Raw genomic sequence first — 57,671 nt, 5'->3', positions numbered from 1 at the left:
TATATTAGAAACTCCGGTCACAGAAACGAAAAAGAAAATAACAGGTATCTTATAGATCGTATCTTAACGAATACAAATGAATCATTTCAGGACACAACAGAAATAATTCTGGGATTAAAACCAGATTTATTCAGATCTGGTAAGACATTAAATCAGTGACATTGACTTATAAACCGCATCAATCGGGTCTTCATAAAACGAGATCTGGAACTTACTGAACAAGTCTGGAGGTACTGCTGCAATCTTGCTTGCAGAAGCAATTGGAATCAGGACTCTCTTCGCCCCGGCATCAAGGCAGACCTGTAAAAGGCCAGCAAGATTTTCCAGGACCTCTACAGAGCCTCCAATTGTCATGCTTCCAAGGATCGCAGTTTGTTCCTGTAAAGATCTTTCTATTGCTCCTGAACAGAGGCTTATGAAGGCCCCAAGAGCAAGTTCATCAGATATACCAATCCCATAGAGGTCCTGGACATGTAAAAAGTAGTCTTTTTCTTTTACAGAAATGCTCTGACTTATGGACTTTGCATTAGCCCGGAAGTAATTAAAAGCTGTCTTTATTGATTCTTTTGCCTGAGAATTTAAACCAGTGCCCGATTTTTCGTATTTTCCAGATCCAGACACTATCTGGACTTCAAACTTGTATATTCCGATCTTTCCGGACTCGGTAGCTGCAACAGCGTATGCTTCACCTGGTTTTGTAATCCCTGCTGGAATGATTTTGCTTCCACCGCTTTCAGGCACAGGCACGAAAGTTTCTTTCAGGTTCTCGTTATCAATGTACGAAAAATTTACATCAAAAAACTCAATTCCTCCAATCTTTTTGAGCTGTTCTTTTACCCGCCTTCGACCTATAAGGGCATATTCGAGAATCTCCTGCGCTTCTTCTTTCGTAATATTCTCATCAGGGTAGAGGAGCTTCATAAGTCCGGAAAATGTCTTTTTAACAGCAATTACGTCACGCTGGTTCAGGTTGTTTCCAAGCCTGAAGAATTGGGTTATGTGATCAGAATAGGAACGTTTTCTCATTTCTCGGAAGAATTCGGCAATATAGTCAACTATGAACCCGTATCTGTCAGTAAAGTGTTCAGGTCGGAACTTAGGGACTTCCCAGCCAGGGAGATAGTAATGCATCCTGTCAAAAAAGGCGGTGTCGCTGTTCATTGCATCCGGAAAGGGAGAGAAAAGGTGAGAGGTCTTAAGGAGAGAGTCGATGCTCTGGTTAATGTTTCCAACGAAGACAATTGATGAGTTTGCATTTTTCTGCTCCTTTCCTCTTGCAAAAGAGCCTGAAGCCATGTAGTCTTTGAGGATCTGAATTCCGTCTTTGTCCTTGAAATGAATTCCTGCAACTTCATCAAATGCCACAACATCCCAGAGCCCAACAAGCCCTATTTGCCGTGTAGACATGTTGTAGAAGAGGTTTGCAACTGTGGTCTGTCCGCCTGAGATCAGGATGGAGTTCGGGGAAATTTCCTTGTAAACATGGGATTTTCCTGTACTACGTGGGCCCAACTCGCAGAGGTTGTAATTGTTTTCAACAAGAGGAACAAGCCTTTCCAGCATATGCCACTTGACAGGATTCGGAAGCTGGGTTGGCTCCATTCCTATGCTTCTCAAAAGGACGTCTATCCATTCTTCTTTTGCGAAATATCTCCTTGCCTCTAGGATTTCCTGGATATTCATGTTTGGAATCTGGATAGGTTTTAAGCTGGAGATAATAAAAGGAGATGCTGCAGATTCAATGGAGTACTCCATCTTGAGCATGCACCAGATCCCGCCTCCGAGCAGTTTGTCGTATTTTATGACATAATCCGAGTCAATTTCGATGTTAATAAGCCCGAGGTTGGAAAACGATGCCTCGTAAATATCCCTTTTTTCGTTCAGCCTGACAGTAATCTTATCAATAACCGTGTAATAGCCAGTTTCCCTGATTCTCGACTTGATTTTTTCGGCTTCATCAGGCCTTACATAATTTTTGGATAGGATATTTTTAACCTTATGGACACCTTCATTAATCACATCTTCATCATCATCTGCACAATAGGAGCCGAGAAGGTATTCAAGTACATAGACAGGGACATTATGCCCTACTTTCAACAGCTTTGTAAGGTCTTTTCGTACAACCCTACCAGGAAAATATTTGATTAATTTTCTATCGGTTTCAAGGACTGCTGTCTCAAGAGCTTCTTCAGTCATTTTATCCTGTCCCTATCAAAATATCTCTAAACTCTATTTTATTCTTAATTTTTGTGCATAGTTTATTTTTCAACTTAGAAATCATCAAAGTCGCTGATCAGAAGGTCAAGTTCGAATGGAATCCGTGCAATATCTTTTATTTCAGCCGGGTCTTCGTCAATTAGCCTGAGGTAATATATTTTGTTTTCAAGATTGTTTCCGAGTGTGAGCATGATATTATACTGCCTTTCTTCGGGCTCATCAGATTCATTATTGGCGATAATGATTTTTTCATCACTGACCATTTTTTCCTGCTCACCATCAATATCCCATAGAGAAACTTTGACGGTGCGGGGTTTCATTTTATCGGTCACTTTCTCGGTCTGGAAAATCTTTACTTTAAATTTGCTGCTTGTGATCTTTCTCCGGTCGTTTATTACCGAGACGTTGACCTTACCGTGCTTGATCCCCTTCTTTTCAATAGCCTTTTCATTCCGCCTATGGTTATATGTCAGAACTGGAATAACAATCTCCTGAGGAGAGGTCCCTCCATGCACGAAATTGAGCCCGCCTCCCTGAAGTTTGAACCTGAGATCTGCTTTAGGGACATAGGCAAAAAGAGGAGTGTGGTTCTGCCCAAGCATATAGCGCATGTCAAATCCGTGTATGTTATCCAGTGAATTATCCGTTGCAAATTCTTGGTCACTCAGGATAAATCTCTTTGTTGTGTCAATTATACGAGATTTGTCAAATAATGAGGTATCCACTTTATCTACACTTTCCATATCATCTCTTCTGTAAAGGAAACCGTGATCTGCTGTGACAATGATATTTGTTGTGTTCAGGCGATCACTCAAATTCTTGACAAGTTTCTTTAGTTCAAGAATTGTTTCCTCTACGGCATTAAACACACTGTTTTCTGAGGACTGTTTATCCCCAGTTGAATCTATCTTATTGTGATAAATGTAAAGGACCCTTTTTCCTTTGATAAGTTCCCGTGCCTCTTCCCGGCTGAGTTTAATAATGTCTTCATAATTTAACGCAAGTGAATCTTCACATTTACTCTGCAGGATTTTGTTCCTTTTATCAAGCCCTTCGGAACTTATGCTATCAACAAAGATTTCTTTCCCTCTGTATTCTAGGGCATTATGAGGAAGTAAACTTGCCATTCCAAGTTTTGTATATGAAGGTAAGACTCCTGCCATAGAAGTGAGTTCGGCAATACCCCAGGTATCTTTATTGAGAGTTTCGAATAGTTCGAAAGCTGCTTCATAGCGCAGGGCATCGGAAATGACAACTGCAACCCTACTTCTGTCGTCTTTTTGTAAGATCCTGCTTACGTACAGTTTATAGAAATCCTTCTGGCTGTCTGCAAGCTCAATTTTCCACTGGCTTTTAAGATCGGATTCAATAAGGCTGCTCCATTTCAATAACAGTTTTCCGAGCAGATTGTTAGCATAGAGATCTTCAACCTGAGGTCTCAGGTTTTTCTTCAGAATGTCCTTTTCCTGTTCTTTATCATAATAGTAGTAGAATTTTCTGTAGAAGTAATCCATCTGATAGTGGGTTTCAGCATATGCTTTGAATAATTCGTATAAACTGCATGTGTTTTCAGGTGAATCAATTGCTTCTGGATTTTCATAGTGCTCTCTGGCAAAACGGAAGAGCTTGACCGCATATTCAAGCGCACTGTAAATGTTTTCATATTCGGAAAACCAGTGCTTTGTCCTGCGGGCGTCAATCCAGGCAAGATAGTTTTTAAAATCATCTTCTGTTGAATCTACAGGACTACTCAGAGATTCGATTATACGAAGAATTATAGCTTTGTCAAAAGTCTCAACAGCTTCGGCTTCAAGATATGTCTGCACATCCCGCTTATTAAGCGCTGCTTGCAGGCTCTTTTCAAGATCACGGTTGTTTTCTTCAAGAATGCCACGGGTGTATTTCTCAAAGGTCTTGGAGTTTTGGGAACTGTCCATCCAGTGCTTGAGGAAGATCTGGCACTCATTTTCCTTCCGGTTCACATACTGGTCATAGCCTTGCAGGGAAATTCCAGAACACTGCTTTATGTGCGTGACCAGGAAACTCAGGAAAAGCTTTTTCAGGGTAGGGTTCTTTGTCGAAAAGCCAAAATCATCTTCTGCCAGCTCCCAGAAGTTATCCTCCAGCCCGAACTTCGATATATTCTTCCATGTCGGGTTTTCGTTTTCTTCCAGGGATTCCAGCATGGTGTCACGAACGATAAGTTTGAAATCAAGAACCTGAGTTTTTGAAAAAACAGCCAGCATGCCCAGAATGAACTCTTTTTCCCGCCAGTCCTTCTGGTAGAGCTTTTTTAGAGGCTGGACTCTTTCTTTCTGGTTGCCAAAGAATTTTTCGTATTTTGTGAAGAAGTCATCCAGCTCATGCCCCTCGATCTCAAATTCACTTTTGATATCGGAAATCCGGCTGTTTTCAAATCTGGACGAATAGAGCTGGATATCAAAAAGCCAGTTTTCTTCGTGTGTTCTTTCTTTGTCGGGGCAGTAAATCAGATAGTTTGATTCAGGATCCTCTATTTCAAGGAGTTTTTTGGTTTCAAAATAGTTATTGTGAAGAATATGGAATTTAATGGCATGCCTTGTCAGTATTTGTATTATTTCGTTCAGCTCTGAGCTGGGAGCCAATTTTTCATTATCCCAGGCAGTCCTGTCCTTATCATACCAGAAAACGATTTTTCTCTTCTCATAATCTGCCAGTTCCGAAGGGTCAAATTTTCTGAGTATGCTCTGGCTTGTTTTTTCAACGTTAACCATAAAAATCCATGTCCTACGATTAATCGAAAAAATATAAAATGATATCTAGAGATTTAGATACTTTATCTATGAAATACCCTTCCATTTAACAGGCTTTGCTAATTTATAGTGATGTTTTATATATTAATGCCTACTCTGAAGTATTAATGCATAATCTGAAGCCGAAAATAAAGTGATTACCAGAGCAATAATAAACTAAAATTTTAAAATGATCGCTATAATCAGATTGAAGGCTGGCTAAAAATCAGAAAATCTAAAAAATAAGGTGGAAACAGGGCGAAAACAAGATGAAAAAACATGAAAACAAGATGGAAAAATGAGGTTTCTAACCTCTATATTGAAAAACAAAATTTTAGTCTCAAGTAAAAACGTACAGATCCATTACCTTTTTAAGAATTCAATAACCTCTTTCTCAGACTTTGCATATCGAGATACAGGAGGTTTGGATTTTTCATTTTTCTCAAATAGAGAATGTAACTTATTAATGGCAACAGGGTCTGATATGTACAAAGTGTTTTGTTCCAGATATCTCGAAGCCATTTCTACACCCCTTTTATCGTTTAATCCTGCCTTTTAACAACTATATATGTTCTTATTTGATATATTTTCTTTCCTTAGTCATTCCCTATTTAAATATTTTACCAATTGCATTCTCTTTACTCCGTCCTCCTGCAGTTCGGACTGTAATTCTATAAATCCATAGTCTTTATAAAATTTCACCACAGAATCGGCTTCTTTATTTGCTTCAAGCCAGACAATGGTCCCTCCCAATAACCCAATGCAGTCATAAACAATGTTTACGGCTTCATCAAGCAGGTATTTTCCTTTAAAATTGTATTTAAATATGTCATTTTTCCCTAACTGGGCAATAAAGTATGAGGGAATACCTTCCTGTTCTCTAAGCAGGTTCATATCCTTTTTTTGCTTCCTGCTCAATTTACTCTGGTCTACTCTTAGTATTTTCAAAGCAAGGGCGAAAAATCCAAGAACACAGAAGTTTTCATCATCGCTATTCTTTCTATCAAGTATAAGATATGACCTGCATATTGATTTGTCATCAAATTTGTCCATACTGCACCGCACAAAATCCTGTATGTCAGGGTCCTTTGAGCAGTAGAAACTGCTCAGTGTCCTGTTTACTTTATCTTTATCAGCAAATTCTGTAAGCTGTTTATACGAAACAACAATCGGATCGAGTTCCAGCTCAAAAGAATTAAAATAGTCCTTTATCCCAGCCAGATCAATATCTTCCAGTTTACTTTCTCCAGGTAACTGTGAATTTAAAAACTCAATGCCTTCAGAACTTATGCAAATCAGACCATCCGGCCCATCCTGAATGAACCGTATCATTTTCAGGTACTTAAAAACCCAGTAGATTTCCTCCTTGAATTCAAAGATTTCATCACCTGGACCTTCCTGCCGAAAACCAATCTGAACTTTAAAATCCTTAACCAGTTTTGCTTCAAGGTCAGAATACCTGCACCTCTCAGACCTGCAAATATCCTTGATCATTTGGCTGATGACAGTTTCAAAACACGGCAGCTTAACGTTTTGTCCATTCAAAGTTATCAGGTCCCTGGAAATGAAGAAATAGTGAGCAGTAAACGATCCAATATGTATTAAATATTGCCAACTCCACTCAAAAATTTTCTGTCTTTGGTTCAGTACTTTCTCAATTTCGGCTTTAATGTGACTTTTGCAGCATTAGTAAGGTTAGGATCATCTTTCTTTTTGCGTTGGCAAAAGCTACAGCTGATTCTATGGTCCTGTTATCGAATTTCTCTTTGAATCCAAGGGTTTCTGATTCGCCGGAATTGAGGATAGAATAAAATTTATATTATAGTGTTTTAGTTTCTTTGGAATGTTTCTTTTGAGTAATTCTAAAAATGCTTATATAAATTTGCTATTTACCAAGTTGCTAAATTGAATTTATCTTTTTATATCAATAAGGATGGTTTCGATAAAAATGTCTTATTATAAGGAAAATGGAATATTAATAGAATGTAATGAATGTATTGTTAATATTCTGAAAAAAATAAAAGATAGAACGCCTTTTGAAATAAATAATTTTGAAACTAATATAAATGAAAGTCGAAAAGGCATATTGGAACTTATTATAAGTGTATATTATCGATCTCTGGATTATAATAGAGCACCTCAATTATGTAAAGATAAAGTAATCGAAGCCTTGTTAGAACATGGTCAATTTAATAAAGAAGAAATTGATGTGATATTTGCTGAATGTGCCATAAAGTCAGAGAACTATTCTGAAGAGTTCTTTGAAAATAATGAGCAGTTAATAGACGACTCGTATTGGAAACATGCCGTAAATCCCTTTGAATATCAAAAGCCAAAAGAAATTCAATATAAGTTTCCTTGGTATTTTTGTGAAGATAAGAAAGTAGCAGGTTTTTGTACAATGGACATTGATGCCTTTACCTGTCCAGATTGCGGAAGTGAAGTTACTAACACTCCAGATAATGTAGAAAACATAGGGCTATCTTACGATCTAATATGTTCTAACTGCTTCAACATGCAAGATATATTCGACACAAAAGGAATTGTAAAGTCTGGAGGGAACCCAGTTCATCACGGGAATTGGTCATCCCAAATACCAGAGTTTGAGTTTACAGGAACTGATTATTTTCAAGTGTTGCACCCAAATTGTAGAAAGAGTGAGCGACCAGATAAAAAGGGTGTAATGTTCGTTAATGGCATATGGATAGACTCTTTTGAAGGTTCACAATATCGAGTCGTTCTTGGTTTAGAATGCCTCAGTTGTGGTGCAAAAAATGCATTAAAGCCGTTTGTTTTTAAAGATAGAGAGATACCAGTGCTTGATATCAATACATCCCGTGTTTTTAAATTGATCTCAGGTGGTGAAACTGAAAAAACTGAATTTAAACCTTATTTAACGGTACAACCTGAAGGATACGAAATGAATGGTGATGTGAAATACAAAATCGCAAAATCGATATCGGGATTTATGAATTCTGATGGAGGTGTGCTGCTAATTGGTGTTTCCAATTCGGGGGTTATTTTGGGAATCGATAATGAATACTCTGTCCAGAAGGATGAGTATGATATGGTTGATATAGTCAACAAAAAATTACTGTCAAGAGATTATTTTGCACTAAAGCTAATACAGATATTAGAAAAATATATTGAAAAACCGTTATTAAAAAAATATGTAAGGATTTCATTCCATGACATTTTTGGAAAAGATGTATGTTGCATTAAAGTAAAAAAAGCAGACAATCTACATAAATTTAAAAACGGGAATTTTTATGTTCGTATGTTCAATTGTACAAGGGCTCTAAATAAAAATGAAATAGACCAATATAAAAACTTACATTGGCCCAGTCAACAATAATTTATTGTAATGTAGAGGGCTGGTAAAATAATTATAAGAATTTAATGTACTCATATCTTCCCCACCAACCCTTCAAACTTCTCATAATTCACTTTAACCCCATCATCCAGATCAATCTCAATCATCTGATCCGCTTTATTCTTAAGAAGTTCATCATACTTCACAAGCTCCTCAATCTTCTTTTTTAACTTTGCAAGCTCATTTTCTGCCTTCCCTCGATTTTTAGAATTCTCAGAAATCTCTTTTTCCAGAAGCGGTCTTTTAGCATCCAGCTTTGACTCAAAATCCAGTAAATAATCGATCCTCATCTTCGCCAGGGTAGTTTTATCATACCTGTGCATGTAAACGAGCGCATTAAACACTTTATCTTTTCCAGAAGTAAAGAGCCAGTAAATCGGCCTTTTCTTATACATTTTAACGTGATCGCTGTAGAAATCCTTCAGGAAATAGTTCCGGATAACCTTTTCAGGAGCTTCGCCTTTTTTCGAAAGCGCCCCTGCAATAAAGTCCAGGTTTTCAGAAAGTGTCTCTGCCCCAAAAGTGAATTTCAAAAATTCCTTGAACCGGCCTACGATGTCGTCCGTGTAATATTCATCATCAAGAATCGGGATTATATTATCTTCATCCGGCAGGAAGGAAGCTCCGGGTACTTTATCCTTAAAATCAGCAAGCTTTTCTCCCTGATTTGCAAGGATCAAACCTTCTTTTTCAGGTGAATATCTGCCGAACATGCAGCCGACTGCATAGGAAATCAATTCTTTTATTGTATCGGTTAGCAGTAGAGCTTCCAATTCTTCTTCCGTTTTGTTGTTGCCATAGCGGTAGTATGGATTGCAGGTCAATGTGATTTCAGAAAGGGGAACATCTGGCGTTAATTCATCCTGCAGACCGTAGGCTTCAATGAAAATACGGTTGTTTTCGTCCTCAAGCCGCTGCATTTCAAGGGTCATTTCTTTCCAGTGGGCGCAGAGTTTGGTGTAGGTTTCAGCAAGAGTTGGCTGGCGGAATTTTGGTCGGAGAAGGGGAAGTGTGGTGAAGTCCCAGGAAGTTTCATAGGAATCCCAGTCGCACTTCTCATGATTAATGGCTTTTTCAATTAAATTGTCACTAAGGCTAAAAGTAATTGGTAGTATAGGTAACTGTGCGACATCACCTGGTTGATAATTAAGAGTAGGAGATATGATTTTAAAGATCTCCATGGAGATTGGGGTATTTAGGTATCCCATAATTACTCTTAGATATTTAGATGAGTTGGCAAAAACAGCACAACCTGCAATATCAAATATGAAAATAGATGGGAAATACCTAACAGAAATTTTGGATGATGATATCTTTACCCAACTACCACATTCTTTGAAATAATATTGCTGATTTTTGGGTTTGGAATTACTCGGAAGACAAAGTCCTCTTTTAAGCTTGTCCAATTTGTCTTGTTTAATATCTCTACCATCATCTTGCCAATTAATAACAAAGTCGGTATTTCCATACCATTTTCTAAATTCGCCGCCTTTATTATAAGGAAACCACTTAAAATCTTTTTTTTCGTACTCTTCAGATAAATAGCATCTTCGAACTGAAACTTCAGTCCAGTTCCTTACAAATTTCTCGTTTTCACCTGTTTGGAGTCCCGTCCGTGGTTCAGAAACATCTCCCAGAGGTTTTCCTTCCTCAAAAACTTTACGTAATCTTTCACTTACCCAATAAGCAATAGGAAAACTAGGAATTTTCGTGAAGTCGGCGGCAGAGGCGCGATAGAACCAACCGCAATTAGGATTATTGATTGCTTCTAAGGCTTTAATCGGCTGAAGACTTTCTCCATAGAATTTCTGCAAGTCTATGAATGAACCTCTAAAGTTGTTTAATTCTTTTGTAAAAAGTGTAAACCCACATATTGTTACATAAGCTGAGTCAAAAAAAGCGTGAAATTCAGGACGTACTAAATTTGTAAGGGTATATTCTGTAAGAATTTTTTGGCGAAGTTTCTCGAACGAGCTTAGGAACATCCAGTTGAAAGGAGTCATCATACCTATGAAGCCGCCTTTTTGTGTCATTTCCATAATCCGTTCAATAAATGCTGAAAATAGATCAGATTTTGTATCAGAATAATTTTTCTGGAGAAAAGTTTTTAGTTCTGAGTTAATCCCTTTGCTCCCCATATATGGTGGATTAGCAACAACCACATTATATTTCGGGCTGAGATAATCTGCCTGCTTCAGAGCCTGAAGGATTTTCTGATGGGTTGCAAATTGGGAAAGATTTCCTGACAGTTTTTTTGATTTAAGCAGCAGCAAAAGGTTCGATACATCCTTTGCAGCCGGACGGATAAGCGAGCCGAAGTTATCAGCCTCGGAGAACTGGAGCAAAGTATTTTTCTGGGCGTCGGTGAAAAGATCACTTCCGACTGCGTCTATGTAAGCCTTGAGTTCTTCCTCATCAAAAGTAATGTTTTCCAGCACGTAGATATTTGGCTGGACCTGCTTTCTGAAAAAATGACGATCCTTTTTTCTGGCCTTCATGGTCAGTAAAAAACCTGCAAGCTCTCCTGCACGTTTATCTATCTCGATCCCAAAAAGGTTGTGAGTAAGGATCATTTCTGGAATTTCTGAGAGAGTATAACCTTCTTCTTCGTAGATCGCATACAGCAGGTCAAAAGCATAAACCAGCATATGTCCCGAACCGTAGGCCGGATCGCAGACCTTGAGGTCTTCAGGAGAATCAATTTTCAGAAAATCGGTTTCCTGTTGTTCCGGCTTTATATAATATTCCATTAGATCTACCAGATGAGAACCTGGGTGATTAAGCATCCATAAGTGGCCAAGTGAGTTTTGAACCAGGTATTTTACAATCCATTTGGGGGTAAATAGCTGGGTTGCAGCTGGGATATTTTCTTTACTAATTTTAATTCCCTTTTTGAGATCAGCAAAGACTTTTTCCTTCTTTGGAGCAATGTAGTCCTGATATATCCAGCCTATGATTTCAACTTCGTGCCAGTCCTCGTCCGGTATTATTGAATTAAGGTCGTGCAGGACTGAGTCGGTGTGTAGGAGTTTGTCAGGGAAAAGGAGTTCAGTATAATCCTCAATTTCTTCAAAAAGGAAAGGCATGATTTTGTGCAGGTAATTGCAGAGCTTGAGGATGAGGTATTTGTAGAGCTCTTCATCTTTGTTTTCGGCCTTAAGGTCGAGGACTGAGTTCTTATCAACATTCAAAAAGTCAAGTTTCAGGGCATTTGTTAGAAGGTCGGGTTCCATTTTGTCAGGGTCAGAGGAGGTGAAGACTCTGATCTGGTCAGGGAGGCAACCGTTCATCTCCATAAATTTAAGAGCCACAAGTCGGTTGAACCAGGTATAGGTCACTTCTCCCATGACCTGTTCGTAACCCTTATTCTTGACCTGTTTTACGAGCTTAGAACGCTGGTTTTTGATTTTAGAATTAAATACTTTACCGTTGATTACAACCGAGTCCTCATGCTCTTCTACAGCGTGGATTTCTTTAGAAGAGATTATCCCATAATAGGCTGCCTCTTTTTTTACTTCGGCGTTTAACTTGTCCCGAACCGTGTTTGAGAATTTGATTATTGCTGATTTGTCCATTCCCATCCCGACCTTTTTAGACCCTTATGTTCTCCTTCTTGAGAATTGTCAGCATTTTCTCTTTCAGCTGTGTCAGGTACTCCTCGATATCAGCCTCGCTTTCCAGCATTTTTCCGGACTTGAAAAATGAGATCTTGTTTATTACTCTTGTAGTTCTTTGCGGCACCGGAGGTAATGTCGGTTTTTCTTCCTGCTCTGCGTCTGGTTTTTCTGGATTGTCAATGCCTTCCCCATAGGGTACTTTCGGCGGCTTTTCCCGAATGGTCTGCCGCTTGAGATCGATTTGCTTGTAGGCTTCTACGCGGAGATCGTTTATAAGAGAGAGCTGGCTCTGCACAAGAGCGCAGTCTTCAGCGTCTTTCAGATTTCTTTCGATCACATTAAAGAGCGCGAGCATTGTTTCCTTGAAATCGTCCGAAAACTTTTCGTCTGAAAGTTCCTTCTCAAGCTCTTTTAAAACCGTATCAAGGCTTTCTCTTACCTCTTTCTTCTGGGCAGAAAGAGCCTCCTTAATTGAAACCTCTATCTTCTTTTCCAGGATTGGTAGCTGGCGAATCTGGGAATAAGGCTTTTCCATATTCAGGATTGAGTCAATATCATCAATGGCTGCTTTTGCTTCTCCGTCAAGGAACTGGAGGTTTCTGCAGTAATCTTTATGCTTGCTGGCAAGCCTCTTGAAGATTTCAGCCTGAGCGCTGTTAAAAAAGCTCTTTACAGGCTCCGCTTCGGCGTGAAGTGCTTCAAACTCGGTTTTTTGGGAAGCGGCTGCTCTAAAAAAAGTTGAGGAATCCGGGTTCTCGGTCAGTTCCTTCAGGAATTTCCTGTAGGCTTCTATCTGGAACCTGCCCGGATAGCCTGTTTCTTCCTTATATCTGCCTTCGAGACCTTGCAGGTTTGAAAGCTCTTCCTGGAAGATTTTCTTTACCTCTTTGTAAAGCTCCCCTTCTTTTTCTTTCAGGTTTATTTTTTCAAAAATGTCGCTGAGAATTTGCTTTACGGCTTTGAGGTCCTCTTCTCCGGCTTTTTCCCTGATTTCTATGACCAGCTTGTCAGCATCATCTTTCTTTGTCAGGTGCTTTGCGGTAGCATCGTCTGCATTGAAAAGATATTCGGACTGGTAGCGGAGTTTGAGTTCTTCTCTCAGGTAAAGCGTTGCCACAAGCCCTGAAACCGTCATATCTTTCCAGCCGTAAGGTTTTTTCGTGAAACGCTCCTTTAAATCGCTTAAAAGAACCCTTCCACTTCTCCCGTTCTTTTGCTGGATGTAATCAAGCATCTCTTTTAAAGCCAGTCTGTTTGTCTCGCTGCCTGTAACCCCAAATTTCTCAAGGTCATCCAAACGCAGGAGCTTGAGCACTTCATTCTCGTTTTCGTAATTCCTTTTGACATATTCGGCTTTGCTGTAAACGTTTTCTATAAGGAGAGCAAGCCCTTCTTTTATGCGCTCTTTCGGGCTGGTTTTTCCAGGCATTACTTCCTTGTTATCAACAAAGACCCTGGAATCCGAGACTCCCTGAACAATCAACTCTGCTGCTTTTGCTCTTGCGCTTTCGGCATCTTTCTCTTTTGTGAACAGAATATTCTGGATTTCCATGTTATTCCGGTTTGAAGAGTTCTGCTTGAGGTATTTCTCGATTCTCAGGTAAGACTTAATCTGATCAATTAATTCGTCGTTGGGGAGCACGAAAAGAAGGGTATCGGTTGAATCAATATTGCTTAAATTATCGCCGTATAGGGACTGCTGGTTACCTTTCCTGCTATAGTACTGGTCTGAAAGAGGAGTAAGGAACTTGATTGTAAGGTCTGCACCTGAGACAGCCTTTACCCTGTCATCAACCGCTTTGTTAAATTTGTAATCCTCATAGGAAGACGGGCAAATTCCTGATTTTTGGTCATAGAGCATCCTATGGATCTCTTCAAGGATTTGGTGATCTTCAATATCTATCTCTTTGATCTCTCTATTGATATCTTGCTCCTCATTTGTCAGGAAATAGTACTTGTCTTCAGACTTGTTTATCAGGGTCTGTTTCTCGAGTTTTTGGAGGGATTCAATAATTCTCTGTTTCAGTTTGAGCTTATTTTCATCAACCGAGGAAATGGAGAGCACTATCAGGTTATCCAGGTTTGGCTCGATCTCCTTTATGTTCCTGATCATAAACAGGACTTCCAGAAGTTCACAGTCGTTCTCATCAAGTAACTCATTTTTCCGGGCCTGGGAGATTGTCCTTGCTATAATCGGGTCAAGGAAACCTTCAATCGTCTCGTAGAAGGCATGGAAAGGAATTAACAGCCCTACATTCTCCTCACAGTAGTTCACTGTCGACTCTTTAAAAGCCCCAAGGAGTGATCTTTCTCCCTTTGCCAGGTGTTTTCCTGTGAAACCTGTTTCCCTGATCTTGTCAAAGACCTTCTGCACAAGGCTGAACTGGTACGGGACAAAAGGATATACATCTACAAAATCGGCTTCGTTCCTGTAAACCTTTATTTCAGCCCGGTTTGAAAACGCAAGCAGATTCCTGAGTATTATCTGTTTTTCAGCGTAGTAAGAGGCAAGAAACTCCCTGTATTCCTCTTTCTTCTGCAGGATTCTTTTCTTGATAACCTCATCTACATTTGCGCTGGTAAGGCTCAGGCGGGTATTAAAACGCCCCTGAATCTTGGAGAAATCGTTGCCTTTTACGTGTTCCTTCGTAATCGTATCAATATCAGCCTGCGAGGTTACAACAACCCAGGCTTTCCCCCTTAACCTGGTCCCAAGATCTTCTACAATAGTCTGGAGATTGAGCATCAGCTCGCTGTTTTCTCCTATATACTGTCCCACTTCATCCACCAGGAAAATTACCTGATGGTTTTCTCCCTTCGATTTACAGTATTGATCAAGCTTATTTGCAAATTTCTCAACGCTGAAAGTATAGCTTGCTCCATCGCTTTCAAAGAGCCTTGTAGCAGCTTCCCTGCTCATGAAACCGCAGTTTACAAGAGCTTCTATAATATCGTCCTGCTCAAAACTGTAAGCAACCCTTCTTTCTTCCCAGGATTCTCTGTTTATACGCTTAAATTCGGCTTTAAAAGGCTCATAAAGTCCCTTATCCTCAAGCTGTTCTTCAAGTTCTGCGATCCAGAAGACATCTCCCAGATATCCACGCCTATCATTAAAAGCCCTCATGAAGATATTTACAATCTGCTCGTCGCCTTTGTTTACAGTATTTGCTTTAGAATCAATATTAAAGAGAATGACATCTTTACTGCCTGTATTAACGGCTTTTTCGATATTGGCAAGAATTGCAGGATCTGTAATTTTTTCCCTGAAAAATTCAAGTGCAGTTTTGCCCTGAACTGATCTATTTTCCAGTAAATACGACAGGATTTTGAGGAAATGTGACTTTCCAGAGCCAAAGAACCCTGAGATCCAGACTCCTATCCGATCTGTGGGCTCTTCCATGGCTGCAGTATAATTTCTAAAAAAATTATCAAAATGCTTTAGAGACTCACCTGTTACCACATACTCATCAAGTTCAGTATAAACACTACTTTCATCTTCCTTATCGACCTTTATTACCCCATCGATATCTCTTCGGATATCTTTCTCAAATAAGTCTTCTATTTTTATTTCTGCAGCTGTCATGTTTAGCACTCTGATCAGATCTTAATATGATTCGGTAGAAATTTTAAGGTGTATCTCAAATACCTCAAACTTCCCCTCTAAAAACTTTAAAAATCTCATGATTACATTGCCTCTGGCATCAAGCGGAAAGCTCTGTAATAATTTTTGGTTTTAAATTCACCAAATAAGCTAAGGTCAAGCCCACTGAATTTTCCTGGATAAAAAAGTACCAGAGGCTTCTTGCCTGTAACAGAATAAAGGTTATTAAGAATGGAATGAGCTCTGACCATTGGCCATGCGTTTCCTACTCCTGTCAGAAAAATAAGGTCGTAATCGACTTTGAGAATCTCGGAAATCTCTTTTTTTGTAGCCTCTTGATTTAGAATCAATCTTACTTTCTCAAGCAAGGCATCTGAACCCTTTTTCATCTCGAACTTAATCAGTTTCTCATCAGTAAGCTTCTGGTTTAGGATTTTGAGACATAGGTTATACAGATTAATCTCAATTATCTTAATCGAGTGTTTGCTCTCAAGACCTGAGATAAGTTTACTTATTGTGTCCCTAACAAGAAGCTCTTTTTCAGGTTCGTAATCAAAAATCCAGTATGGAATCTCGTTTCCTAACCCTTTGCATTTTAAAAAATCATCAGTCTTTATTTTTTCTTTAAAGAGTTCGAGACGCTCTTCAAGTTTCATAATTTTATTGTACTGATTTAACTATAAATGTATTGTCATTTTAATTGAGGCTCTACCAAAATTGATAAAAATGCTCTAAAACCTAAAAAATCTGTTAAAATCACGTATTTTGGCATAAAATTACTTTTTAAGCCTCTAAAATAATACTTCAAAATACCTTTGAATACGAGTTAAGTTCAAAAATTGATATAATATTACATTTACTTTCAAAATTAGAATTTATTGCAATTTATTTTCATAACTTTCATAAAAACATAAATATTTAGTATGTTTTGAAAGCTCAAATAAAGTTTATTTCCTAATAAATAAGCTATTTATTGCTCCAATTCAAATTTTAGATAAAAACAAAGAATTAAATAGATTTTAAGTAATTATTATATAAATTTTTCAAGAAATAAGCTATGCTATTAAATATTAGCGGAAATAAAGGGATTATGTGAAAAATGGCAAAACCTCAATTAAAATGACTTTTACCCTTTAAACTTGCCTGACCCCGAAGGACTGAAGCAGGATTTCCGGATAGAGCCCGCCGCTGGAAATCGTTTTTGTACTTTTAAGGTCATTTACCGTAAGCCTGGCAGGGGCGAACATGCCTGCGTCAACCTTAAAGAAGTCAAAGTTTGCTTCTTTGAAGGTCTGGTAGAAAGGCTTTCCGAAGTCTCGGGAGGTTGTGGAAGGCACCTTCTTTACGAATTCCTCAAGTTCGGCCAGTTCCCCTTCGAAGCGGACTGTATAGTTGGTTTCGCCACAGTAGATCACACAATCATTGGTCGAGCCCATGCACTGTACATCGTTTCCGACAACAGGAGCAATTGGGGCAACTCCATATCCGCTTTTAATGCAGTTGATGTCAAAACCAACGGACTCAAATTTATGGATTCCGGTTTCTACAACGCGGGCAGAGATCTGGACAGAACCAGCAATAGAGGCAGTGGGAGCAACAGCAATCATTACGTTTTCAGGGTCTACGCTGCAATGTTTTGCAATATATTCCACAACTTTCTCATCAGGGAGTTTATCGGATTCCAGGACCAGGACTGCGGCTTCGAAGTCGTCCTCATACCCGATTTCCTCATAGAGCTCTTTCGGCTTTAAGCCAAGGGCACGTGCAGGACCCGACCCCATTCCGAAATAATTGCCTACAGAAATTCTCCAGCCTGCATACTGGGAAGCCATACAGGCAATTACAGGATTGTCTGTTGCTACCTGAATGGCAGGCCATTTGAGACCTTTCAGGTCAAAGGTAGTATATTTAAGATCAGCGAGATCGGCCAGACAGAGCCTTGCCAGGTACATTCCAGCTTCATATCCGCCCTCCGCTTTAACTCCACAGTCAATAACCGTAGCCCCGTTATTTAGTTTGAGTACTTCAGTTTTCAGGTCTTCGCTCCAGTCGAGCATCTCTTCGATAACGTTTGATCCCATTTCGTTGACGCTTATCAAGGTATCACCTTTACTACTGGCTCCGGGATAAACAGAAAATATTTTCTCACATAGCGAGGAAGTAAGTTCGTATCTGCATTTATTGCGGAGCAGAACACTGTTTATCAGTCAGAGAAGTGCTTATAAAGAACATTGTTTGTAACGAATAATTTCAATCAGGGTTACTATCTATCAGAGGATCGGAAATTAATCAGGACAGTTTACTCGGATGAAGGTCCAGCCTATTGATCAGAGTTAACAGACAAGATTATTTACCGATAAAAGGTATCCAGCTGATTGAGAATATTACCGGAATAAGATAGAGTAATTTTTTCCTGCAATTGCCTTTTTCCTGTAATTTTTTTCTTTCCTGTAATTCTTTTCTTTCCTGTGATTTGCTACTCGTATAGGAAGAATCCAATATATAGATACTGTTTTATTATTTTAACTAGGAAATTTATTCCCTTAAACACATATCTTTAAACACAATACATTAACTCATTTATTTCAATTGTATCATGAAAACACGGTCGTTTTTCCTGACTTGTCCTTCAACCGCAAGGCCAATCGTATCTCCTTTTTCAGCTCTTTCAACAGGTTCGCCATTTTTCTTAATGGAATGGACTTGCTGCCTCAAATAAGTCGTATTTCCCTCAATTACGATCTCGTCTCCAACCGAAATCCCTTCTTCGAGAAGCCTGACTGCTGCAGCTTGCTGTTTCGTATAATAATTTTCAATTATTCCCACAGCCCTGCGTTGCTTTTCCGAGGCATTCATATCTTTTTCGGGAGAAAATCCCTCAAGACCTGGAACCCCAAAGTAAAAGCCAGTTGAAAATCCCCTGTTATATACCGAAGCAAGTTCACGTCTCCAGGTCTCTATTTTCTCAGGAGTGTAGTCTCCTTCTATGCAGGCATCGATAGCTTCCCTGTAGCAGCGGGAAACCATTTCAAGGTATCCAGGGTCCCGCAGTCGCCCTTCCACCTTAAAGGCAGATATCCCCGCTTCGAGAAGTTCTGGGATATGCCCTATCATACAGAGGTCTTTTGCACTTAGAAGGTACTTTCCAAGGCTTGCAGCAACAATCCCGTTTTCTCCATGAAGTTCCCATTCCCAGCGGCAGGGCTGAGTGCATTCTCCGCAATTTCCGGATTTCCCAAGAACGTAAGCTGACAGATGGCATCGGCCTGAGACTGCCATGCACATGGCACCATGGACAAAAGTCTCGATTTCTACCTCAGTCTGCTGGCTTATCTTCCTTATTTCTTCAAGGGAAAGCTCTCGTGAAAGTACAACCCTTTCCGCCCCAAGGTTTCGGTAGAAATCCGCGGTTTCATGGTTTGTAATGTTTGCCTGCGTGGAGATGTGAATTCTAAGCCCGGCTTTTTGTGCCCTGAGAATTACAGCAGGGTCCCAGGCAATAACTGCATCTACTCCTGCATTCGAAGCTGCAGCTATTACATCTGATGCATCTCCGAGCCTTTCCTCATTTACTGTTGAATTTACGGCCAGATAGGCCTTGAGCCCTCTGGTTTTTACCTCATAGACAAAATCGTCAAGAGTCTCCAGGGTGATTTCTTTTGCTTTTGTTCTCAGGCTAAGCCTGTCGGTTGAAAAGTAAACAGCATCTGCATATTCTGAGCAGGCCTTAAGCCCTGAAAGATTCCTGACTCCTACAAGGAGTTCAGGTTTTGAACTTTTATGCATGAGAACAGAAAACACATATCTTTCATTTAAAATATTTTATCGCTCCGCAATATTTTATCTCTCCGTTCAGTTAAAAAAATATTATAATACAATGTTAACTTATGATAGTTAATTGTAAGATTTACCGGTTGACAGATAACTTTATATAAGTGAAGAGCGTTTTTCAAAATGGGGATTAAGTAAATTTGAAGAAGTAGTTTTTGCTAATAAACAAAAGCAAGAATAAATTACTGTTACTATAATTGAATACGGGGGATAAAATGGAACACGAACTCGAAGAAGTTGAGAGAGATTACATAGAATTCAGAAAAGAAATGGGAGAAGAATAAGCTTAAGGGAAGAATAAGCTTAAAGGAAGAATAAGCTTAAAGGAAGAATAAGCTTAAGGGAAGAATAATAAGTTTTGAAATTTGGTGAAAACAGGACGGATAAAAAATTAAGTATCCTCTTCAAATTGAGTGGAAATTGAGGGATTTCCACTCAATGCACTTTTTTCTAATGAGTTGAGCCAGAAATGGCATCTCGAATTTGTTGGGGACTCTATCACGTATGTACTGATATGCATTTACCCCCAGTTTCTTTGCTGTCTGAACAATCGTCATAAATGTGTCATTTGCCTTTGTTCTTTCCTTTGTTATGGTTTGAAGGCTCACATCTCTTAGCATGAAAATGATGCCATCTGCAAGCACTTTCATTGGTTGTGCGTGTTATTCAAAGAATATCATGTTCGTTTTTTCTGACCCTTAGGATATGCATCACTGGATAAAATGGATCTATTAACTTTACATGTTTCAGTTAGATGAACCTCTATTTTGTCCAGTTTATATTTCGGCTCTCTATCCTATGAAAACTGAATTTTTCTTCTCTCTTCAGAAGAAATGTCTTCGTGCTTTTTAGAATCATGAATCTCAGGTTTTGTGTGTCACCTTTTAAGAGGATAACTTGTATAATTTGAAGAGGACACCTTGTACAATTTGAAAAAAATACCTTTCATTTGTTTGTGCATGTTATTCGAAGAATTTCATATGCATTTTTAAAGCTGCATGTTTGAATCTGCCAGTATTCGGTTCTTCTAGAGATTTCTTACAAAAATAAGACTGTAGGAACTGAATGATAACGTATATTAATTATAATTTTCAATGGATCTGGAAGAAAAAAACTGTAAAGCAGGTATAAAAGTTGCAAAGCCAAAGGTTTTTAAGCAGATATTAGTTAATTCTTGAAAAATTCAGCTGGAGGATACGTAATTATGCAGGAAAAAATAAAAGAAATTGCAGATAGAGTACGTGAACTGCGTGAACTCTCAGATTTCACGGTCAAAGACATGGCAGAATATCTGCAGGTATCCGATGAGATTTATGGAAAATACGAAGATGGAACTGAGGATATTCCGGCAAGTATACTTTTTGAAATTGCACACAAGCTGCGTGTAGACATGGCCACTCTCCTTACAGGGGAAGAGCCGCGCATGAATATATTTACAGTTACACGGGATGGAAAAGGAGTCAACGTTGAGAGGAGGAAGCAGTATAAGTACCAGAACCTGGCTGAAAAATTCATTCATAAAAAGGCTGAATTTTTTGTAGTTACAGTTGAACCCAAACCACATGGGGAAAAACCTGATACAAATTCCCACCCAGGCCAGGAATTTAACTATGTGCTGGAAGGAAGCCTGAAGGTCTATATTCACAATAATGAAATTATTCTGAATGAAGGAGATTCAATTTATTTTGACTCCACTTATGAACACGCTATGGAAGCCCTGGAAGGAAAGCCGGCCAGGTTCCTGGCAGTCATACTGTAATAGTCCAATTCGTTAATGCATCTCGGTTTGATGTTATTCGATTAAATTAAACTCAGTAAATTCGATTAGAACAAATACATGATTTAAATTAACATGACTTGGTTTCAAACCTGATAAGAAATCCAAGATCCAGGCTAAAACCTTGAAATTCAAATGAGATGTGTAGCCTTCATAAATTTATATAATATATAAATAAATTAAGAAAACGGGTGTTCAGAATGACTTCTTTGCTCAGCCAATTTGTTTCCAAAACCGACTTTGAATCCTATGATGACTTTGAGAAAAATTTCAAAATCCTTGTTCCTGAAAACTTCAACTTTGCCTATGATGTAGTCGATGCCTATGCAAGAGATTCCCCTGAGAAGATCGCAATGATCTGGTGTGACGATAATGGGGAAGAGAAAATCTTTACTTTCAAAGACTTGAAGTACTACAGCGACAAAACTGCAAATTTCTTTGCAAAGCACGGGATAGGTAAAGGCGACTATGTAATGCTCACCTTAAAGAGCCGGTATGAGTTCTGGTACTGTATTATTGCACTGCATAAACTGGGAGCCATTGCTGTACCTGCAACACATATGCTCAAGACACGAGACATTGTATACCGGATTAAAAAAGCCGGATTGAAGATGATCGTCTGCATATCGGAAAACGAAGTTCCCGAACAGATAGACGAAGCCCACTCCGAATGCGAAAATATCCCGCTCAAAAAAGCAGTCGTTGGAGAATATACAGGGGAGGGCTGGATTGATTTCAGGAAAGAGCTCGAAGAAGCCTCCCCTGATTTTGAACGGCCTTCGGGCGAGGCTGCTACGAAAAATAGCGATATTTCTCTCGTTTATTTCTCCTCAGGAACAGCGAGCTTCCCTAAAATGGTGGAACACGATTTCACCTATCCTCTCGGGCATATTCTCACCGCAAAGTACTGGCAGAACGTGAAAGATGACGGGCTGCATTATACGGTTGCAGACAGCGGATGGGGAAAATGCGTATGGGGAAAACTCTATGGGCAGTGGATAGCCGGTTGTGCGGTCTTTGTCTATGACTATGATCGGTTTGAAGCCAAAAATATGCTTGAAAAAGCCACGAAATACGGGGTTACAACCTTCTGCGCTCCGCCAACCATCTACCGTTTCCTGATCAAGGAAGATCTCTCAAAGTATAATTTCAGTACCGTGAAATATGCGGTCGTTGCAGGCGAACCTCTTAACCCTGAGGTATACAACAGGTTCCTCGAATTTACAGGAATAAAGCTTATGGAAGGTTTCGGGCAGACCGAAACCGTTGTAACTATCGCAACTTACCCCTGGATGGAACCAAAACCCGGATCCATCGGGAAGCCGTCTCCTGGCTTTAAAATTGAACTGATGGACAGGGACGGCAGACTTTGTGAGGTCGGAGAAGAAGGAGAACTCGTAATCAACACAAAGGAAAACAAGCCTATCGGACTCTTCGTCCACTATGGGAAAGATCCTGAGAAAACTAAGGAAGCATGGCACGATGGCTACTACCATACAGGAGATATGGCCTGGATGGATGAAGATGGCTACCTTTGGTTTGTGGGAAGAGCTGATGATATCATAAAGACCTCAGGATATAAAGTCGGACCTTTTGAAGTGGAAAGCGCCCTTATCCAGCACCCTGCAGTACTTGAATGCGCAATTACAGGTGCTCCTGATCCTATAAGGGGTCAGATTATCAAGGCAACCGTTGTGCTCACAAAAGGATACGCACCTGGAGAAGAGCTTAAAAAAGAGCTTCAGAATCACGTAAAAAGTGTCACTGCTCCCTACAAGTATCCGCGCATAATAGAGTTTGTGGACGAGCTTCCAAAGACCATTAGTGGAAAAATTCGTAGGGTCGAGATCCGGGATAAGGACCAGAATGAACTAAACTAAATATATTATTTGAAAAATCGGATACTATAAAATGCAAATAATAGAAAATCAAATAAAACCTGATAAAGTAGACAAAACCTGATAAAGTAGACAAAATCTGATAAAGTAAACAACGCCTGTTTTGATCCGGAAGCCGATAAGCTTCGGGTCAAAACAAAGAAGGAAAAAAGGAAAGAAATAAGTACCTTAAACTTTCTGGAAAGTTTGCTCTAAAAAGATTTGTTTCTGAATCCACTTTATAGTTTTATCTTAATTTTCTACTTATTAACTGTCTAATAAATTATGCAATTTACAACGTAAGAAAACTATGGAAATCTAAGGCTCTTCTTTCTGTCAAAAACAGGTTAAATTAAACAGGGACTGGATAAGTCCGGGAAGAATTAAAAATTCCGGATTCCCTAAATCCAGGAATGGGCTTGAAACCTGAGAAGAGTCCAAAGAGGACTGAAAAGTGAACAAAAAGAGGATTTCATATGTCAAAGGATGATAAAAAAGAACCATACCCTGTAATTAATACTCTGGAGTGTAAGGCCTGCGGACGTTGCCTTCTAGCCTGCCCTAAAGGCGTACTTTCCATGAGTGAAAACCTGAATGCCCGGGGATACCATTATGTGGAATACAAAGGGGAGGGCTGCTCAGGCTGCGCAAGCTGCTATTATACATGCCCTGAACCGCTTGCAATCGAGATTCATATTCCCCTTAAAGAAGAGGAAGACAGGTAAGGCAGGAAAGGAGGAAAAATATGGCAACACAACTAATAAAAGGCAACTCTGCAATAATTGTCGGTGCACTATATGCCGGATGTGACTGTTTCTTTGGATATCCTATAACTCCGGCAAGTGAAATTCTACATGATGCATCCAAATATTTGCCAAAAATAGGACGGAAATTCGTCCAGGCCGAATCCGAAGAGGCGGCTATCAACATGGTCTACGGAGGAGCATCGGCAGGGCACAGGGTCATGACATCATCTTCAGGCCCCGGAATTAGCCTGATGCAAGAAGGAATTTCCTACCTTGCTGGCTCTGAACTTCCCTGTGTGATTGTAGACATTATGCGGGCAGGACCAGGCCTTGGAAATATAGGGCCGGAACAGGGAGATTATAACCAGGTAGTAAAAGGCGGAGGTCACGGGAACTACAAAAATATCGTGCTTGCCCCGAACTCAGTGCAGGAAATGTGCGACTTTACTATGAAAGCTTTTGAGCTTGCTTTTAAGTACAGGAACCCAGCTGTAGTGCTTGCAGACGGGGTGCTAGGGCAGATGATCGAGTCACTCGAATTCCCGAAGCAAGCTATTGTTCCTGAGATTGATACAACCTGGGCGGTCAACGGTACAGCTGAAACCAGGCCTAACCTGATAACCTCTATTTTCCTGGATTTCGACCAACTTGGAAAGTTCAATGAAAAACTGCAGGTAAAGTACGAGCTCATAAGGCAGAATGAAATCGATTACGAAGAGTACCTTACCGATGATGCTTCAATTGTCCTTGTTTCTTATGGGATCAGCAGCCGGATTTGCAGGTCAGCTGTGGATCTTGCAAGGCAGGAAGGCATTAAAGTCGGGCTTTTCAGGCCTAAAACTCTCTTCCCATTCCCTGAGGCGCAGTTGAAAGCTCTGGCAGACAAGGGCTGCTCCTTTATTTCCGTGGAAATGAGCAATGGGCAGATGATACATGATGTCAGGCTTGCAATTAACTGTTCACAGCCTGTAGAGCTTGTAAATCGTATGGGAGGAAACCTGATGACCCTTGACCAGATTATGGACAAAATAAGGAAAATGGCAGGGGAGGCGTGAAAATGGCAGCAGAAATCATTAACGGAGAAAAAGTAATAGGAAGGCCAAAAGCACTGTACGCGGACTATCCTCGCAAAGGATCAGTAGCCTCGACAGCCACTCACTACTGCCCCGGCTGCGGGCATGGGGTTTTGCATAAGCTTATTGCCGAAGCAATTGACGATCTCGGGATTCAGGACAGAACTGTTATGATCAGTCCTGTGGGCTGTGCTGTCTTTGCTTACTATTATTTTGATGCAGGTAACATCCAGGTCGCTCACGGCCGTGCGCCTGCGGTTGGGACAGGAGTTTCCAGAGCTGAAGAAAATGCTGTAGTTATTTCCTATCAGGGAGATGGAGACCTTGCATCCATTGGTCTGAACGAGACTCTCCAGGCTGCAAACAGAGGTGAAAAACTTGCAGTCTTTTTCGTAAACAACACTGTTTATGGGATGACAGGTGGACAGATGGCACCTACAACCCTTGTGGGCGAAAAGACTACAACATGCCCTGAAGGCCGTGACCCTCGTTTTGCAGGTTATCCTCTCCACATCTGCGAACTTCTTAACAACCTTAAAGCTCCGGTTTTTATTGAAAGGGTTTCAGTTTCGGATATCTCCCACATAAGGAAAGCCAGAAAAGCCGTGCATAAGGCGCTTGAAATCCAGCGCGACGGAAAAGGATATGCTTTTGTTGAAGTCCTTGCCGCCTGCCCGACTAACCTCAAGATGAATGCGGAGCAGGCTATCAATTTCATAAATGAGGAGATGGAAAAGGAGTTCCCGGTCCAGAACTTCAGGGATAACTCCAAAGAAGTCGAACCTCTGCACCGTGGAGTCAGCGACTTTACAACCGAAGCTCTTGAGAAGCTTTACGGAATTGAAGCTGGTGCCGAAGAAAAACCTGCCAGAAAGGATTTTGCCCCGATCCAGACCAAGATTGCTGGTTTTGGAGGGCAGGGTGTCCTCAGCATGGGACTAATCCTTGCGCAGGCCGGAGTTAAGGCAAATCTCAATGCCTCCTGGTTCCCGTCCTATGGCCCTGAACAGAGAGGTGGGACCTCTAATTGCTCGGTCGTGATTTCAGGCCAGCCTATAGGCTCTCCTACGGTCTACACTCCGGACATCCTGATAGCTATGAATCGTCCTTCCCTTGAAAAGTTTGAAAGGGTAGTACGAGAAGGAGGCTTTATCCTCTACGATTCGTCCATTGGCGAAGTCGAAACGCCTGCAAATGTAAAAGCTGTTGCCGTCCCTGCAACTGAAAAAGCCAAGGAAGCAGGTTCTGAGAAAGCTGCCAATTCCTTCATGCTTGGAGTCCTTATGGGCCTTAATGCAACCGGCCTGAGTGAAGAAGTCTTCAAGGAGGCTCTTGCCGAAAACTTCGCGGGGAAAACCAAAATTATTGAGTTTAACCAGATGGTTCTCGAAGCTGGAGCACAATGGGCAAGAGAAAATGTTAAGTTCTAAGGACTTTAAGATTTGAAAAAAACAAGTTTCGAGGACATTCAAATTGCATAAAAGCAGGTGGAGAAGATCTTTCTCTACCTACTGGTATGTTATAGCGATTTTCAAGTGTAATTTTCAAGTAATATAGGACTTACGCGATTGAACTGAAGAATCAACATCATTAGACCGTTAACTGTCTAAAACGTGACTTTAATCCATAGTCTTTGCCGTAATTGATTTTGGTTCTCAAGTACGTAAGTCCTATAATTTTTAAGTAATTATTAAGTAACTTTCTAGTAAGTAACTTTCTAGTGATTTATCAATAGTCCTTAAACGATTTCGTCCTCTTTAACTGTCAAGCATCCCATGTTATTCTTTTCAGGGCTATTTTTCAGGTTGTCCTGCACAGAAAAAGTTACTCTATCGAAGCATACACTTCTAAGAAACTCGACCGAGAAGCCTAATTGATCTCAAAGCAGATAGTCAGCATATGCATCATCTTAAAAACAATCATAAACTTTATTAAAGCTGAGTACATTGTAAGAATAAGGGAGTATTTTATAAATTGGTTTTAAATGTATTTGCTAAAAGTTAATAATAACTTAAAAGCAGTATATTGGAAAAACATTTAATTAGAAAATATTTTATTGGAAAAGCATTTCATTGATCTAAAACTAGTTGGCAGGGATTGAGCCCCTATTCTCTAATCCCTACCTGCGATCCAACCCGAGATTAAGAGGAAACCCTTACTCTTAATCTCACATCGAAGTAGATGGTAGGTCGAGTCCCTATTCTCGGATCCCTACCTGCGATCCAACCCAGAGATTGAGAGGAAACCCTATTACTCTCAACCATCTCATTTTATAATGACATGAGAGATATATATCATAATCGACCCAAAAAACAATTTGTGATTTTAATTTTGCTTGAGCTAATTATTTTTTATATCCGCGAAATTTTCAATGACATTGAAAATTTTGCAGGCATTAATTCAGTTGAACCTTTGTAAATGTCATCATATTAAGTAATAACTAACTGTGAATATTATCGTATTAGGACATACTAACTAAGTTTTTCATATTACTTAACAAGATCAAAATGCTCTGAAAAAAGACTATAAGTATTAAGAACCTATCTAAAAAGTGGTTGCCTGTTATAATTTTTACAATACGCAATATGCAAAATCGTAACGGATGCCCGGATATTTAGACTTATTGTAACTTTTTGATGTGCATAAAAGAAGGAATTCTTTCGTTACCAGAGGTAATTGTCGGACAGCTTATAAAGACTTTGGGATTTAACTTCGTTCTTTAAAAACCTGCTTTTCTCGTATAAGAGTCTGGTGCATCTGGCTTTATGCATAACCTGCCCAAAAGTAGAAGAAATTTATAAACATAATGTTGAGGTAGAGCTGAAAGAAAACGAAAAGAGGATTTAATCTTCACGGCAATTAATAGAGATAGTGCTTACATAATAAATAAATATATATACTTAGGAACGGTCATAAGGTTTATTAGAAATAAAGACATTATGAAAAATAGCAAATAGCTTTATAAATTAATTCAAAAGTAGATGGTAGGGTTACCGAGTCCCTATTCCCGGGTCCCTACCTGCGATCCAACCCAAAGATTAAGAGGAAACCCTATTACTCTTAATCTATAATCTTATAGTAGCGTGGGAATATATATCATAACCGACCAAAAAAACAGTTCGGATTCTGAATTTTCAAACAGCTCTTGTATTTGTTTGGCGGTGAAATTTTTAATGATCTTCAAATATTTGATCAAAACATAAAATTTAATGCATTAAATTGGCAGTAAATGCCATAAAAATTTCTTTTTTGAAAATTCTCGAGCCCCTTCATGCAATTCAATCCGGGAATTAAGAGTCCTCTATACTCTTAATCTTCATTTACTTTTATAATCACATGGACATTAGAGTTATAACCGACTTGAACAAAGACAACATAACCATAGAGAATATCTAAGTCCAGAAAAAGTATCTTTAGTCCTTAGTATCTTTAGTCCTTAGTATCTTTAGTCCTTCGTTTTCTGTTAGTTATAGGCAAATAGCACTAATTTAGGAACCATACCTCTTGACCTGCAATCATTATGGTTGATCACGCCGCAGATTCAGCTATCTTGAGCGGAGAAAAAGGGAACTCGAAAGAGCCTTATGTTGACTGCATAAAAAGGTGGAGGTCTGGGTCATTCAAGCCCTTCAGTGCTCCACCCTTTCAAATTAGTCTTTTAGTAGGTTTTCAAATAAGATAGGCTTTGAGTGGGGGGAAACCGTTAAAACACACGGAACTGTAGCTCTGGGTATAGGCGCCTGTCGTGAAGATATATACGCGGTTTCCTTCGCGCATTGTATGAGGGAACGTATACTTGTGATGCTCATACAGGATATCCATGCTATCACAGGTCGGACCTGCAAGAATTACTTCTTCAGCACAACCTTTTTTATCGCAGAAAATGGGGTATTTGATGCACTCATCAAGAGTTTCTATAAGGCCCCCGAATTTGCCAATGTCAAGATAAACCCATTTGTACTGGTTGAACCTGGCTTTTTTGGAGATCATTACGACTTCGCTTACTATTATACCGGCATTAGCAACCAGAGAGCGCCCCGGTTCTATGATAATTTCAGGTAGCTCTTCTCCAAAGTCCTCATGTAAAAAGCGGCGGATTTCTCCAGCATAGGTCTCAAGCTCATGAGCCTGAGCCTGGTATTTTGCAGGAAAACCTCCCCCAAGGTTTATCATTTTCAGATTTATGCCTTTTTCAGCTACTGCCTCAAAAAGATACTTACATTTGGAAATGGCATTATCCCACTGGCCAATGTCCCTCTGCTGGGAACCAACATGAAAAGAAAGACCATAAGGCTCAAGCCCTAACTTTTCAGCCTTCAGAATGAGTTTATATATCAGGTCAGGGTGCGAACCGAACTTCTTAGAGAGAGGCCAGTCAGCCCCGTCGCTTTCAGTAAGAATACGGAAAAATACTCTGGAACCTGGGGCTTTTCTAGCTAACTTTTTCAGATCGCTATCCGAGTCGGTAACGTAAAGCCTCACTCCTTTTTCATATGCGTATTCTATATCTTTCTCTTTTTTGATAGTATTGCCGTAACTGATCCTTTCAGGTTCTACCCCAAGCCTGAGAAGCTGATCAAGTTCATAAACCGTTGCTACATCAAAATTTGAGCCTTTACTCTTCAGGGCAAGCACAACCTCATCCATAGGGTTAGCCTTTACAGCATAGTGAATTTTTGCAAAGGGCATGTGCTCTACAAGCTCGTCGTAGCTTTGCTCTATCTTCTGCAGGTCAACAGTTAAAAATGGGGTTTCTTTATCCCGGGAGAACTTTTTGATTCGGTTAAACTCGTCTCTTGAAACGAAATCCTCCAACGGGAACACATAGTGCTCTTTTCTCATATCTACTCCCTTTTAAAATTAAAACTGATATATGCTCAGACTATGTACTTACTAGTTAATAATTTTTAGTATCTTGATAATTTATAATGATTATTCAGTTTATAATCAATTATTTTGATAACGAACGAAATAAAGCGATTCAAATAGGATTTTATGTATATAAAACTAATTCTCGGTGAATATTAAGACATGAAAATAACTGAAATCAATAAATATTTAATAAAAATTGTCATATCATAATAAAATATCCAATTAAACCCTATTTTTTCATTAAAGGCACCAGAAATCCGTTTATCTCTGAAGGAGATACGAGAAATCTTCGATATTCTCAGAATCTTCAAGAACGATTTTTGTCCAAAAAAGAAACATTATGGATTTAAAAGAAAATAGGAGTTTAATTAAACGATTTAAAGGTTATAAAACCTTTTTTTATCTATATTCTCTGGAAGCAACTCATTTTAATCCATTTTACAAAAGTCCAGATTCGATATGTTTACAAATAAATTCAAAGTGTTTCCGACCGGTTTTATCTGGTTCTGAACAGCACTACCAGTATCCCGATTCCTGCAAACATAAGGCCGTAAGTTATAACTTCCAAACTTAGCTGAAAAAAAAGAAATACGGTAGAGAGAGCTCCAAGAAACGGTAGCAAGGGAAAACGGCCAATATTCAGGGGAACCTTAAAAGGGCGATTTCTTCCGGGGTCAGTATAACGGAGCTTTATCAGAGAGAGGTTGACCATAAAAAAGACAATAAAAATCATAAAATTAGAAATATTTGCTACGATCGCAACATCTTTGAATAGCACAAACAGGGCTGAGAATAAGGTAACTCCTAAAATTGCAACCCAAGGAGTCCGGTAACTGGGGTGTATTCGGGAGAAAATTTCCGGAAGTGACCCTGAATCTGCCATACCATATACAATCCTTGACCCTCCAAGCATTACCACAAGTACAGTGTTCATAGTAGAAAAAAGGGCTATCCAGGACATAAGGACAAAAGCTTCATTCCCCAGAGAAACAGCCACAACATCTGCAAGGGGAACCCCTGAAAGTCCGAGAACCCGAAAGTCAAGCACACTTACGGCAGTTATCGCCACGCACATGTACAGGAAAACCGTGAAAAATATCGCAATAAGCATGGCTTTTGGAGTTGTCTTTTCGGCTTCTTTTGTTTCCTGGGATAATCTTACGATATCCTCAAAACCTAGAAATGCAAAAAAAATCAGAGTTGAAGCCTCAAATATTCCTGCCAGGCCCGGAGTATCTAGGTAATTTACCGTTCCAAGGTAAGGAAAGCCTGTATAGATTACAATTAGAAGCCCTGACACTTCTATAAGAGTTATTAGAATAGATAGCCGGGCAGATTCCTTGACCCCATAAATCATGATAAGGCTGAGAACGATAAAAAGGCCCAGAGTTCCTGTTAAATATCCATTCCCGGAAAGGCTGCTGAAATACCTGCCAAACCCGAGGGCAACTGCAGAACTTGTTATTACTACAAAATATATGACAAGCAGTCCCACAAACAGGCCAATGCGTTCTCCAAAAGCTTTTCTTACGAATCCATATTCCGCTCCAGCCTTTGGGAACATGGAACTGAGTTCCATATAGCTGAAGGCAGAAAGTGTGGCCGTTGCTCCGGAAAACAGAAAAGAAAACCAGACCATATTGCCTGCAAGCCCTGCAGCTTTTCCCATAAGTACGTAGATTCCGGCCCCAAGGATATTGCCAATTCCTACCAGAGTGATCTCCAGCAGATTCAGTTCTTTTTTCAGTCCTGACTCCCCTTTCATAATAAAATCCCGCATCAAAACTTGAAAAATTCAAAAACAAAATCATAAAAGTATTATTGATAAAAATGGAACCTCAATCTGTCAGAAAGACTGTCTTATGAGAAGCTGTGATTACTTTCAATTAACCGGCTCCTTTCCACTCACTAGCTCTCAAAAATTCTCTTTTCGAGAATGTAGAAGTTTTACCATTAAATGAATGTGGAAGTTTTACCATTAAATGAATGTGGAAGTTTTACCATTAAATGAATGTGGAAGTTTTACCATTAAATGAATGTGGAAGTTTTACCATTAAATGAATGTGGAAGTTTTGCCATTAAATAGCTCCACAGAAAGTTGCTGAATAAAGCTAAATAAGGTCTCAGGATAGACTAGCCGGATTTTACCAGTCTGAGAGATACCTTACACGCGCGCTTAAAATAAAAATTTTCAGGTCTGTGCACACATTTTCAACTTTATATGCACATTTTCAGGTTTGTGTGTACATTTTCAACTTTACGTACATATTTTCGAGTTTACGTACATATTTTCAAGTTATGCTTTCATTTTTTTGGCGAGCTCTCGGCCGATTTCCTCAACCTTTTTCAAATCTTCTTCACTGGGTTTGCCCTTCACCTGAAGCGTTCCTATAATTTCCATCTTTGAGGGAACCAGAATATCTCCTGCTTGCTTCAGAGCGCCTCCACCCCAGCCGAAAGACCCAAGTATAACCCCATATTTTGCAGGCGGCTTGAGAGCTTTTACCAGGTAAGTGCCGTAAAGGGCAAGAGGATGCATGCCTGCAAGGACAGTTGGAGCTCCAATGATAACAGCGCGGGAATCAACCAGTTCTCTTGCAATATCTCCTGTATCCGCAACTTCAAGGTCATAGATTCTGACATCTACACCTTCTTTCAGTAAGGTTTCTGCGATTGTCCTGACCATCAGTTTTGTAGAGCCCCACATACTAACATAGACAATCAGGGCTTTATTATCGGTCTTTCCTGCAGTCCACTTTGTGTAGGGCTCAAGTATACGCTGAGGGGTTTTATAGATAGGCCCGTGGCTCGGCGCAATAATTGCGATATCAAGATCCTTAATTTTTTCAAGAGCCTTTGCCCCCATATTTCCAAAAGGCATCATGATTTCCCCATAATAGCGTTTTGCAAGAGGAATAAGGTCTTCCAGATCTTCGTCGTAAACGCCCTGTGCTGTGTGAGCTCCGAAGAAATCACATGGGAAAAGTACTTTGTCTTCAGGCAGATATGTGAACATAGTTTCAGGCCAGTGGAGCCAGGGAGCTTCAATAAAGCGCAGATTTTTTCCTCCCAAATCAATAACATCTCCATCGGCAACAACTTTAATCCGGGCGTCTGGCAGGTCATGGTAAAGGCGTGCCATTTTCACACCTCTCTCAGTCGTAACAAGCACTGAGCCTGGAGCCCTATCCATAATATAACGAATTGCACTGGAATGGTCTGGTTCGGCATGGTTCATAATCAGGTAGTCCAGTTTTTCCAGGCTGGAAACCAGGTTTATTTTATCTTCGAACTCCTCTTCAAAACCAGGATTTACGGTATCAATAAGCGCTGTTTTTTCTTCTCCTTTCACAAGATAAGCGTTGTAACTTGTCCCCTGAGGCAGCGGGACCAGGGCATCAAACATTCTACGGGTCCAATCTTTTGCCCCAACCCAGAATACATCTCTGGCAATTTCAGGAACACTGTAAATCTCCATATTTTTTACCTCCACTTCCCCAATGCAGTAAAGCGACTCAAAATAAGATTCAGACAAAGCCGTCTGCATCTATCATTCCGACAACTGGACTCATTTAGTGATTAATTTAATGACTATATTGTATTTGTCCGATATATTTATTAGGCAAAACCCTTAACTAATAAAACCCTGGATTTCAACTGACTTTTAACTCGGTAAGGGAAAGCTAACTTTAAAAAAATTAAACTGAGGCCGTGCCGCCTTCTCTTTTTTATAGTATTTTTTCAAAAAAATAAAAAAATGAAAAACTTTATATAGACAGCAGTAAGTTATCTTCTTCCTAGCAGGCAAGAGTTAACCAAATTATGGCCGATGTGGCAATCCGTGAGCCTGAAAAATATTTGGTATTGAAATGAGGCTTTAATACCTAGAATATTACAGTTATCTAGAATATTGCAGTTAAAAAAGAAGGGATAATTATGAAAGCATCATCCGTAGAATTGAATCCTAATAAACTGGTACAGTACCTCAACAAACCAGCAAGCGAATTCACCAAAGAAGATATTATAAAGTTCATAAAGGAAAACGGCATTAAGATGCTGACTTTCCGTTATATTGGTGGAGATGGAAGACTCAAATCTCTCGCCTTTGTGATCAGAGACGAAGAACATCTTGACAACTTGCTTTCCGCTGGTGAGAGAGTCGATGGATCAAGCCTTTTTACATACATCGAAGCAGACTCAAGCGATCTCTATATCCTCCCTAAATACAGGACTGCCTTCGTGAATCCTTTTGAAGAAATCCCAACCCTGGATATCCTCTGTTCCTACTTCGACAAGGATGGAAGCCCTCTTGCAAGCTCTTCCGAAACCGTCATGAAGAAGGCTGGCCAGGTCTTGATCGAGAAGACAGGCTATGAACTTCAGTCAATGGGTGAACTCGAATACTACATCATTGCCAACAAAGAAGATGTCAATATGGCTTTCCCAGCCGTTGACCAGAGAGGATACCACGAGTCCAATCCCTTCACCAAATTCGACCAGCTCAGAAAGGAAGCAATGCTGTACATCTCCGAAGCTGGCGGAAAAATCAAGTACGGACACTCTGAAGTCGGTAACTTTACTGACGACAAATACTACTACGAGCAGAACGAAATCGAATTTGAGACTGACGCACTTGAGAACACTGTTGACCGTCTGCTTATCGCAAAGTGGATGCTCAGGATGCTTGCCGACCAGTACGGTGTAATTGTAAGCTTTGCTCCGAAGATTACTGTCGGAAAAGCCGGAAGCGGTCTGCACGTCCATATGAAGCTCCTGAAGGACGGAAAGAGCGTTATGGTCGAGAATGGCGGAGTTAGTGACACTGCAAAAACTGCAATAGCTGGTCTTCTTGACATTGCAGCAGGAATTACTGCTTTTGGAAACAGAATTCCTACATCCTACCTGCGTCTTGTACCTCACCAGGAAGCTCCTACCAACATCTGTTGGGGAGACAGGAACCGCTCTGCTCTGATCCGTGTGCCTCTTGGCTGGTTCGCTGAAGAATCCAGCAAGATGGTAGCTATCGCCAACCCGAACTATAATGAAGAGTTCAAGAGCCACAGCTACAAGTCTACCTTTGAGTTCCGTGCAGCAGACCCCTCAGCTGACCTTTACCTCTTGATGGCAGCCTTTGCTGTAGGTATCCGCCACGGCTTTGAAATGAACAACGCTCTTGATGTTGCAAAGAAGCTCTACATCGATGTCAACATTTTCAAGGACGAACACAAGGACAGACTTGCCCAGCTTGAGCACCTGCCTGCTTCCTGCTACGAGTCCGCTCAGGCCCTGAAAGGACTGAAAGATATCTTCATGGAATACGATGTCTTCTCCGAAGGTATGATCAACGACACCGTAAACTACCTTGAAGGCCTTGACGACAACAATCTCAGTGAGAGACTCTACGGCAAGAACGAAGAAATCAGGAAACTTGTGGACTCTTACATCCACGTTGGATAATCCTGTTTCAGCACTTCAAACGACTTTTTCTATAGAAAAACGCAGACTCCTGCTTCTCAGGGAGCAGGGTTCTGCCAATAATATTTTTCTGAAATATTTCTGAAAGCACTTTTCTGTCAGGTTTTTCTAAAATAAGTATGCTTTTTGCTGCTTTTACCTTAGTTACATTTCGCTTACGGTTCATGCTGCTTTTTACTTTAGATATCTTTTTACTCTTCACTTAAGGTTTTTTACTTCAGATATCTTTTTACTCTTCACTGGAGGTTTTTTACCTCAGATCTTACCCCGGTTCTTAATATAGGGACTTTCTTTTCCATTTTTTCCATATGATTTTCTCGGTTTTTTTCTCGGTTTTTTTCTCGGTTTTTTCTCGGTTTTCTTTCGGGCTTTATCGATTCTAATTTTTCAAGGTAACACTTCATAGCCTATTCAGGTCTACATCCAGACTGCGATACGGGGTTGGCTTTATCTATCTTAACGAAATCTATAGGGAACGTAAAGTGATAAGGACTTGAATTGATCAGAAATGAAAGAAAACAGCAATCCAGAAAATTCCGGGAGCCAGGAAAAAAACCTCCTTGAAGACCCGGTCCCAAGAATAACAATCATTTGTTCTGCCCCCGACCTTGCCAGCCAGAACATTAAGACCAACCTTTTAAACCTCATGGAATGGAACCTCCTTGAGCTTCCTGAAAACTCCGGATTCTCTGCGGCCAGGGAGTCGCAGGACGGAAAATTCAGGCTTATTGATATCGAGGAAATGCATGTCTTCCAGGACGGACTCGACAGGAAACTCGAAAATGCAGGGTTGCCAGCTTCCCTTATAATTTTCGCATCCAAACACCGGAGCAAAGAGGAGATTTCTTCCCTTACTGTACACTGTACAGGGAATCCCTCAGACGATGCAAGGCTTGGAGGCTGCCCGAAGTCTCTTGCAGTCTCTTCTCCGGCTGCCATGAAGTCCATCCTTATGGAAATGAAGCGCCTGGCTGAGCAAAAAGGCCTGAAGTACGATGTTACCCTTGAAGTGACCCACCATGGGCCGACTGAGCTTTTAGTTCCCTCTCTTTATGCTGAAATAGGAAGCACCGAAGTGCAGTGGAAAGATCCTGAAGCAGGAGAGGTTGCTGCAAAAGCCATCCTTTCAGTCTCCCTTGAAAAAGTGCCAGTTGCCATCGGTTTTGGAGGTGGGCATTATGCCATGCGCCAGACCGGACTTTTGCTTGAAACCGGGATATCCTTTGGACACAATTTTCCCAAGTACAAGCTTGAATTTGTGGATGAAGCCCTGATCAAACAAGCAATTGAAAAATCAAAGGCTGATTTTGCTTATTTTGACCGGAAATCCATGAAAAGCGGAGAAAGGAAAAAGATTTCCGAAATCCTTGAGAAGCTCGGGCTCAGTGTCCTTAAAGAATCCGAGATCAGGGAAAAATATGGAAATTAACGTTAAAGCAAAGTTTAAAACAAGTATAATTCTCCAGAAAAGTTGTATTACGACATAAAAAGCTGTATTACTACATAAAAAGTTGTATTACTGCATATATAGAGCGTTCCAGTACACAGAAAGGGATACAATGCTAAACATAGAGCTACTTCCGGTTCTCCTTCGTTTTCTTTTTGGAGGAAGCGCTGTTGCAATTTCCGCAATTGTTGCAAAGAAATTCGGAGGCAGATTGGGGGGAGTTTTTGCAGCTTTCCCGGCAGTATATCTGGCAGCAATTCTGGGCCTGAGTATAGATTATAAAGGAAGCGAACTGCTCCTGATCTCAGAACAGCTTTCTAAAGGTGCACTTGTGGGAATGCTGGCAGACATTTGCTGTGCTCTTGCTGCAAGTTATTTGATTCTCAGGTCTGGGTGGAAAAAAGGGCTGGTTTACTCGCTTCTCCTCTGGGCCGTGCTTGCTCCTGCAATCTACTTATTGTGGTTCAGATTCTGAAAAAATCTTTGGTCAAGCTTTTTTTAGAAAGTTTGTGGGCAAGCTTTCATTTGAAAAGGTTGTAATCAAGTCGTTACTATAGTTTTTCGATCAAACCTTTTTTGAAAAGGTTTGTGGGCAAGTCGTTGCTATAGTTTTTCGATCAAACCTTTTTTGAAAAGGTTTGTGGGCAAGTCGTTGCTATAGTTTTTCGATCAAACCTTTTTTGAAAAGGTTTGTGGGCAAGCTTTTCTTCCTTTTTACAGACAATTAAATGAGCTATCCAGACGAACCTGTTGTGACTTCCTGTATCTTTACAACAGTTATATCTTTGTAACATTCATTATTGACTTTCAGACAGGTTCTTCGAATTCTCTGACAATTTTTAGCGAAGGTAGTGTAATGATAAGTATCACTTACCTCTAGCTTATATTTGTTGAGCAGGTAATCTTTACATATTCATTTTATATTATCTATCACCTGCATTGTTTTGGGCATACTCTTGCGACATAAAGACACAGAAAATATATGCGATCTCCTGCTATTGGGTTAATCTATATTTCACAATTAAAATTGGCAACAATGTCCGATGATGATCAAGTATGTTTCTGAACAACGTTTTAAAAGAATATGCGTAACTTAGGATATTCTGGTAAGGAAAAATACCTGTGATTTAAGAGGGATGTGATAACACGGACAAGGAGAAGGAGCCCACAGGCAAAGAGGAAATACAAAGGTCAAAAAAAGAAAAGCCGCAAGCTATAGAAAAAATCTCAACTGGAGAAAATTCTGTTCTGGATGTATCTCTGGATAAGTCTCCAAAAAAGGACTTTCCAATTGTAGGCATCGGGGCATCGGCTGGTGGGCTAGCTGCATTCGAAGCCTTCTTTTCAGCCATGCCCTCAGACACCTATCCCGGAGCGGCTTTTGTCCTGATACAGCACCTGGATCCTAATTATAAAAGCATTCTTTCCGACCTGATCAGGAGCTTTACCCGGATGCCTGTATACGAAGTTACAAATTGGATAAATATTGAGCCTAACTGTGTTTATATCATCCCGCCTAACCGCGATATGGTTCTTCGGGACGGCGTGCTCCAGTTGATAGAGCCGTCCCAACCGCGTGGTCGTCGCCTACCGATTGATATCTTTTTCAGCTCTATGGCCCAGGACAAGAAAGAAAAGGCTATCGGTATTATCCTCTCGGGTACCGGTAGCGACGGCACAAAAGGGGTGCAGGCTATCAAGGCTGAGGGAGGAATGGTAATGGCACAGGCCCCTGAGTCCAGCGAATACAACAATATGCCTCTTAGTGCTATTGCTACAGGTCAGGTGGATTACATCCTGAAGCCTGAAGAGATGCCTGCACAGCTCATTAATTATATTACCTATGTATTCGGTAAAACACGCCAGGTAACCTCAAAATTTGAATGCCTGATGAAAAATATATTCAATTTTCTTCACATCAAGACTGGTCATGACTTTTCTCACTACAAATACGGTACCATCAATCGGCGCGTTGAACGGCGCATGGCTATCCGAAATATTGAAAATGTGGATGAGTATGTGCGTTATTTAGAGCAAAAGCCTGCTGAGGTGGAAGCTCTCTTTCATGACCTTTTAATCGGCGTCACCAGTTTCTTCCGTAATCCTGAAGTTTATGAAGCACTCCAGGAACAGGTCATCCCATGTCTCTTTGTCGGCAAGTACCCAGAGTCATCAATACGTATCTGGGTGCCCGGATGTTCCACAGGTGAAGAGGCATATTCCATAGCCATTTTACTCCAGGAACAGATGGATAATTTTGACCAAAATTTCAAGGTGCAAATTTTCGCCACTGATATTGACAGTAAGGCTATTGAAAAGGCCCGTAGTGGCCTCTATCCAGCCAATATTGCCGCTGATATGTCCTCTGAAAGGCTTAAGCGCTTCTTCACTCTGGATTCAGACGGCTACTACCATATTCATCACAATATCCGCGAAATGGTTATTTTTTCCGAACAGGATATCATTAAGGACCCTCCATTTTCTAAGCTTGACCTCATCAGTTGTCGCAACTTGCTGATCTATATGGACAAAGAACTGCAGAAGAAACTAATTCCACTCTTCCACTACGCTTTGAACCCTGGTGGATTTCTCTTTCTTGGTCCTTCCGAAAATGTGGGCGAGTTCATAAATCTTTTTGACACACTGGACCGCAAGTCAAAACTCTATATTAAAAAAGGAGGTCATAGCAGTGAGTATTTCCTTTCCATAGGTACTTTTATTTCACCATCAATGAAAAGCGAAGCCAGAAAACCTTCAGGCAACGTTCCTGTCGAAATCAGACCTAAACTGCGCGAGCTAACCGAACACGCAATGCTGCAATATTATGCTCCTGCCAGTGTTTTGATCGACGAACACGGTAATATCCTGTATATTTATGGCCGTACTGGCATGTACCTTGAACCAGCTTCGGGTGAAGTTGGCATGAACATATTGAGTATGGCTCGAGAGGGATTAAGATCAGAACTGACTACGGCCTTGCACAGAGCCGTCATAAATAAAGCGCCAGTGTTTCATCCCAGAGTGCGAGTTAAAACCAACGGCAATTTCACTACAATTAATCTGGCAGTAAGACCTGTAGAGCGAAACCATGATACAACCACCTGGCTAAACTTATTCCTGGTCACTTTTGAGGAAACGCTGGAGTTGGAGCAGATCGAAACCGAAAAGGCTATCTCCACAGATGCTGGCGAAAAAGCCTGTGAAACGGATGTGGATGTACGGATCTTAAAGCTAAAAAAGGAGCTACAGGCCAAGGAAGAAAGCCTCAAAGCTTCTAATGAGGAACTGACAACTTCCAATGAAGAACTCAAATCTGCCAACGAAGAAATGCAGTCAGTCAACGAGGAACTACAGTCCACAAACGAGGAACTGGAGACCTCAAGGGAGGAACTGCAATCCGTAAATGAAGAACTGGGCACGGTCAATATCGAGCTGCAAAACAGGGTAGCTGAACTGTCTCAAGCCAATAACGACATGAATAACCTGCTGGCTGGGACAGGCATCGGCACTATCTTTGTGGACCATCAACTACGTATCATGCGCTTCACTCCTCCAGTTACACGTTTGATAAACCTGATCCCATCAGACATTGGAAGGCCGGTTGGACATATTGTCTCAAACCTTCTGGGCTACGACCGTCTGGTAGAGGATATAAAAGAGGTGCTGGACAGCCTGATACCCAAAGATATTGAAGTCCAGACTAAGGAGAATACCTGGTATTTGCTGGGCATCCGGCCCTATCGCACTCTTGAAAACACTATTGAAGGAGCGGTAATTACTTTTACGGATATTACCGAGATGAAACGGGTGAGGCTTAATGAGTCTGAAACTATGCGCCGCCTGGTTGCAGTAGCGCACGATGCAAGCGATGCTATAACGTTGCAGGACATGGAAGGCAACATCCTGGCCTGGAATCCAAAGGCAGAGAGTATTTATGGCTGGAGTGAAGCCGAAGCAATCTCAATGAATGTTAGCAGCATGATCCCGGAAGATCGGAAAACAAAAGAGCTACTTATAGTGAAAAAGCTTAGCCGGGCTGAGGTTCTTGAACCTTACCGCACCCAAAGAATTACCAAAGATGGCAGGATAGTGGATGTATGGCTGACCGCCACTTCACTGGTAAACGAAGTAGGTGAAGTATATGCTATTGCAACCACGGAGCGGGAAATTAAATTAGAAGATAATGAGAAGAAGAGCCCGAAATAAAAGGACTTTCCAGATCATGCGGTCTCAAAACTCTACCTATTTCTACAATTGATAATTTGTATTGTTGATTTTGGATTTAGACCGTAATTTATTCTGAAATTAAGGAATACATTTACCTTGAAGTCGAATATATATCCAACTGTAGAGTCAACTGTAGTTTTGAGACTGCTTGAGATGATATCTTTGTATAGGGAAGATCCCTTGATAAAAATCACTCGATTCTTGATAAAATCACTCGATATCAGAAAATTTTGAGTCGCTGTCTCTTCGAAGAAAGTATTAATATAGAATAATATTAAAGTAAATTAATGAATTAAGTTATTTTATAAGACCAGATAAGAATCATCTTTTTCAGTAGATACGCGTTAATTTTTATTATTCCATTTATATTTAAAACACGATTGTTGGATTAAGTCTCGATTAAATCTGAATAAAATTAACAGAACATATGTTTACGAGAACTAAATTTGTTCCGGTGCTTGACATTTTTCAGTAATTAACTTCAGGGTTCAAATACTATAGCCGAAATTGTGAAAAATAAGAAGATTGGGGCGCGTATAGTCACGCCTGTAATTGTTGCAACAACAAACTTCATTGCGCCTCATTGGGCAGTTGCATTATTTAGCCTCGTGACTATGATTGAGATAAGAAACATTTGCCTTTACATTCTTCTATTTGGAGGAAAGTTAGAGTGAAAGAAAGCCTGAGGAAATCTGGCATTGATATTATTGGAGATGTACCCTGGGGTACACATATTTGTCAATTCTATCAAACAAAAGAAGATTTAATAGATACACTGGTTCCTTACTTCAAGACAGGACTGAATAATAACGAGTTTTGCTTGTGGATCCTGTCAGAACCCCTGAAAGTAAAAGATGCAAAAGAATTCCTGAGAATGACTGTTCCTTATATTGATAGTTATTTGGATAAAGGGCAGATACAAATTATTCCTTACAGTCGGTTTTATGCAGAAGAGGGCGTTTTTGATTCGGAGAGAGTCTTAAGCAGTCTTGTTGAAAAACTCAACCAGGCCCTGGCGAGTGGATACGATGGATTGAGGTTGAGTGGAAATGCTTTGTGGCTGGATAAAGAGAATTGGAGTGATTTTGTTAACTATGAGATAAAACTGGACAGTGCCACAGGCAATTATCAGATGATCGCTCTCTGTACCTATTCTCTTGATAAGTTCGATGCAACCAAAATCATCGAGGTGGCTATTAACCACCAGGTTGTGTTAATCAAAAGGGAAGGAAAATTGGAACAGATAAAAAATTCCAGGCATGAGAAGGAAGAAGAAAAAATCAGGAGTTTAGCAGATATTGTGGAGTCATCAAATGATGCTATTTTAACTATCTCGCTTGATGGTACTATTACCAGCTGGAACAGAGGTGCAGAGCAAACTTATGGTTATTCAGCTAAAGAAATTATTGGGAAACCCATATCCATCCTTGAACCGCCCATCCTAGTCGAGGAAACAGAAGAATTAATTGAACTGTTTAAACAGGGAGACAAAATCCACAATTATGAGACTTTGCGGTTAAGAGAAGACGGCAGGATAATAAACGTTTCAGTAACTTTTTCTCCGATTTTTGACACCTTTAAAAAGCTGGTTTCCATCTCAGTTATCTCCAGAGATATGACCAGAAGTAAAAGAGTCGAAGAAAAACTCCGGAAGAGTGAAGAAAGATACAGAATCGCTACAGAGCAGACAGGGCAAGTGGTATATGAATATGATTTAAGAACAGATAAGAGTAGCTGGGCAGGTGCTATAGAAGAAGTTACAGGGTATAGCCTTGAAGAGTTTCAGAGTTTTGGAAAGAAAGTATGGCTTAAAAATATCCATCTGACAGATATGAGTGGTGGGGATGAAAAGTTTCAGAGTGCAAGAAAGACTGGAGGTAGATTTAAGGAAGAATTAAGGTTGAGAAAAAAAGATGGAAGTTGCATTTATATAGAAAATAACGGAGTCTGGCTTACAGGTTATGATAGCCAGCCTTGTGAAGCTATCGGGGTATTGAAAGACATTACTGACAGAAAAAAGACCGAAAATTTCCTTAAAAGTATAGAAACTGCCCGTAAGAAGGAAATCCATCACAGGATAAAGAATAACCTTCAGGTAATTTCTTCTCTTCTCGATCTTCAGGCTGATAAGTTCAATGATACGAAAGTTGTTGAAGCTTTCAGGGAAAGCCAGAATAGAGTATTATCTATGGCTCTCATCCACGAAGAGCTTCACGAAGGCATGGGAAGCGATGTACTGAACTCTTCTAAATATCTAGAGAGGCTTGTTGAGAACATTTTCCAGACGTACAGATCTAGAAATGCCGATATTATATTGAACATGGATCTGGAAGAAAATATTTTCTTTGATATGGATACTGTAGTTCCGTTAGGGCTAATTGTCAATGAACTCGTTTCAAATTCTCTTAAACATGCATTTGTTGACAGAGATAATGGGCAGATTCAAATTGAACTTTGTAAAGGAGAATCAATTGAATGTAAAGACAATATAGCAGGAAGCAAACAAGAGGAATTTCACGGTACCAGTTTTATCCTGATAGTCTCAGACAATGGAGTAGGTATACCTGGAGATTTTGATCTGGAAAATCCTGCTAGCCTTGGAATGCAACTGGTAAACACTCTCATAGACCAGTTAGAAGGCAAACTTGAACTAAAAAAAGGCAATGGGACGGAATTTACTATAAAATTTAGAGTGATGTAAAAAAGTAAAAATGTAATAAAAAATTGTGTGCATGTTACTTGTTTTAGTTTTCAATAAGAAATAGTTATATGTGTAGGTTACTGGTTTTAGTTTTTAATAAGAAATAGCCATCACCAATTATTATCTCCCGCATGTTCCCGACAGGGACTTTCTCCTCCATATGCAGTGACGCCTTGCTAGATGGTATGTTTGGGACTTACGCAGTTGAACTGAAAAACCAACAGCACCAGATCGTTAACTGTCTAAACCGTGACTTTAATCTACAGTTTTTGACGTAATTGATTTTGTTCCCCAACTTCATAATTCCTAAAAACTGATTCAGTCGACAGCAACCACCAGGTGCAACAAAAGTAAAGTAGATGAAACAAAAGGGAAATGTAAGCATGAAAATATTACTAATTAAAGTTTAACGAAAAGAGGCTACCAAAAGAATAGTCAGAGAGTTATCAAAAGAATTGTCAAAAATCATATAATAAAAAGCCTTTTAGACTTATAAAGTGATCCATAAGGCCTGGTCCAATTTTAATGTAGTTTAGTTCTGTACTCAGTTAAGTTAGTACTTATTTAAGTTACCTTATTTAAGTTACCTTAGTCAAGTTACCTTATTTAAGTTACCTTAGTTAAGTTACTTTATTTAAGTTACCTTAGTCAAGTTACCTTATTTAAGTTACCTTAGTTAAGTTACCTTATTCAAGTTACCTTAGTTAAGTTACATACTTTCTTTGTACGTCTTCTTTATACATCGGGACTTGACCCTATGGACCAATTATTACTATGTAAGTAATGGTATATAAGTAATGGTATAATAAAAGACAATATACTTTTTTTAGCGGTGTTGCAAGAAAGGTATAACCTAATTTAGAGGCTTGAATTAGGGCTTTGGGCAAAATACAGGCAAACTATTTAAAAGGGTCACAGATACATTCGACAAACTGCCCATAATGCAGGCAGACCTGCGTGATTAATGATATAATTGCCTGACCCTATTACCTGACCCTACTTTTGGCATCGCATCCCTGGGACTCTGGTCCAAAATCCAGTGATTTTTGCATTTTTTGATTGAAAATCTGAATTAGCAAGAAAAATCAGGTTTTCATTAAAATCAATATTCGATATCTAAAGACCTCAATCCCTAAGTTGTATCACAAGGATTGTGACCAATTACAAAAGTGACCAATTACAAAATATAGTGATTTTGAATTTTACATTCATCACTAGATTTTGATACTGAGTCATCCCTGGACTTATTAGATAAAAATGTGATGTACCCGAAAATAATAAAAAGTCTCTTAAAAATATATCAATATGCAAAAATACTTTAAAAAATAGAAATGGAAGTAGAAAATACATTTATAAGTACGGACTATCCTAAAAAAGAATAATAAGATTTGAAATTCCCTTAAGAACAAACTGTATCAATAAAAACACTGAGTCCTCAAAAGGTCAATAAAGGTTAAATTAAGATTAAACAAAAACCAACATAGGTGTTAATAAGGGTCAATAAAATCTAAATGGTTAAGCTTCAAATTGAATATCAGCTTAAAATTACATAGATTTTGATTTGATCTGTTGATTTCCTAAATTTCACAATCGTAAGATGTGAGGAATAAGATGAAAACAAAAATACTTGTGCTGCTTCTTATATTCGGCGCCGTTTTACTTTCAGGATGCACAGGGAATGAACAACCCTCAACAGAGGAAAATGCAACCCCGGAGGGAACCGTAACTCCTGTGGAAAATACAACTGTTGTAGATACACCGGAAGAAAATGTAACCCCTGAAGAAAACGCAACCCCTGAAGAAAACGTAACCACTGAAGAAAACCTAACCTCGGAAGAAAACCTAACCTCGGAAGAAAACCTAACCTCGGAAGAAAGCGTAACTTCGGGAGACAATGGAAGACTTAATATCTCATCTTCTGAAATTAAAGACACTCCATATGTGTTAAGACTGATCAATAACAGGATAAGTTCCTCAAGTCTTGAAATAAAAAAGGGAGAATCAGTTTCCTGGGTAAATATGGAAGACAGCCCAAAAAGGGTCCTTACCCTCGTGAGTGAAGAAAAGATTTTCAATGATACAAGACTTTCGTACAAACGTACTTTTACATATACCTTCAACGAGACAGGGGACTACAAATTCAGTGTTGTCGGCCAGTCCAGAATGAATGTCACCGTTAGTGTTGATGAACCCTGATAAATAGTTTCTAAAAATTAAAGAGTTGAAAGTTCAGGGAATATCAAGCTTGATGGATGTTCTAACTATTTGCAGGAAAGGCCAATAAAATTTTGGCCAATAAAATTTCCTGGCAATCTATTTTTGACGCTTTTTAAATCAGGGCATCTCTGGGTAAATATACATCTTAATTTGCTTCTCCTTAAGTATGCATGTTCTTTTCTAAGGCTTTCTGAGACCTTTAGAACTACGTTCCTGAACAACATACAAACTAGCATTAAAATTCGTTCCAGATTACTAAAATTCGCCACTTATTACTAAAATGATCTGATTATTGCTAAAATTAGTTCCTTATTATATGATCCAGATCAGCGCTTATCATCCGAAATTCACGCCTTCGCTTCAAAAATAACTCCGGCTGAAAGAACTGTTCTAAGAAAGCATTATTATTTATAAATGGCTTATATTAAACTGGGAATACAAAAGGTAGATTAGTAATAAGGGGAAGGGGATTGGAAACAAAAAAAATAATTTTACTCCTGATAGCCCTATCAGTAATAATATCAGGCTGCCTGAGCTCGGAAGACGAAAAGGATAATGGGAAAAAAGACCGGGAGGCAAGCGGCAGTTCAGGAGGTTCGCAAAGACAAAGAGAAGTGAGAACACCCGTAGGAACGCAGGAAGAAACGTGGACACCGGAAAAAACGGAAACACAGGAAGAAATGGAAACTCCGGAAGAAACGGGAACACAGGTATATTTAGACACGCCAGAAGACGCGGAAATTTCCGGAATGACTAATGAACCTGAGATGGAGCAAACAGAAGCCTGGACCGGGGAAAGGGGGCAAGCTGGAACCATCCGGCCTGGTGAGACCGTACCGACGTCACACCTTGTAAGGCTTAAGAATTATCTTATGATTCCTTCAAGCCTGAAAATCAATATCGGAGATACAGTTGTTTGGAGAAATTACCAGGAGTCCAGTGTGCTTACCCTTACCAGCAAGGAGCGCCTTTTCGAGGACCAAAGGCTTGTATATGGAAATACTCTGGAGTATACGTTCAATGAGTCAGGAAGCTACAATTTCAGTGTAAAAGGATATCCTAAAATGCAGACGACCATTACTGTAAAATAAGATCCCAAAGTATAGCAGTTTCAAATGATATATAAAACTATAGTCGAAGGCACAACAAAGGTTTCAGTTCCGGTACCGCCTCCGGATGCCACCTTCCCTCCCTCGGCAGCTCCGGTTTTTTACAATCCGGAGATGGAGCTTAACCGCGATATTAATGTTGCAGCTACGGCTGCATTTGTGAAAAGGCTTCTTTCGAGAAAAGAGCTTCTCAGGGAAGAAGTCCGCTATGTGGACGCTTTTTCAGCGTCAGGGATAAGGGGGCTTCGGATTGCAGGCGAAGTAGGGATCCATGCGACTATGAATGACTGGAGTCCTGAAGCGTTTGAACTTATAAAGGAAAATATCAAAATTAACGGGCTTGAGGAAAAAACCCTGGCTACCCGCAAGAGTGCAAATGTGCTGCTTCACGAGCAAAAATACCATATCGTGGACATTGACCCTTTTGGTACTCCTTCGCCCTTCCTGGACGCAGCATCAGCCTCGGTCAGGAGTATGCTGTCGGTTACAGCAACAGATACGGCTCCCTTATGCGGGGCTCACCTGAAAGCCGGGATACGGAAATATGCGGCTGTACCCCTTAATACGGAATATCACAGTGAAATGGGGCTTCGAGTCCTCCTGGGGGCGTGTGCCAGAGAGCTTGCAAAGCATGAAAAAGGAATGTCACCTTTGCTTTCCCATGTGACGCGCCATTATGTTCGCGCATACCTCGACGTTCTCCCTGGAACAAAACAAACTGACCGAACTCTAAAGTCAATAGGCTTCAGTATTCATTGTCCAAAATGTGGGTTTAGAGAGCCTGTGTACGGACTTGCAGTACATATCGAGAAAGAATGCCCTGTTTGTGGGGCTTCCACACAAATTGCAGGCCCTCTATGGCTTGGGCCATTCAGGGAGCAGGCATTCTGTGATGAGGTTATTTCCGAACTTGAAGTGCATCCTCTAAACACAAAAGATAAAGCAAAAAAAATAATTACTTTCTGCAGGGACGAACTCGATATCCCGATGTTCTATGACCAGCATGTTATCTGTAAAGAACTTGGAGCTTCTGCAACCGGGATAGAAATCCTGATCGTAGCCCTTAAAGCCCACGGATTTGAAGCATCAAGGACTCATTTCAGCGGTACTTCATTCCGAACCGATGCGCCTATTACAGAAATTAAGGAAATAATCAGGGCGCTTTCAGAGTGAGTTCCTCATATAAAAATGCAGAGGTAAAAGTAAAGGTTAGGAATTGTCTCAGTATTATCCACTGAAGGATCCCAGTATTATATAACTCACTGAAGAATCCCAGTATTATATAACTCACTGAAGAATCCCAGTATTATATAACTCACTGAAGAATCCCAGTATTATATAAACCATTGAAGAATACTTAAAGTGCTTTGACTCAGATCTAGAAGTAATCCGCTAGAGAAATTCCAATGTGATATTATGTCCGACGAAAATCCAGAAAAGTTATTTTTGCAGGAAAAACCCACTCGTGCGCTGCTGTTTATAGGCTCAATGGGTAAGACCTATGCGTCTGTCATTTCTAAAGAGATAGACTCCACCTTTGCCCATACAACAAGGATCCTCGCGAAAATGGAACAGTGCGGACTTATAAGATTCACATTCGAGGGGCGGATAAAGTTTGTCGAACTTACCGAATACGGAAGAGAGGTCGAAGCTGCTCTTAAAGAGTTCAGGGATTTAATTGAAGAGGAGCCGTTGAAGGATAAGAAAGAGGAGTCCCTGGATAATGGTCCTGAAAGGGAAGAAGCTGCAGAAAAGGAAGGCGGTAAAGAGCCTGAACAGGCAGAAGAGCTTGACCCTCTGAATGCCGAAATTTTTGAGAAAATCCAAAAACTCAGGAACAAAATCGAAAGTATCCATAGGGACGCAATCAAGCAGGGAGATAGTAAGGATACAATTTCCCGGAAACTTGGCCCTTATAGCAGGGACATTAAAAAACTCCAGAATCAGATTGAAAGGGCAGAAAGCCCCATTAATGAGACTGTAATCTCAGCTCTGGAAGAAAGTGAAAAGCTTCTGGAAGCTTACCTCAGGAGCTGAGGAATTATTCAGTTCCCGGTAAAAACAAAGCAGAAGAGAAAATTGGTAGGAAAAATATGATAAAAGTTGTAACCCTCCAGTATATTTACGGAAAGAACCGGGAAAGAATGGCTGGGCTTTTGAAAACTCTGGTCGAGAATGAATTGAAAGACCTTGAAGTAAAAATTGCGATTTCTATTACCCCTGAAAACTGGGTTGAGTTCACCCTTGAAGGCGAGGACGAGGAAGTGTCTGCGAATCTGCTGGCCACCAGATATGGGACGCCTGCAAAAAAAGCTGAACCCGGAAAGGTGTATCTGGGTTTTCTCCAGGCTTTCGGAGAGGACGCTTTTCTGGTCAATATCGGGGTGCCTGTAAAAGTTGAAACCGAAGAACTGAAAGCTTTGGGCAGCGGAAAGTCAAAACAGCTTGCCTCGAGATTCGGCCTTATCCCCCATTTGCCGGTTGAGATTGAGGTTATTAAGGCGAATAAGAATTTAAAAGCTCGTCTCACCAAAAAGCAGCTTGATATCTGGTGGGGCTGGAAAAAAGCAGCTACTGATAGAGTAACTGTTAACGGGGCAACCCGCTCGGAAATCAAAAGCGCGATTAAAAAGACAGGTCATGGAAGGGACATTTATGAAATCGAGCGCCTTGGGTTGCTGGAACATGCAATCGTCTGCCGGGAAAACACCGACGGGCCTGGTATAGTTGCAGCAATAGGGCCTCGCCTGAAATCCGAGATGGGAGTCGTAATCGGTGACGCTCGCTGAAAGCTGCACCCTGATTGGGAAAATATAACGTGGGAAATGAGCTGAAGCCCGAAAAAAAGAGCTGTACCGAGTAAAATTTTATAAGCCAGTTAGTTTTGAGAATAGAAGGACACTTAAAATCCAGAGTTATTAATAATAATTCATATGTAATACTGTTTGTGCGGTAAAGGAATTTATACTGTTATCTTAAAAAGGCAGTGTCTATGTCCTGATCCGTAACACTCGGTCTCGGTAACTCTGTACTCCTTCTCGAGTTTTCCTTTGAGAATTCCCTCAATAATACCTTCCGTTAAGGTGCAAAAAGGTTTTCCTATTATCGGTGTTGATCTGGCTTTGAAATTGTCTTCAATCTGAAGAGCAGGAGGGTCCACAAGTACTGTAACCCTGCACTTCCCCTGGAATTCCAGAAAATCCCCTATTTCCCTCAGGAGTTCTTCAGGAGTCTCGGATTCAAAAATGTGGGAAACAGATCTTCCGAGATCGGTTCCTATTATTTTTACAACAGGGGTATTATCAATCCCATATGCTTCAAAGCCAAAGTAAAGCGCGTGGAGCAGGATTTCTGTGAAGCAGGACCTATTGTTTCCGCATGCAGGAACCTTTTCCAGTAAATTTCTGTAATGCTCTGTGAAAGGCTCCTGAGAACAACCCATGTAGCGGGAAGTGAGATAATAAATTTTTCGGCGGCGATCTGCCGGGTCAAAGTTTTCTTCCACAAGCTCGCATGACCTTAGATTGTTGAGGTGTACGGAAATAGTTGATTTGGCTTTTGCTGTAAATTTTACGATTTCATCAAACGATCTGGGTTCTTCCCTGAGCAAGTTAAGGATCTGGAGTTTCACAGGACTGCCTATTGCTACCAGTCCGTTATCATTGTAAAAAAACTCGGTTTTATTCTCAGGTTTTGCCATAATATCTTTAGATAAGTTGTATTTAGAATATATAAATCGTTCGCACGCCCACGAATAATTTCACATTATATATATTTATATGTATATAATAAATTTGGGCTGCGTAAACTAACAGAAGGTAAGGTTAGTTTTCTTAATCACGTCCTCGATAATTAAAAGGCCTTTCTCTAACTCTTCCTTCTTGATGTTTAGTGCGGGAAATATCCTGATTCCATTACCCTGAGTTTGAGTAACAAATAAACCTCTTTCCAAACACTCATTTTTGACATTTGAAGCGATGTCTTCGCTCTGGAATTCTACCATAATAAGAAGCCCTTTTCCCCGTATGTCGGCAATTACATTCCCATAAATTTTTGGCCATAAACTCATTTTTTCCAGGGCAAAAGAGCCCATTTCTTTCACATTTTGGGAAATGTTGTTATCTATCAGGTATTTTATCACTGCGTAGGAAACGGCACAACCAAGAGGGTTGCCACAGTATGTACCTCCATGGTCCCCGATCTCGAGTTTCTTTGCAACGGCTTCAGACAAAGCAAAAGCACCAAATGGGAAACCACCTGCAATTCCTTTTGCCATTGTCATAAAGTCTGCTTTTGCACCACAGGAACTTGTAACAAAAGTTGGCCCTGTTCTGAAAAATCCGGTTTGGATCTCATCCACGATCAACAGGCTGCCATTCTTATTACACAGGTTGCTTACCTCTTTCAGGTATCCTTCAGAAGGTATGTGAACCCCACCTTCTCCCTGAATTGGTTCAAGAATTACTGCAGCAACATTCTCGTCCAGAGAACGTTTCATAGCCTCCAGGTCATCATAGGGAACGAACCGATAATTAGGCATCAGAGGACTATACCTATCCCTGTGCTTGGCCTGACCTGTTGCCGATGTTGTACTGATCGTACGTCCGTGAAAGCTTTGATCTGTAGAAATTATGTCGGGCCTGCCTGTTACTTTTCGAGCAAGTTTGATGGCAGCGTCATTTGCTTCGGCTCCGCTATTTGTGAAGAATACTCTTGTAAGATTTGGAGGTAGAATCTCTGTAAGTAAGGACAGTAGACGTGCACGTGCAGGAGAATATGTAAGTCCCGAATTGGGGTTTTGAATTATCTTTCTTCCCTGATCGATCAAGGCTTCAGTGATGACCGGGTTTGCATGACCAATACATGTTACACCCCAACCTGCTGTGAAATCAATATACATCTTCCCTTCTTCATCCCATACATAAACTCCATCTCCTTTTTCAATTGAGATTTTCTGCTTCACGAAGAAAGATGGAAGACACTTATCTTCTATTTCAAATGTTGTCTTGCTTGACATTATAAATCATTTCCTCTATAGCTAACCGAAAAAATTTGAGGGTAGCGCCTGAGCACTGCTTATCTTAGACCAGCTGTCCGGTATCGCTGAATTCAATTGAAGCTATTCTACTTTATCAATCTTTTGATCTTTGAAAATCGAACTTATTAATAATGTGTACTTCAAATATTTTACTGGACTTTGCATTCATTCGGAAACTGCTTAGGCTCCAAGTGTGGATTTTTTCCAGTACTACAAAATAAAGCTGTAGCAACTACAAAGTAAAGCTGCAGAATCAGGCAAAGTAATCTATTTTTCTACCACTCCCACAGGGTGTTTCTACCACTCCCATAGGGTGGTCATCAGGTGTCACATGGTTGATATTACCATGATTAAATATTCAGTATGACAAATGATTGCGTTTTCATGCAAGAAATACAGGTCAGCTCCAGTTTCACTGAGGTTCAGAACAAAAAGGACCTGAAAACTACTTTACGAACATTTGAGAATAACATCAACCAGATAATAGAGGACAACCCACAAGGTCTCTTACTTGATTAATAATGTTCCTTGTCTTCAAATATAGAGACTTTATACGTCTTTATAGATCGTGAAATTGTTCATAAAGCTTTGATTTTTCATCCTATATCCATTTTACAATACCCTGTTCATCATTCTTCTTCATCCTGATCAATAATATTATAATGAGAAATGCGTGTAAAGTATAACTTTGATAGCATATTTGAGGTCAACTGTTTCTCTTGAGGTTAAAAGATGAATGAAAAGTTCACAGCTTGGTGTGGGTTATGTTGTATCGATTGCATCCCTTCTAACAAGGATCTGTTTGATCTCGTTCATAAACTTGAAGAAAACCTTTCCGATCTTCAGTTTGATGAATATGCAAAACTCAAAGCTGAAAAAAATCCTGTCTTTGGAGAATATCCGGTATTTATCAAGGTACTTAAGGAAATCAAATCATTAAAATGCTCTATACCTTGCAGAGAAGGGGGTGGAAAAACTGTCTGTGAGATCAGGAACTGCGTGCAAGGTAAAGGATACCTCGGATGCTGGGAGTGCAGCGATCGCTATAGCTGTACTAAACTTGATTATTTGAGGTCCGTTCATCCGAATTTAGACTACCACTTAGACTTAATTGGGAAATACGGTCCAGATAGCTGGCTTTCAAAACGTGGAATCCACTATAGGTGGCAAAAAGAGAATGGTGGAAAATAAAACCTTAGTTATTATGAGATTAATTACGTCTTCTTTTATATTTTCTAATGACTTTTTGACTCAACCTTATTTTCCATCGTTTAGAGTTTTTCAATATTTTACTTCATGCGTCTCCGGTTAAGTGAGAAATAGTGATAAAGTGTATTCAGTTCCACAACATTTGTCAAATGTTATAATAGATAGTGAGGTGGAATATGGTATTGATTTCATGTAAATATGCCGAAATTTAAGGCAGGCTTCTAATGCAAAATCGATAACTTTCAGGTAAGAAAATTCCTTAGCCGATGACCTATGATATAAGTTCTGGTAATATAAACCTCTATTTTTATCTAAGATTATACATTATATATATGTATAAATCTAGAAAGTATAAAACCAGAGTTATTTCTTTTTGAATGCTGTTTTTCAAATATTGCCCGGAAATTTCAGTTAAGGTGCTCAAAGCCTGAATAAGAGGTGAACCATGAATTTTAAAGGACATCACAAATTTTTAATTTGTCTTGCAGCAATTTTCGTATTTTTGCCAGGATGTATAGACTCTACTGAGCAAATGAATGCCGACTCTGCAGAAAATTCGGACTCAGGATCTTTATCAGGAGTTTCAGATGCAGCGAAAAATCCATCCCAGTCATCTGAGGGTTCAAGCAGGGGTACCAATGCCGAAGCTGAGGGTTCAAGCGAGGTTGCCTCGTATGCCGACGAAACCGTTACAGAAAACCAATCAGGGTTGGTTGAGGTAAACGGAACTTCTTCATCACTTAATGCTCATGGTTCCCAGGAAGAAAAACTCAGGGTTGGAGCTTTCAATATTCAGGTCTTTGGGGTCAAAAAAGCTTCAAATTCCAGGATAATGAATACGCTTGCAGAAATTCTCCGCACTTACGATATTGTTGCAGTACAGGAAATACGGGACAGTTCCCAGACTGCTCTTCCTGCACTGATAAAGGTTGTGAACAGTGAAGGGGATAATTATTCCTATGTCGTTAGCGAGAGGCTTGGAAGGACTTCTAGCAAAGAGCAGTATGCATATATTTATGACTGTGACAGGGTAAAGCTGGAAGGTGATCCCTATACTTATCCCGAACCCGAAGGAACTGATCCTTTCCACAGGCAGCCTTATATAGCAACCTTTGAGGATAAGAACGAAACCTTCAGTCTTGTCCTGATAACTGTTCACACCGACCCGGACGAAGCCACCGAAGAAATCAATTCCCTTTCAACTGTTCTTGATAGTACCAGACAAACCTTCCCTGAGGAAGATAACTTCGTTATTATGGGTGACCTGAATGCGGACGGTTCTTATTTTGACGAGGATAAAGCAAATGCCCTGATCTGTGACGAGTATTGCTGGCTGATAGACAACAGTATGGACACTACAACCGGAGACACGAACTGCACCTATGACAGAATAATAATTACTGAAGATATGGAACCTCATTTTACAGGGAACAGCGGCGTGTTCAGATATGACCTTGAATATAACCTGACTTCAGAAGAAACGGATGCTGTTTCGGATCACTATCCAGTTTATGCGGAATTTGTTTTCGATTCTACGGAGGCCTGACAGGATCTATCGGATCGGATTCTAAGAATTACTTTCATCTGAGAATTACTTTTTATCTCTACGGCTCTTTGCCGCCTTAAGCTAAAAAACGGCATGTTTCTCTCAGCACAGTATCAACTCCCTGGTGCAGTATCAACTCCCTGGTGCAGTATCAACTCCCTGGTGCAGTATCAACTCACAGAACTCATGCTTGAAATAGGAATATTCGAAAAAGAGACGTCAAACTGTACTGAAAATAAAAAGCCGAGACATCCGGAAACTAAGAAAGTCAAAAGTCCGGAAAATAAAAAGTTAAAGTATCTGGAAAGGAAAATAACGCAGGACTGGCTGAGTTTTTTCTTTTACCAGACAGTGTTGTTTTTCAGAGTTGCGAGAATGTTTGTGAACTCGTTACTGAATCTGCAATTGCCAAAGTCCGGAGAACTCAGAATGTTCTTCTTTATTTCCTGAAGTCCGATCAGGAGATTTATATCGTCGCTGTATTCAAATCCTCCATCGGATGCCGTGATGTTCTCAGCAAGGACGTCAAGAAGCCTCGGGTCAAGATCATTTGTAATATATGTGTCCAGAATCAGAAGATCCGAAATTCTCTTGTAAAAGTCAATGAGCTCCTGGTAACCGGGTATCGCGTAGGCTTTTGCCATTTGTTTTTGCCTGTTCAGGTAAATCAGGTAAAGGGAGATTGTGCTTATAACATTCTCGATACCCTCTTTTTTAGGGAACGCGATTGGGAACCTTTTCAGCATTTGTGAATTAAGTTTGCCTCTGCTCTGCACCTCTTTGCGTTTCCAGACCTCAGGAAAAGCCTTTGCTATTGAAGAGTTGAGTACAGCCGTAACATAATGGTAGAGTGTGTGGTCTCCGAGAACAACACCTACACCGTTTGCAAAAACATGCTTTCCGGTTGGATCATATGAGGCCTGAAGGCGGGAGTTACTGGTAATGATAATTTTAGGTGTGTTTATATACCGCAGGAAACTCTCATTTTCGAAACGGTAATCAGCCGAGATGAGTTCCTGTGTTTTGGCTTCAGACTGCTGTTTGATTTCCATTGACTGCTGTTTAATTTCCATTGACTGCTGTTTGATTTCCATTAGCTGTTTATAAGCTGCAGGAAATTTTGCTTTCAGTTCCTCGGGCTGGAATATCCTGTATTCTTTCCTTATGTTATTGTCAAGGATTTCATAAGGCACCATAAACTGGTACTGAGTTGACTGAACCGCAAATTCATTCGAAACGGAATCATCTACATAAGGGTATATGAGTTCTTTTTCCATACCCGTCTGTTCTATACTCACATTTATCTGAGAGTCTTTGCAGACGCAGGATGCATCTGTACAGTTCTCGCTTGAAAGGCCAGCTTTTTGTAAAAAATCGTTTGTGGGGGGTACACCTTCAAAAACTTCTATTGAAATGTCTTCCAGGGTTCTAGGGATTTTTCTCAGCCTTTCTACAATATAGTCCTTACTCCAGAACATATATTTCACTTCTTTTTTATATATACAGGGAATTCTGGGTAAATGGTTTCTTTGTTGTGGGTTGGGTTCTCAAAAATTCGTTTTTGATTTTGAGGCACCTGATTGTTAACTCCTCAGAATCTCCATACTAAACTTTGAATATACCTCTTAATATAATAATTTATTCATAATAAAGGTTAACAAATGAAACCGAACTTTTTAAGTTGACATATAAAAGTGAGAACTAACGCCATTGAGTGAGGTCCGTACATTCAGGAAAAGACAGATTTTTTAAAATAAAGGAAATAATTCCAGGTTTACAAACCTGAAAAAACTCTCAATGCCTTTCTTGCATTATCCAGCATATTATGGTCGTTATTGAAATAAATATAGGTCTTCTCAGGCCCGAATTCACGGATTTCCCTGATAGTTTCGCTAATTTCCGCCTGAGAATAATTGTAATTGTACCAGCCTTCTCTTCCGTGCATCCTCATATACACGTTTTTTCCGGAGAAGATGCGGTTTTTGTAGTCCGGCGAGTCTACGGACACCAGGGTCACTTTTCTCATAAGCTCTTCACACGCCTCATCATTTCCCAGCAGGGCTTTATTCCTGATCTCCAGGGCAAACCGTTTCCCAAGTTTTGCGGCTTCTGCAAATCTGAGTATCCTTTCGACATCATCAAACTTTGGAGGCACCTGAAATAAGTAAAAATCAATGAGATGGTCCATGGGTCGGAAAAGCTCAAGGAAATTTCCCAGAGTTTCCAGGGAACTTTCACTGAGTTGTCGCCAGTGGGTTATAGACCTGTGCACTTTTATGCTCCATCGGAGTTCAGTCCCCTTCCTGTTCCAGCCTTCAACCTGCTCAGGCGAAGGAAACCTGTAATAACTGGCATTAAGTTCAACACTGTTCAGCCCGGAATTTTGGATAAACCAGTCAAGGTTCTTCTTTTTGTTCCAATCATAATACCAGCCGCTTGTACCCATAAATGCCTCCATAAAGTCCCCTTTTATACATCGGTCTGATAGAAGATCTATTTTTGGCTTATTCCTGCTTATAAGCGAAAAAGCTGGTGAGCGAAAAACTGCTGCCGGATTGCAGAAACTTAAAAGAAAAAATAGGTGCAAGATTGCATAAACTTAAGAATAAATTGGTACAAGATTGCAGGCACTTGAGCACGAATTTGCCTATGATACCATTTTTACTGAGTCATCAGGTAATTAAAGCAAGTTTTTATCAGATAACATAGAACATGTTCAATACACCATAGCATGTGCAGGTAGTAGCAACGAAAAAAGCCCTGTCCTCAAGGTTTTCAAATCTTTTCTCACTTGAGGCTCTACCAAAATTGATAAAAATGCTCTAAAACCTAAAAAATCTGTTAAAATCACGTATTTTGGCATAAAATTACTTTTTAAGCCTCTAAAATAATACTTCAAAATACCTTTGAATACGAGTTAAGTTCAAAAATTGATATAATATTACAT

At 40.0% G+C, this 57,671-nt stretch carries 35 protein-coding genes; 18 read left to right on the top strand and 17 right to left on the bottom strand.

All coding sequences use genetic code 11. From position 1 onward, the window contains the following. Positions 1–147: 147 nt before the first annotated feature. The 3 genes from brxL to FXW07_RS01540 form a co-directional block, all read right to left on the bottom strand. The gene (gene brxL, locus FXW07_RS01550) at positions 148–2,196 is read right to left on the bottom strand and encodes a protease Lon-related BREX system protein BrxL (protein ID WP_229393452.1); all 2,049 of its coding nucleotides are present in this window, start codon (positions 2,194–2,196) and stop codon (positions 148–150) included. 74 nt (positions 2,197–2,270) lie between these two features. Further along, complete coding sequence (gene pglZ, locus FXW07_RS01545) at positions 2,271–4,970, bottom strand: BREX-1 system phosphatase PglZ type A (RefSeq protein ID WP_229393451.1); 2,700 nt, start codon at positions 4,968–4,970, stop codon at positions 2,271–2,273. A 618-nt stretch (positions 4,971–5,588) separates the two neighbouring features. Further along, positions 5,589–6,482, bottom strand: a complete 894-nt coding sequence (locus FXW07_RS01540) for a hypothetical protein (RefSeq protein WP_229393450.1) — start codon at positions 6,480–6,482, stop codon at positions 5,589–5,591. Positions 6,483–6,921: 439 nt separating this feature from the next. Between FXW07_RS01540 and FXW07_RS01535 the strand changes: the two genes are divergently transcribed. Then, positions 6,922–8,343, top strand: coding sequence for an ATP-binding protein (locus FXW07_RS01535; protein WP_229393449.1), 1,422 nt, complete (start codon positions 6,922–6,924; stop codon positions 8,341–8,343). Positions 8,344–8,393: 50 nt separating this feature from the next. Here FXW07_RS01535 and pglX read toward each other — a convergent pair whose 3' ends face one another. The 6 genes from pglX to FXW07_RS01505 form a co-directional block, all read right to left on the bottom strand. Beyond that, complete coding sequence (pglX, locus tag FXW07_RS01530) at positions 8,394–11,936, bottom strand: BREX-1 system adenine-specific DNA-methyltransferase PglX (RefSeq protein ID WP_229393448.1); 3,543 nt, start codon at positions 11,934–11,936, stop codon at positions 8,394–8,396. 16 nt (positions 11,937–11,952) lie between these two features. Next, positions 11,953–15,561, bottom strand: a complete 3,609-nt coding sequence (brxC, locus tag FXW07_RS01525; protein WP_229393447.1) for a BREX system P-loop protein BrxC — start codon at positions 15,559–15,561, stop codon at positions 11,953–11,955. 101 nt (positions 15,562–15,662) lie between these two features. Further along, positions 15,663–16,235, bottom strand: a complete 573-nt coding sequence (locus FXW07_RS01520; RefSeq protein WP_229393446.1) for a DUF1788 domain-containing protein — start codon at positions 16,233–16,235, stop codon at positions 15,663–15,665. Positions 16,236–16,712: 477 nt separating this feature from the next. Then, entirely contained in the window at positions 16,713–17,678 is a 966-nt protein-coding gene (gene mch, locus FXW07_RS01515) for a methenyltetrahydromethanopterin cyclohydrolase (RefSeq protein WP_229393445.1), read from the bottom strand. A gap of 481 nt (positions 17,679–18,159) precedes the next feature. Next, positions 18,160–19,365, bottom strand: a complete 1,206-nt coding sequence (locus tag FXW07_RS01510; protein ID WP_229393444.1) for a peptidase U32 family protein — start codon at positions 19,363–19,365, stop codon at positions 18,160–18,162. A 449-nt stretch (positions 19,366–19,814) separates the two neighbouring features. Then, a complete protein-coding gene (locus FXW07_RS01505) occupies positions 19,815–20,060 on the bottom strand; it encodes a hypothetical protein (RefSeq protein ID WP_229393443.1) in 246 nt (81 codons plus the stop codon). 554 nt (positions 20,061–20,614) lie between these two features. On the opposite strand from FXW07_RS01505, the gene FXW07_RS01500 reads away from it, so the two are divergent. The 5 genes from FXW07_RS01500 (at position 20,615) to FXW07_RS01480 (ending at position 26,313) form a co-directional block, all read left to right on the top strand. After that, positions 20,615–21,169 carry a cupin domain-containing protein gene (locus FXW07_RS01500; RefSeq protein WP_229393442.1) on the top strand — a complete coding sequence of 185 codons (555 nt, stop codon included), beginning with the start codon at positions 20,615–20,617 and terminating at the stop codon, positions 21,167–21,169. A gap of 218 nt (positions 21,170–21,387) precedes the next feature. Next, on the top strand, positions 21,388–23,067 hold the full coding sequence (locus FXW07_RS01495) for an AMP-binding protein (protein ID WP_229393441.1): 1,680 nt from the start codon (positions 21,388–21,390) through the stop codon (positions 23,065–23,067). Positions 23,068–23,540: 473 nt separating this feature from the next. Then, a complete protein-coding gene (locus tag FXW07_RS01490; protein ID WP_048116514.1) occupies positions 23,541–23,789 on the top strand; it encodes a ferredoxin family protein in 249 nt (82 codons plus the stop codon). Positions 23,790–23,809: 20 nt separating this feature from the next. After that, positions 23,810–24,865: a 3-methyl-2-oxobutanoate dehydrogenase subunit VorB gene (locus FXW07_RS01485; protein WP_229393440.1), complete on the top strand. Its 1,056-nt coding sequence runs from the start codon at positions 23,810–23,812 to the stop codon at positions 24,863–24,865. A 2-nt stretch (positions 24,866–24,867) separates the two neighbouring features. Next, complete coding sequence (locus tag FXW07_RS01480; RefSeq protein WP_229393439.1) at positions 24,868–26,313, top strand: 2-oxoacid:acceptor oxidoreductase family protein; 1,446 nt, start codon at positions 24,868–24,870, stop codon at positions 26,311–26,313. A gap of 2,239 nt (positions 26,314–28,552) precedes the next feature. On the opposite strand, the gene FXW07_RS01475 is transcribed toward FXW07_RS01480, so the two are convergent. From FXW07_RS01475 to FXW07_RS01465, 3 genes are all read right to left on the bottom strand, one after another. Then, positions 28,553–29,725: a type III PLP-dependent enzyme gene (locus FXW07_RS01475; RefSeq protein ID WP_229393438.1), complete on the bottom strand. Its 1,173-nt coding sequence runs from the start codon at positions 29,723–29,725 to the stop codon at positions 28,553–28,555. A 526-nt stretch (positions 29,726–30,251) separates the two neighbouring features. Beyond that, positions 30,252–31,520 (bottom strand): APC family permease, encoded by a 1,269-nt coding sequence (locus tag FXW07_RS01470; RefSeq protein WP_229393437.1) that lies wholly within the window; start codon positions 31,518–31,520, stop codon positions 30,252–30,254. A 531-nt stretch (positions 31,521–32,051) separates the two neighbouring features. Beyond that, positions 32,052–33,233, bottom strand: coding sequence for an FprA family A-type flavoprotein (locus FXW07_RS01465; protein WP_229393436.1), 1,182 nt, complete (start codon positions 33,231–33,233; stop codon positions 32,052–32,054). A 458-nt stretch (positions 33,234–33,691) separates the two neighbouring features. Here FXW07_RS01465 and FXW07_RS01460 point away from each other — a divergent pair, with 458 nt between their 5' ends. The 3 genes from FXW07_RS01460 to FXW07_RS01450 all read left to right on the top strand — a co-directional run bounded on the left by FXW07_RS01460 (position 33,692) and on the right by FXW07_RS01450 (position 37,152). Continuing rightward, on the top strand, positions 33,692–35,212 hold the full coding sequence (locus FXW07_RS01460; protein ID WP_229393435.1) for a glutamine synthetase family protein: 1,521 nt from the start codon (positions 33,692–33,694) through the stop codon (positions 35,210–35,212). 526 nt (positions 35,213–35,738) lie between these two features. Continuing rightward, positions 35,739–36,659 carry a D-aminoacyl-tRNA deacylase gene (locus tag FXW07_RS01455; protein ID WP_229393434.1) on the top strand — a complete coding sequence of 307 codons (921 nt, stop codon included), beginning with the start codon at positions 35,739–35,741 and terminating at the stop codon, positions 36,657–36,659. 130 nt (positions 36,660–36,789) lie between these two features. Beyond that, positions 36,790–37,152, top strand: a complete 363-nt coding sequence (locus FXW07_RS01450) for a DUF3147 family protein (protein WP_048154554.1) — start codon at positions 36,790–36,792, stop codon at positions 37,150–37,152. A gap of 652 nt (positions 37,153–37,804) precedes the next feature. Here FXW07_RS01450 and FXW07_RS01445 read toward each other — a convergent pair. Then, complete coding sequence (locus tag FXW07_RS01445; RefSeq protein ID WP_229393433.1) at positions 37,805–38,029, bottom strand: hypothetical protein; 225 nt, start codon at positions 38,027–38,029, stop codon at positions 37,805–37,807. Here FXW07_RS01445 and FXW07_RS01440 point away from each other — a divergent pair. The 7 genes from FXW07_RS01440 (at position 38,028) to FXW07_RS01410 (ending at position 49,720) form a co-directional block, all read left to right on the top strand. After that, a complete protein-coding gene (locus FXW07_RS01440; protein WP_229393432.1) occupies positions 38,028–40,883 on the top strand; it encodes a CheR family methyltransferase in 2,856 nt (951 codons plus the stop codon). The genes FXW07_RS01445 and FXW07_RS01440 overlap by 2 nt on opposite strands. 691 nt (positions 40,884–41,574) lie before the next feature. Next, positions 41,575–43,605: an MEDS domain-containing protein gene (locus FXW07_RS01435; RefSeq protein ID WP_229393431.1), complete on the top strand. Its 2,031-nt coding sequence runs from the start codon at positions 41,575–41,577 to the stop codon at positions 43,603–43,605. Between the two features lie 1,611 nt (positions 43,606–45,216). Beyond that, on the top strand, positions 45,217–45,801 hold the full coding sequence (locus tag FXW07_RS01430; protein ID WP_229393430.1) for a hypothetical protein: 585 nt from the start codon (positions 45,217–45,219) through the stop codon (positions 45,799–45,801). A 491-nt stretch (positions 45,802–46,292) separates the two neighbouring features. Further along, entirely contained in the window at positions 46,293–46,913 is a 621-nt protein-coding gene (locus tag FXW07_RS01425; RefSeq protein ID WP_229393429.1) for a cell surface lipoprotein, read from the top strand. Between the two features lie 24 nt (positions 46,914–46,937). Then, a complete protein-coding gene (locus FXW07_RS01420; protein ID WP_229393428.1) occupies positions 46,938–48,104 on the top strand; it encodes a tRNA (guanine(10)-N(2))-dimethyltransferase in 1,167 nt (388 codons plus the stop codon). Positions 48,105–48,347: 243 nt separating this feature from the next. Then, a complete protein-coding gene (locus FXW07_RS01415; RefSeq protein WP_229393427.1) occupies positions 48,348–48,968 on the top strand; it encodes a MarR family winged helix-turn-helix transcriptional regulator in 621 nt (206 codons plus the stop codon). Between the two features lie 56 nt (positions 48,969–49,024). Beyond that, positions 49,025–49,720, top strand: a complete 696-nt coding sequence (locus FXW07_RS01410; RefSeq protein WP_229393426.1) for a DUF2110 family protein — start codon at positions 49,025–49,027, stop codon at positions 49,718–49,720. 173 nt (positions 49,721–49,893) lie between these two features. On the opposite strand, the gene FXW07_RS01405 is transcribed toward FXW07_RS01410, so the two are convergent. Together FXW07_RS01405 and FXW07_RS01400 are read right to left on the bottom strand one after the other, a co-directional pair. Further along, a complete protein-coding gene (locus FXW07_RS01405; protein WP_229393425.1) occupies positions 49,894–50,631 on the bottom strand; it encodes a V4R domain-containing protein in 738 nt (245 codons plus the stop codon). 108 nt (positions 50,632–50,739) lie between these two features. Then, on the bottom strand, positions 50,740–51,948 hold the full coding sequence (locus tag FXW07_RS01400; protein WP_229393424.1) for an aspartate aminotransferase family protein: 1,209 nt from the start codon (positions 51,946–51,948) through the stop codon (positions 50,740–50,742). Between the two features lie 753 nt (positions 51,949–52,701). On the opposite strand from FXW07_RS01400, the gene FXW07_RS01395 reads away from it, so the two are divergent. Beyond that, positions 52,702–53,160, top strand: coding sequence for a DUF3795 domain-containing protein (locus tag FXW07_RS01395; RefSeq protein WP_229393423.1), 459 nt, complete (start codon positions 52,702–52,704; stop codon positions 53,158–53,160). A gap of 463 nt (positions 53,161–53,623) precedes the next feature. Continuing rightward, on the top strand, positions 53,624–54,724 hold the full coding sequence (locus FXW07_RS01390; protein WP_229393422.1) for an endonuclease/exonuclease/phosphatase family protein: 1,101 nt from the start codon (positions 53,624–53,626) through the stop codon (positions 54,722–54,724). Between the two features lie 341 nt (positions 54,725–55,065). Here the strand turns inward: FXW07_RS01390 and FXW07_RS01385 are convergent, their stop codons facing one another. Beyond that, entirely contained in the window at positions 55,066–56,202 is a 1,137-nt protein-coding gene (locus FXW07_RS01385; RefSeq protein WP_229393421.1) for a hypothetical protein, read from the bottom strand. A 296-nt stretch (positions 56,203–56,498) separates the two neighbouring features. Beyond that, positions 56,499–57,182, bottom strand: coding sequence for a DUF72 domain-containing protein (locus FXW07_RS01380; RefSeq protein ID WP_229393420.1), 684 nt, complete (start codon positions 57,180–57,182; stop codon positions 56,499–56,501). Between the last annotated feature and the right edge of the window lie 489 nt (positions 57,183–57,671).

It is taken from the genome of Methanosarcina sp. DH1 (assembly GCF_020804205.1).
GTDB lineage: Archaea > Halobacteriota > Methanosarcinia > Methanosarcinales > Methanosarcinaceae > Methanosarcina > Methanosarcina vacuolata.
Note: the sequence above shows the minus strand (reverse complement) of the source record. Positions and strands in the feature narration are given on the sequence as shown.

What these genes read in the sequence shown, in the direction of transcription:
- brxL (WP_229393452.1), bottom strand. Translation starts at nt 2,196, where the DNA reads ATGACTGAAGAAGCTCTTGAGACAGCAGTCCTTGAAACCGATAGAAAA.
- pglZ (WP_229393451.1), bottom strand. Translation starts at nt 4,970, where the DNA reads ATGGTTAACGTTGAAAAAACAAGCCAGAGCATACTCAGAAAATTTGAC.
- FXW07_RS01540 (WP_229393450.1), bottom strand. Translation starts at nt 6,482, where the DNA reads ATGATCAAGGATATTTGCAGGTCTGAGAGGTGCAGGTATTCTGACCTT.
- FXW07_RS01535 (WP_229393449.1), top strand. Translation starts at nt 6,922, where the DNA reads ATGGTTTCGATAAAAATGTCTTATTATAAGGAAAATGGAATATTAATA.
- pglX (WP_229393448.1), bottom strand. Translation starts at nt 11,936, where the DNA reads ATGGACAAATCAGCAATAATCAAATTCTCAAACACGGTTCGGGACAAG.
- brxC (WP_229393447.1), bottom strand. Translation starts at nt 15,561, where the DNA reads ATGACAGCTGCAGAAATAAAAATAGAAGACTTATTTGAGAAAGATATC.
- FXW07_RS01520 (WP_229393446.1), bottom strand. Translation starts at nt 16,235, where the DNA reads ATGAAACTTGAAGAGCGTCTCGAACTCTTTAAAGAAAAAATAAAGACT.
- FXW07_RS01510 (WP_229393444.1), bottom strand. Translation starts at nt 19,365, where the DNA reads ATGCATAAAAGTTCAAAACCTGAACTCCTTGTAGGAGTCAGGAATCTT.
- FXW07_RS01505 (WP_229393443.1), bottom strand. Translation starts at nt 20,060, where the DNA reads ATGAAAGTGCTTGCAGATGGCATCATTTTCATGCTAAGAGATGTGAGC.
- FXW07_RS01500 (WP_229393442.1), top strand. Translation starts at nt 20,615, where the DNA reads ATGCAGGAAAAAATAAAAGAAATTGCAGATAGAGTACGTGAACTGCGT.
- FXW07_RS01495 (WP_229393441.1), top strand. Translation starts at nt 21,388, where the DNA reads ATGACTTCTTTGCTCAGCCAATTTGTTTCCAAAACCGACTTTGAATCC.
- FXW07_RS01490 (WP_048116514.1), top strand. Translation starts at nt 23,541, where the DNA reads ATGTCAAAGGATGATAAAAAAGAACCATACCCTGTAATTAATACTCTG.
- FXW07_RS01485 (WP_229393440.1), top strand. Translation starts at nt 23,810, where the DNA reads ATGGCAACACAACTAATAAAAGGCAACTCTGCAATAATTGTCGGTGCA.
- FXW07_RS01480 (WP_229393439.1), top strand. Translation starts at nt 24,868, where the DNA reads ATGGCAGCAGAAATCATTAACGGAGAAAAAGTAATAGGAAGGCCAAAA.
- FXW07_RS01475 (WP_229393438.1), bottom strand. Translation starts at nt 29,725, where the DNA reads ATGAGAAAAGAGCACTATGTGTTCCCGTTGGAGGATTTCGTTTCAAGA.
- FXW07_RS01470 (WP_229393437.1), bottom strand. Translation starts at nt 31,520, where the DNA reads ATGAAAGGGGAGTCAGGACTGAAAAAAGAACTGAATCTGCTGGAGATC.
- FXW07_RS01465 (WP_229393436.1), bottom strand. Translation starts at nt 33,233, where the DNA reads ATGGAGATTTACAGTGTTCCTGAAATTGCCAGAGATGTATTCTGGGTT.
- FXW07_RS01460 (WP_229393435.1), top strand. Translation starts at nt 33,692, where the DNA reads ATGAAAGCATCATCCGTAGAATTGAATCCTAATAAACTGGTACAGTAC.
- FXW07_RS01455 (WP_229393434.1), top strand. Translation starts at nt 35,739, where the DNA reads ATGAAAGAAAACAGCAATCCAGAAAATTCCGGGAGCCAGGAAAAAAAC.
- FXW07_RS01450 (WP_048154554.1), top strand. Translation starts at nt 36,790, where the DNA reads ATGCTAAACATAGAGCTACTTCCGGTTCTCCTTCGTTTTCTTTTTGGA.
- FXW07_RS01440 (WP_229393432.1), top strand. Translation starts at nt 38,028, where the DNA reads ATGCCCTCAGACACCTATCCCGGAGCGGCTTTTGTCCTGATACAGCAC.
- FXW07_RS01445 (WP_229393433.1), bottom strand. Translation starts at nt 38,029, where the DNA reads ATGGCTGAAAAGAAGGCTTCGAATGCAGCTAGCCCACCAGCCGATGCC.
- FXW07_RS01430 (WP_229393430.1), top strand. Translation starts at nt 45,217, where the DNA reads ATGAAAACAAAAATACTTGTGCTGCTTCTTATATTCGGCGCCGTTTTA.
- FXW07_RS01420 (WP_229393428.1), top strand. Translation starts at nt 46,938, where the DNA reads ATGATATATAAAACTATAGTCGAAGGCACAACAAAGGTTTCAGTTCCG.
- FXW07_RS01415 (WP_229393427.1), top strand. Translation starts at nt 48,348, where the DNA reads ATGTCCGACGAAAATCCAGAAAAGTTATTTTTGCAGGAAAAACCCACT.
- FXW07_RS01410 (WP_229393426.1), top strand. Translation starts at nt 49,025, where the DNA reads ATGATAAAAGTTGTAACCCTCCAGTATATTTACGGAAAGAACCGGGAA.
- FXW07_RS01405 (WP_229393425.1), bottom strand. Translation starts at nt 50,631, where the DNA reads ATGGCAAAACCTGAGAATAAAACCGAGTTTTTTTACAATGATAACGGA.
- FXW07_RS01400 (WP_229393424.1), bottom strand. Translation starts at nt 51,948, where the DNA reads ATGTCAAGCAAGACAACATTTGAAATAGAAGATAAGTGTCTTCCATCT.
- FXW07_RS01395 (WP_229393423.1), top strand. Translation starts at nt 52,702, where the DNA reads ATGAATGAAAAGTTCACAGCTTGGTGTGGGTTATGTTGTATCGATTGC.
- FXW07_RS01390 (WP_229393422.1), top strand. Translation starts at nt 53,624, where the DNA reads ATGAATTTTAAAGGACATCACAAATTTTTAATTTGTCTTGCAGCAATT.
- FXW07_RS01385 (WP_229393421.1), bottom strand. Translation starts at nt 56,202, where the DNA reads ATGTTCTGGAGTAAGGACTATATTGTAGAAAGGCTGAGAAAAATCCCT.
- FXW07_RS01380 (WP_229393420.1), bottom strand. Translation starts at nt 57,182, where the DNA reads ATGGAGGCATTTATGGGTACAAGCGGCTGGTATTATGATTGGAACAAA.